The sequence below is a fragment of the Micromonospora noduli genome, from assembly GCF_003264475.1.
GTDB classification, from domain to species: Bacteria; Actinomycetota; Actinomycetes; order Mycobacteriales; family Micromonosporaceae; genus Micromonospora; species Micromonospora noduli.
In genome coordinates, this window is the sequence record NZ_PYAC01000033.1 from 283448 (window position 1) to 341118 (window position 57671).

The 57671-nt window shown below is 70.1% G+C and carries 45 protein-coding genes and 2 pseudogenes (2 of these 47 running past the window's edge); 15 read left to right on the forward strand and 32 right to left on the reverse strand.

All coding sequences use genetic code 11. The features are described from left to right. Nucleotides 1–631, forward strand: the 3' portion of a protein-coding gene (locus MED15_RS25895; protein WP_112726645.1) for a COG1361 family protein. Its footprint begins 362 nt before the window's first position; 631 of the gene's 993 nt are visible here — the last part of the coding sequence; the start codon falls outside the window, past its left edge; its stop codon occupies nucleotides 629–631. 80 nt (nucleotides 632–711) lie between these two features. Here the strand turns inward: MED15_RS25895 and MED15_RS25900 are convergent, their stop codons facing one another. The 3 genes from MED15_RS25900 to MED15_RS25910 form a co-directional block, all read right to left on the reverse strand. Beyond that, nucleotides 712–3666 carry a fibronectin type III domain-containing protein gene (locus MED15_RS25900; RefSeq protein WP_208646726.1) on the reverse strand — a complete coding sequence of 985 codons (2955 nt, stop codon included), beginning with the start codon at nucleotides 3664–3666 and terminating at the stop codon, nucleotides 712–714. A gap of 216 nt (nucleotides 3667–3882) precedes the next feature. Continuing rightward, on the reverse strand, nucleotides 3883–4113 hold the full coding sequence (locus tag MED15_RS25905) for a DUF2188 domain-containing protein (protein WP_091401205.1): 231 nt from the start codon (nucleotides 4111–4113) through the stop codon (nucleotides 3883–3885). 74 nt (nucleotides 4114–4187) lie between these two features. Beyond that, the gene (locus MED15_RS25910) at nucleotides 4188–4847 is read right to left on the reverse strand and encodes a M23 family metallopeptidase (RefSeq protein WP_112733324.1); all 660 of its coding nucleotides are present in this window, start codon (nucleotides 4845–4847) and stop codon (nucleotides 4188–4190) included. Between the two features lie 122 nt (nucleotides 4848–4969). Here MED15_RS25910 and MED15_RS25915 point away from each other — a divergent pair, with 122 nt between their 5' ends. Genes MED15_RS25915 through MED15_RS25925 form a run of 3 tightly spaced genes read left to right on the forward strand, consistent with a single transcriptional unit; the run spans nucleotide 4970 to nucleotide 8706 of the window. Then, a complete protein-coding gene (locus MED15_RS25915; protein WP_112737163.1) occupies nucleotides 4970–7414 on the forward strand; it encodes a PEP/pyruvate-binding domain-containing protein in 2445 nt (814 codons plus the stop codon). Beyond that, on the forward strand, nucleotides 7411–8076 hold the full coding sequence (locus tag MED15_RS25920; protein ID WP_112737165.1) for a hypothetical protein: 666 nt from the start codon (nucleotides 7411–7413) through the stop codon (nucleotides 8074–8076). The genes MED15_RS25915 and MED15_RS25920 overlap by 4 nt, the downstream gene beginning before the upstream one ends. Before the next feature lie 51 nt (nucleotides 8077–8127). Further along, a complete protein-coding gene (locus tag MED15_RS25925) occupies nucleotides 8128–8706 on the forward strand; it encodes a TetR/AcrR family transcriptional regulator (RefSeq protein WP_112585380.1) in 579 nt (192 codons plus the stop codon). 23 nt (nucleotides 8707–8729) lie between these two features. Here MED15_RS25925 and MED15_RS25930 read toward each other — a convergent pair whose 3' ends face one another. The 6 genes from MED15_RS25930 to MED15_RS25955 form a co-directional block, all read right to left on the reverse strand. Continuing rightward, nucleotides 8730–10103, reverse strand: a complete 1374-nt coding sequence (locus tag MED15_RS25930; protein ID WP_112737167.1) for an N-acetylmuramoyl-L-alanine amidase — start codon at nucleotides 10101–10103, stop codon at nucleotides 8730–8732. A 66-nt stretch (nucleotides 10104–10169) separates the two neighbouring features. After that, nucleotides 10170–11336, reverse strand: a complete 1167-nt coding sequence (locus MED15_RS25935; protein ID WP_244220586.1) for a peptidoglycan DD-metalloendopeptidase family protein — start codon at nucleotides 11334–11336, stop codon at nucleotides 10170–10172. A gap of 218 nt (nucleotides 11337–11554) precedes the next feature. Beyond that, the gene (locus MED15_RS25940) at nucleotides 11555–12868 is read right to left on the reverse strand and encodes a hypothetical protein (RefSeq protein ID WP_112737169.1); all 1314 of its coding nucleotides are present in this window, start codon (nucleotides 12866–12868) and stop codon (nucleotides 11555–11557) included. 14 nt (nucleotides 12869–12882) lie between these two features. Further along, nucleotides 12883–14409, reverse strand: coding sequence for an alkaline phosphatase D family protein (locus tag MED15_RS25945; RefSeq protein WP_112737171.1), 1527 nt, complete (start codon nucleotides 14407–14409; stop codon nucleotides 12883–12885). A gap of 121 nt (nucleotides 14410–14530) precedes the next feature. Continuing rightward, nucleotides 14531–15514, reverse strand: a complete 984-nt coding sequence (locus MED15_RS25950; RefSeq protein WP_112726637.1) for a TolB family protein — start codon at nucleotides 15512–15514, stop codon at nucleotides 14531–14533. Beyond that, nucleotides 15511–16812: an MFS transporter gene (locus MED15_RS25955; RefSeq protein ID WP_112726636.1), complete on the reverse strand. Its 1302-nt coding sequence runs from the start codon at nucleotides 16810–16812 to the stop codon at nucleotides 15511–15513. Before MED15_RS25955 ends, MED15_RS25950 begins: the two co-directional genes overlap by 4 nt. A gap of 214 nt (nucleotides 16813–17026) precedes the next feature. Between MED15_RS25955 and MED15_RS25960 the strand changes: the two genes are divergently transcribed. Then, nucleotides 17027–18406 (forward strand): CBM96 family carbohydrate-binding protein, encoded by a 1380-nt coding sequence (locus tag MED15_RS25960; protein ID WP_112698228.1) that lies wholly within the window; start codon nucleotides 17027–17029, stop codon nucleotides 18404–18406. A gap of 58 nt (nucleotides 18407–18464) precedes the next feature. Here MED15_RS25960 and mmsB read toward each other — a convergent pair whose 3' ends face one another. From mmsB to MED15_RS26050, 18 genes are all read right to left on the reverse strand, one after another. Continuing rightward, nucleotides 18465–19715, reverse strand: coding sequence for a multiple monosaccharide ABC transporter permease (gene mmsB, locus MED15_RS25965; RefSeq protein ID WP_112585363.1), 1251 nt, complete (start codon nucleotides 19713–19715; stop codon nucleotides 18465–18467). Further along, nucleotides 19712–21250, reverse strand: coding sequence for a multiple monosaccharide ABC transporter ATP-binding protein (gene mmsA / locus MED15_RS25970; protein ID WP_112585361.1), 1539 nt, complete (start codon nucleotides 21248–21250; stop codon nucleotides 19712–19714). The genes mmsB and mmsA overlap by 4 nt, the downstream gene beginning before the upstream one ends. An 83-nt stretch (nucleotides 21251–21333) precedes the next feature. After that, nucleotides 21334–22476: a multiple monosaccharide ABC transporter substrate-binding protein gene (gene chvE / locus MED15_RS25975; protein WP_112585359.1), complete on the reverse strand. Its 1143-nt coding sequence runs from the start codon at nucleotides 22474–22476 to the stop codon at nucleotides 21334–21336. A gap of 310 nt (nucleotides 22477–22786) precedes the next feature. Next, the gene (locus MED15_RS25980; RefSeq protein ID WP_112698230.1) at nucleotides 22787–24442 is read right to left on the reverse strand and encodes a glycoside hydrolase family 27 protein; all 1656 of its coding nucleotides are present in this window, start codon (nucleotides 24440–24442) and stop codon (nucleotides 22787–22789) included. 326 nt (nucleotides 24443–24768) lie between these two features. Then, complete coding sequence (locus MED15_RS25985; RefSeq protein WP_208646727.1) at nucleotides 24769–25755, reverse strand: LacI family DNA-binding transcriptional regulator; 987 nt, start codon at nucleotides 25753–25755, stop codon at nucleotides 24769–24771. 411 nt (nucleotides 25756–26166) lie between these two features. Then, entirely contained in the window at nucleotides 26167–28272 is a 2106-nt protein-coding gene (locus MED15_RS25990; protein WP_112585353.1) for a family 43 glycosylhydrolase, read from the reverse strand. Between the two features lie 340 nt (nucleotides 28273–28612). Then, the gene (gene araA, locus MED15_RS25995) at nucleotides 28613–30115 is read right to left on the reverse strand and encodes an L-arabinose isomerase (protein ID WP_112585351.1); all 1503 of its coding nucleotides are present in this window, start codon (nucleotides 30113–30115) and stop codon (nucleotides 28613–28615) included. A 26-nt stretch (nucleotides 30116–30141) separates the two neighbouring features. Beyond that, on the reverse strand, nucleotides 30142–31131 hold the full coding sequence (gene yjfF, locus MED15_RS26000) for a galactofuranose ABC transporter, permease protein YjfF (RefSeq protein ID WP_112585349.1): 990 nt from the start codon (nucleotides 31129–31131) through the stop codon (nucleotides 30142–30144). Then, on the reverse strand, nucleotides 31128–32198 hold the full coding sequence (locus MED15_RS26005) for an ABC transporter permease (protein ID WP_112585347.1): 1071 nt from the start codon (nucleotides 32196–32198) through the stop codon (nucleotides 31128–31130). The genes yjfF and MED15_RS26005 overlap by 4 nt, the downstream gene beginning before the upstream one ends. After that, a complete protein-coding gene (locus MED15_RS26010) occupies nucleotides 32195–33736 on the reverse strand; it encodes a sugar ABC transporter ATP-binding protein (RefSeq protein WP_112585345.1) in 1542 nt (513 codons plus the stop codon). The genes MED15_RS26005 and MED15_RS26010 overlap by 4 nt, the downstream gene beginning before the upstream one ends. Nucleotides 33737–33926: 190 nt before the next feature. Beyond that, nucleotides 33927–34931 carry an ABC transporter substrate-binding protein gene (locus MED15_RS26015; RefSeq protein WP_373861073.1) on the reverse strand — a complete coding sequence of 335 codons (1005 nt, stop codon included), beginning with the start codon at nucleotides 34929–34931 and terminating at the stop codon, nucleotides 33927–33929. 130 nt (nucleotides 34932–35061) lie between these two features. After that, nucleotides 35062–35754 carry an L-ribulose-5-phosphate 4-epimerase gene (locus MED15_RS26020; protein ID WP_181518457.1) on the reverse strand — a complete coding sequence of 231 codons (693 nt, stop codon included), beginning with the start codon at nucleotides 35752–35754 and terminating at the stop codon, nucleotides 35062–35064. Beyond that, nucleotides 35751–37433 carry a ribulokinase gene (gene araB, locus MED15_RS26025; RefSeq protein WP_112585625.1) on the reverse strand — a complete coding sequence of 561 codons (1683 nt, stop codon included), beginning with the start codon at nucleotides 37431–37433 and terminating at the stop codon, nucleotides 35751–35753. Before araB ends, MED15_RS26020 begins: the two co-directional genes overlap by 4 nt. 808 nt (nucleotides 37434–38241) lie before the next feature. Next, complete coding sequence (locus tag MED15_RS26030) at nucleotides 38242–39030, reverse strand: ABC transporter permease (protein WP_112585343.1); 789 nt, start codon at nucleotides 39028–39030, stop codon at nucleotides 38242–38244. Continuing rightward, a complete protein-coding gene (locus MED15_RS26035; RefSeq protein WP_112737173.1) occupies nucleotides 39027–40004 on the reverse strand; it encodes an ATP-binding cassette domain-containing protein in 978 nt (325 codons plus the stop codon). The genes MED15_RS26030 and MED15_RS26035 overlap by 4 nt, the downstream gene beginning before the upstream one ends. 34 nt (nucleotides 40005–40038) lie before the next feature. Further along, on the reverse strand, nucleotides 40039–40881 hold the full coding sequence (locus tag MED15_RS26040; RefSeq protein WP_112585339.1) for a DUF4097 family beta strand repeat-containing protein: 843 nt from the start codon (nucleotides 40879–40881) through the stop codon (nucleotides 40039–40041). Nucleotides 40882–40954: 73 nt separating this feature from the next. Further along, entirely contained in the window at nucleotides 40955–41479 is a 525-nt protein-coding gene (locus tag MED15_RS26045; protein WP_112585337.1) for a hypothetical protein, read from the reverse strand. Nucleotides 41480–41569: 90 nt separating this feature from the next. Continuing rightward, nucleotides 41570–42718 carry an FUSC family protein gene (locus MED15_RS26050; protein ID WP_112737175.1) on the reverse strand — a complete coding sequence of 383 codons (1149 nt, stop codon included), beginning with the start codon at nucleotides 42716–42718 and terminating at the stop codon, nucleotides 41570–41572. A 236-nt stretch (nucleotides 42719–42954) separates the two neighbouring features. Between MED15_RS26050 and MED15_RS26055 the strand changes: the two genes are divergently transcribed. Continuing rightward, complete coding sequence (locus MED15_RS26055; protein ID WP_112737177.1) at nucleotides 42955–45186, forward strand: hypothetical protein; 2232 nt, start codon at nucleotides 42955–42957, stop codon at nucleotides 45184–45186. A 9-nt stretch (nucleotides 45187–45195) separates the two neighbouring features. On the opposite strand, the gene MED15_RS26060 is transcribed toward MED15_RS26055, so the two are convergent. Next, nucleotides 45196–45951, reverse strand: coding sequence for an SDR family oxidoreductase (locus MED15_RS26060; protein WP_112585331.1), 756 nt, complete (start codon nucleotides 45949–45951; stop codon nucleotides 45196–45198). 119 nt (nucleotides 45952–46070) lie between these two features. On the opposite strand from MED15_RS26060, the gene MED15_RS26065 reads away from it, so the two are divergent. Then, entirely contained in the window at nucleotides 46071–46724 is a 654-nt protein-coding gene (locus tag MED15_RS26065) for a class I SAM-dependent methyltransferase (protein WP_225854996.1), read from the forward strand. Between the two features lie 316 nt (nucleotides 46725–47040). After that, nucleotides 47041–47625 (forward strand): annotated as a pseudogene (locus tag MED15_RS34345) (ice-binding family protein); the annotation flags it as partial. A 55-nt stretch (nucleotides 47626–47680) separates the two neighbouring features. Here the strand turns inward: MED15_RS34345 and MED15_RS34350 are convergent. Together MED15_RS34350 and MED15_RS34355 are read right to left on the reverse strand one after the other, a co-directional pair. Further along, nucleotides 47681–48040, reverse strand: coding sequence for a hypothetical protein (locus MED15_RS34350; protein ID WP_244220597.1), 360 nt, complete (start codon nucleotides 48038–48040; stop codon nucleotides 47681–47683). 39 nt (nucleotides 48041–48079) lie between these two features. Continuing rightward, nucleotides 48080–48919: a P-loop NTPase family protein gene (locus tag MED15_RS34355; RefSeq protein WP_244220588.1), complete on the reverse strand. Its 840-nt coding sequence runs from the start codon at nucleotides 48917–48919 to the stop codon at nucleotides 48080–48082. A 172-nt stretch (nucleotides 48920–49091) separates the two neighbouring features. Between MED15_RS34355 and MED15_RS26080 the strand changes: the two genes are divergently transcribed. Beyond that, nucleotides 49092–50279, forward strand: a complete 1188-nt coding sequence (locus MED15_RS26080) for an RNA ligase RtcB family protein (protein ID WP_112585325.1) — start codon at nucleotides 49092–49094, stop codon at nucleotides 50277–50279. After that, nucleotides 50276–50905, forward strand: a complete 630-nt coding sequence (gene prfH / locus MED15_RS26085; protein ID WP_181518456.1) for a peptide chain release factor H — start codon at nucleotides 50276–50278, stop codon at nucleotides 50903–50905. The genes MED15_RS26080 and prfH overlap by 4 nt, the downstream gene beginning before the upstream one ends. A gap of 4 nt (nucleotides 50906–50909) precedes the next feature. On the opposite strand, the gene MED15_RS26090 is transcribed toward prfH, so the two are convergent. Then, nucleotides 50910–51815, reverse strand: a complete 906-nt coding sequence (locus MED15_RS26090) for an alpha/beta fold hydrolase (RefSeq protein WP_112601652.1) — start codon at nucleotides 51813–51815, stop codon at nucleotides 50910–50912. A 180-nt stretch (nucleotides 51816–51995) separates the two neighbouring features. On the opposite strand from MED15_RS26090, the gene MED15_RS26095 reads away from it, so the two are divergent. From MED15_RS26095 to MED15_RS26105, 3 genes are all read left to right on the forward strand, one after another. After that, on the forward strand, nucleotides 51996–52817 hold the full coding sequence (locus tag MED15_RS26095) for a PIG-L family deacetylase (protein WP_112585320.1): 822 nt from the start codon (nucleotides 51996–51998) through the stop codon (nucleotides 52815–52817). A gap of 344 nt (nucleotides 52818–53161) precedes the next feature. Then, nucleotides 53162–54355 carry an endo-1,4-beta-xylanase gene (locus MED15_RS26100; protein WP_112737181.1) on the forward strand — a complete coding sequence of 398 codons (1194 nt, stop codon included), beginning with the start codon at nucleotides 53162–53164 and terminating at the stop codon, nucleotides 54353–54355. A 189-nt stretch (nucleotides 54356–54544) separates the two neighbouring features. Further along, on the forward strand, nucleotides 54545–54886 hold the full coding sequence (locus MED15_RS26105) for an ArsR/SmtB family transcription factor (protein ID WP_112585316.1): 342 nt from the start codon (nucleotides 54545–54547) through the stop codon (nucleotides 54884–54886). A gap of 21 nt (nucleotides 54887–54907) precedes the next feature. Here MED15_RS26105 and argS read toward each other — a convergent pair. Then, nucleotides 54908–55678, reverse strand: a pseudogene (gene argS / locus MED15_RS26110) (arginine--tRNA ligase domain-containing protein); the annotation flags it as partial. Between the two features lie 56 nt (nucleotides 55679–55734). Here argS and MED15_RS26115 point away from each other — a divergent pair. Together MED15_RS26115 and MED15_RS26120 are read left to right on the forward strand one after the other, a co-directional pair. Then, on the forward strand, nucleotides 55735–56490 hold the full coding sequence (locus MED15_RS26115) for a hypothetical protein (RefSeq protein ID WP_225854994.1): 756 nt from the start codon (nucleotides 55735–55737) through the stop codon (nucleotides 56488–56490). A 144-nt stretch (nucleotides 56491–56634) separates the two neighbouring features. Beyond that, nucleotides 56635–57671: the beginning of a hypothetical protein gene (locus tag MED15_RS26120; RefSeq protein ID WP_146758837.1), read on the forward strand. It continues 1567 nt past the right edge of the window; the window shows 1037 of its 2604 coding nt (coding positions 1–1037); its start codon is at nucleotides 56635–56637; its stop codon lies beyond the right edge, outside the window.

Sequence of the window (57671 nt, forward strand, 5' to 3'; positions counted from 1 at the left end):
GGGCGAGCGACGACCTGTCGAGGTCGAGGTCGCCGTGCCGAGGAAGGCGTCGAAGGGCGAGCGGTACGCCGCGATCTGGGCTCAGGTCACCAGCGCGACAGGGCGCACCGGCAACGTCACCCAGATCCACCGGGTCGGCATCCGGGTCTACCTCGACGTCGGCCCGGGCGGTGAGCCGCCCACGGACTTCCGGATCGAGGGGCTGGCCGCGGAGCCCGGCACCGGTGAGTTCCCCGTGGTCACCGCGAAGGTCACCAACACCGGCGAACGCGCACTGGACATGACCGGCACCCTGTCGCTGACCAAGGCGGCGGTCCAGGCCGGCCCGTTCAAGGTGACGAACGGCGTGACGATCCTGCCCGGCCAGAGCGGTCAGGTTCGGATCGAGGTCGACCAGGCCCTGCCCGCCGGGGCCTGGGACGTGCACGCGAAGCTCGCCAGCGGCACCGTGGAGCGCACCGCGACCGGGAAGATCGTCCTGCCCGTCGCGGCGCCGATGACGGTCACGGCGTCCGGCGGGCCGAGTTGGCTGGTGTACACGCTGGGCGGCATCGCGCTGCTGGTGCTGGTCACCCTCGGTGGCTGGTATCTCGTCCGCCGGGCTGTGGGCGCAGTCGCCGGTCGGCGGTGACCGTCAGTCGCCACCGTCGGGGCGGATGCGGTATTGAGCGGTATACCTCAGAGGTATGAATATGACTCTGAGGTATACCGCTAGATGACGGAGTGCGTCACGACCGCCACGTAGTCGCCGACCACCACCCCGGACGGAAGGGTCACCAACAGTGTCGGGATCCAGGTGGCGGAGTTCGGGCCTCCCGTCTGGCCGGACCACCCGGCGGCCGTACGCGGGGTGTTCAACACCGCTCCGGGCTGCGGGACGAAGGATCCGACCCCGGTGCTGCCAAGGGCAGGCCCGGAGGCGTACGTGATGTTGCTGTTGGGGATGGTCTCGCCACCCGAGCCGGAGCCCGTGGTGAAGTTGGTGCTGGTGACGACGCTGACCCAGTTACCGGAGAACGGCCCGCGGTCGTCGGTGACGGTCACCGGTCCGAGTTGGCCCGAGACGCCGGTCGTGCCCGAGGTGACGGTGCCGAGCGCCGAGATCGCCGGAACGCTGATGGAGAGCCCACCGAGCGGGGTGATGACCAGGTCGACCGGTCGGGTCGCGGACTGGTCGAACGAGTCCGTCACCCGGACGGTGAACGGGAACGTCCCGGACACTGTGGGCGTGCCGGAGAGCAGGCCGGTCACCGGGTCGAGGGTCAGCCCGGCGGGCAGGCTCCCGGCGCTGACCGACCAGGTGAACGGGCCCGTGCCGCCGGTCACCGTCAGCTGGTACTGGTACGGGTCGTACGCCTTGCCGGGCGGGGGCGGTGGGAAGGTCAGCGTCGGCGACGCGTTGACCGTCACTGGCCCGGAGGGGGCCGACTGTGGGCCGGTCCCGGCGGCGTTCGTCGCGGCCACCCGGAAGGTGTACGTCGCGCCGGCCGTCAGCCCGCTGACGACCTGGGTCGTGGCGGTCCCGCTGAAGACCCGGGGTGTCTGCGCCACCCCGCCGAGGTACGGCGTCACTGTGTAACCGGTGATCGGCGACCCCCCGTTGGCCGGGGCCGTCCAGCTCACCGTGGCGGCGTTGGTTCCGGCGGTGGCCGAGGCGTTCGCCGGCGCCTCCGGCACTGTGTACGGGACCACCGCCGCCGAGGATGGGCTGGCCGCGCCGGTGCCGTAGGCGTTCACCGCCGCCACCCGGAAGGCGTACGACGAGCCCGCGGTCAGCCCGGTCAGGGTGCGGCTGGTGGTAGAGGCGTCGAAGGTGAGGATCGGTTGGGTGACGCCGTCCCGGATCGGGGTGATCAGGTAGCCGGTGATCGGGCTGCCGTTGTTCACCGGCGCGGTCCAGCTCACTGTGGCGCTGGTGACGCCCGCGGTGGCGGTGGGTGTGGCCGGGGTGCCCGGCGCGGACGCGTAGATGTAGTTCGCCGATCCCGTGGAGCCTCGGGTGACGACGCTGACCGTGACCGTCGCCGGGCTGGACCGGGCGGGCATGGCCGAGATGCCGAGCGTGCCGTTCGGGTTCACTGTGAAGCAGCCGGCCGCCGGGCCGGAGCTGCACGGCAACAGCACCACCGAGGTACCGGCCTGCTGCTCGGCGGCCGTACCGATGGTGATCGCGGTCGCGCCGGTGAGATTGCTGCCGCCGACGGTGACCGCGATGCCCCCGGAGATCGAGCTCTCCGCCGGCGTGACGGTGACGCCGCTCGGTGCGGTGGCTGGCGCGACGGGCGTGGTGAAGCTGGTGTAACCCGGGTTCGCGTCGATCGACGACGAGGTCGCCACCGTCGCTGTCTGGATCAGCGCCGGCGTCACCCCGGTGCCGGTGACGGTCGCCACGACCGTGATCGGCGGCAGGGACGTTCCTCCGGCGAACGGGCCGTTGCTGTTCGTGCAGGTGATGGTCTGCCCGGACGGGGCGGCACAGACCCAGCCGGAGCCGAACGCGCCGCGCGGCACGACACCGGTGGGCACGGTCTGGGTGACCGAGATCGGTGCTGTCTCGGTGGCCCCGGCATCGACCCCGGCGGTGATCGAGTAGGTGACCGGATCACCGGGCTGGGGGGTGGCCCCGACAGCGCTGGTCTGCGACACGTTCAGGTCCGGCACCGGGTTGAAGCTGACCGCACGGGCGTTGTCGATCTCGTGGAAGTCGGTGACCGAGCCGGTCGAGCCCACCCAGCCGAACGCGAGTTGCCGTGGGTAGCCGTTGGCGTTCAACCAGGTCGGTGACGGGTACAGGCTCGGCGACACCACCGGGAGCGCGCCCGCCAACGTGCGTGCTGCCCCGCCGACCGGGGTGAACCTGACCCGGTACTGACCTGCCGGGGTGGTGATGCCGGTGTCGGTGCTGAATGGGGACGAGGTGGTGTTGATGACGACTTCCACCGGCACCACGGACGCGGCGCGGGTGGTGGCCCGCAACGGCAGCGCGGCCGACGACGTACTGGTGGCGGTGCTGTTGATCGCGCAGTAGCCGCCTCCGTTGCGGCCCGGCCCACGGATCACCACCTGGCCGGGGACCCGCGTGTTCGTGGTCGAGATGTAGGGCGGATTCGTACAACCAGTGCCCTGGTAGAGGCTGTTGCTGAAGTTGCCGAAGACGTCCAGGCCGATGCCCAGGTAACCATTGGACAGTCCCACCGAGCCGCCGTTGAACGCCGCCGAGTAGCCCAGCGATCCGCCCGACTGGCCGATCACCGACGGGGACCGCGGGTTGGCGGGGTCGACAGCGGCCAGCGCGAACGCCAGGCCGTCCGCTCCGGTGCTGATGCCGCCGTACTGATAGGTGTTGAAGGTGACGTGCAGTCCCTGGGAGGTGGGCACGCTCACCGCACCGAACACGCCGCCCTGCCGGTTCGCGACGGCCGGGGTGAGGCGCAGCTTGCCCGAGCCCTGCGGATCGGTTGCCGTCGGGCAGCTCAGCAGCGGGCTGATGGTCGAGTTGCCCGCGGCGCTCAGGCAGGCGACGTTGGTCGCGGTCGCGGCTGGCACGCCGGGCACCGTCACCGCGCCGACACCGTCCGGGGTGTTGTTGTGGAAGGGCTGGTCGAACAGCACGGACCCGGCCGCCCACGCGGGGAGCGGCGCGACCGCGAAAGCCCCTGCAATCACGGCCGCCACCAGCGCTGCGCTCCTGATCGGCCGACGCCGGCCCCGAAACGACATGCCCACTCCCAGCGTTCACTCCAGTCCCGATCTGGACTATATCCCTCCAAAACGCCCATATTTCTTGTACGGTCACAAAGCCGGCGCGATACTCGACCGCGCAAAAGCGGACCGACCCCCTCGATCACGCCGAGGAGGCCGGTCCGCTGAGACTGGAAGCTGTCAGCCCTCGATGTCCCGGGGGTCACGGCTGCGGGGGTAGGTGTTCTTCTCCCCGATCGTGCCGTCCTGCTTCTTGATCACGTGCTCGACGCCGCGGTCGGCCGCCATCTCGCGACCCTGGGCCTGCGCGTCGGCCTTCACGTCATGCGTACTGCTGGCCCGCTCCTGGCCCTCCGGCTTGTTCTTCCACTGCCCGTCCTCGTGGTACGTGTCGACGTCACCCTTGGCCATGACCGGCTCCTCCCCTGCGTCTGCGCTGTCCCCCGAATCAGTGCCCCCGAGCCGCGCCGGGCAAACTGCGGTCCTCAGGAGACGGCCGGGCAGTTGTTGCTCACCCGCCGCAGGATCTGTTCGCGTTCGTCGGTGGTGATGCCCGACGGCGCGCCGTCGAAGTGGGTCTCGACCTTCTCCCAGCCGCGGCGCTGCTCGTAGTGCAGGTGCGGGGCTCCGGAGTTGCCGGTGCTGCCGAGCCGCCCGATCTGGTCACCCTGGGCCACCTTCTGACCGACCGTCACCAGTGGCGGTTCGAGCATGTGCAGGTACTGCGTCTCCCACTTGCCGCCGTGGTCGATCTTCACCCAGTAGCCGCCACCGCGCCCCCGTGGGCCATCCGGGTTCTCCGGGTTCCGACCACCCAACGAGCCGTTGATGCCCGCCACGGTGACCGTGCCGGCGTACGAGGCGAGCACCGGCCGCCCCCACGTCTCGCCCTCGGTCGGGAAGAAATCGACGTCGTAGTCGTCGTGACCGGGGTAGGTGCTGAGCTGCCACGTCTCGCCGCAGGTCACCGGCATCTGGAAGAGCGGGCGCGGCCCAGCCGGTCGCAGCATCGGCACCGCGACCACCGCGACACCCAGAACGGCCGCCGCCGCGACGAGCGCGAGGAGGACCCGGATGGCGCGGCTTCGAGGGTGGCGGTGGGAACGGGCTCTGGTCGGGCGGCCGGTCGTCACCGGTCCGAGCATGGCAGATCCCGGCAACGTTCCGATCCCGAGGTGGCGCACCCGCAGCGGTGACATTGCAGTCGCATCGCAAAGGGGATATCGTCAGATGCAATGCAGTTGTATTGCAACGAGAGTGGGCTGCCATGCACGTGATCGCGTTGTCCGAGGTGACCGCCGAGATGGCCGCCCTGGTCGGCGGCAAGGCGGCCGGGCTGGGCGAGCTGATCCGGCACGGCGAGCGGGTCCCCGACGGTTTCTGCGTGACCACCGAGGCACACCGGCTCGGCGTCGTCCCCACGGCCGAGGTCGTCGCCGCGTACCAGCGGCTCGGCGCGGGCCCGGTGGCGGTGCGCTCCAGCGCCACAGCCGAGGACCTGCCGGACGCGAGCTTCGCCGGGCAGCAGGACACCGTCCTCGACGTCACCGGCACCGCCGATCTGATCGCCGCCATCGAGAAATGCTGGGCATCGCTGCACGGCGACCGCGCGACCGCCTACCGCGACGCCCGGGGCATCGATCACCAAACGGTGCGGATGGCCGTCGTCGTGCAGCGCATGGTTGCACCCACGGTGGCCGGAGTGCTGTTCACCGCGAACCCGCTGACCGGGCGCCGCGACGAGATGGCCGTCGACGCCGCTGCCGGCCTCGGCACGACAGTGGTGGACGGCGCGGCAGCCGTCGACCACTACATCCTCGACGACGTCACGCGCACCGAGGCCGGATGCCTGACGTCCACGCAGCTGGCCCGCCTCCGCGCCACCGGCGAGCGGTTGCAGGCCCACTTCGGCTGCCCGCAGGATGTCGAGTGGGCCATCGACGCTGACGACGTCCTGTGGCTCCTCCAGTCCCGGCCGATCACCAGCCTGTTCCCCGCCCCGCCGCTCAGCGAGAAGCCCCTCCCCCGCGTCTACCTGGAGTTCGGGCACGTCCAGGGCATGCTGCAACCGGTGACCCCGATGGGCATGTCGACCCTGCGGACGCAGATCGCCGCGATGCTCGCCGCGCTCGGGGTGCGGGTCGAGATCGTCGACATCGGCGGCCGCCTCTACGGCGATCTGACCGACCTCGCGCGCGACCGGTCGTCCCGCAAGAGACTGGTGAAGCTTTTGGCTGTCGACTTCGGGCCGCGCGCCCAGGCGGTGATGCAGCACGTGCTGGCCGATCCCCGGTTCGCCCCGACCAGCGGCGGCGCCTGGCGCGGTGGGGCACCGGGGGCCACTTCGCTGCGGACGGCCCGCCGCGCGGTGGTGGGGATCCTGCGGGCGCTGGCCCGTCCCGAGGCGACGCGGACCCGGATGTTCGAGGCGATCGAGCAGCTGCGGGTACGTTCGGCCGCCCCCGCCGACCTGCGTACCACCGCGGACCGGCTGCGCTTCGTGCAGGCGCAGGACGACGACGCCGCCGATGACAGCGCCGACGCGATCATGTGGCCGATCGTCGCCGGGATGCTCGCCGCCGCCCTGCCGACCGCGCTGCTCAAGGGCGTCGCCGGCCCGGACGAGATCCACACCGTGCTCGGCGGCATGCCGCACAACGTCACCATCGAGATGGACCTGGCCCTGTGGCGGCTCGCCCAGGGCGTGGGCGAGCACCGCCAGTTCCTCCTCGACACCCCGCCGGCCGAGTTGGCCGCACGCCACCTGCGCGGGACGCTGCCCGACATCGGCATGGCGGCCTTCCTGGACGTCTACGGGCACCGGGGCGTCGCCGAAGTCGACCTCGGGGTGCCGCGCTGGGCGGAGGACCCCACGCCGGTCTTCGCCGCGGTCGCCAACTACCTGCGGGTCACCGACCCGCAACAGGGTCCCGACCAGCGCTTTCAGCGGGCCGCCTCGGCGGCCGAGACAGCGCTGGAGGAACTGGTCACCCGAGCTCGCCGCCGACGGCCGGTCCGGGGCAGGATCGCCGGTTTCCTGTTGCGCCGGGCGCGGTCGTTGGCCGGCCTGCGTGAGGCCGGCAAGTTCGCCGGGCTGTACCCGCTGCGCGAGACCCGTCGCCAACTGCTGCTCATCGGCGCCGATCTGCACGCCCGCGGGTCGCTGGACCAGCCCGACGACATCATGTTCCTGACCCTCGACGAGGTACACACAGTCGTACACCAGGGTGTTGATCTGCGCGGCACCGTCACCGCCCGACGGGCCGTGCACCGCCGGGAGCTGCGGCGTCGGACGGTCCCGGTGGCACTGCTCTCCGACGGTACGGATGTGGAGACCGTCCTGCCGGCGGCATCGACGGGCGACGGGACGCTCGCCGGAGTGGGTGCGTCGGCGGGCCGGGTGACCGGCCCCGCCCGGGTGGTGCACGACCCGGGCACCGCCCACGTCGAGCCCGGCGAAGTCCTGGTGGCCGCGACCACGGACCCTGGCTGGACCCCGCTGTTCCTCACCGCGGCGGCGCTGGTCACCGAGACCGGCGCGATCATGGCGCACGGCCCGACGGTGGCCCGTGAGTACGGCATTCCCGCCGTCATCTGCGTGCCGGACGCCACCCGGACCATCACCACCGGGCAGCTCGTCACAGTGGACGGCAGCGCCGGAACCGTCACGCTGCACGAACCGTCGGCCCCCGAGCAAGAAGGACGACCATGACCGACACGAAGACACCGACCAGGGCGCGAGTGGGCCCGCTGCTGCGTCGGGCGGCCGAGGCCGAGGCCGCGACGTGGCGCAGCCTGTACGTGTGGGCGCGGCGTCGTCCACTGCCGCTGGGGCCCGGCGACGAGCCGTTCGGCTACCTCGGCGTGGTCAAGCCGATCCTGGGCATCTTCATCGGCCTGTCGGTCGTGGAGATCCCGATCTTCGACGTGGTGGTCACCCACGTGGTGCCGTGGCGGCCCGCCCGCTGGATCGTGCTGGGCCTCGGCATCTGGGGTCTGCTCTGGATGATCGGCGTGTTCGCCAGCATGACGATCCACCCCCACGTCGTGGGCGACCGAGGCCTGCGGGTGCGGCTCAGCTGGGGCGTCGACATCTGGATCCCGTGGACGGACGTCGAGGCGCTGCGCAAGCGCTACCGATCGCTGCCGTCGAGCAGATCGGTGCAGGTCGAGCAGGAGGGCGACCGCCGGGTGGTGTCCATCTCGGTCGGCAGCCAGACCAGCATCGACGTCCTGCTGCGTCGGCCGCTGACCTTCGACCTGCCGAAGGCCGGGTCCACGCCGGTCAACGAGCTGCGACTGTACGCCGACGACCCGGACGGCCTGCTGCGCAGCGCTCGGGGCACTCCGGTGAGCCAGACCGTCAGCCGGTGACCACCGCGCTGGCGGAGTCCCCGGGCCACCCACTGTGAAACGATCGAGGCCATGCCCAAGAAGGTCGATCACCAGGAGCGACGCACCCTCATCGCGGACGCGCTGATGCGGGTCGCCGCGGATCAGGGCCTGGAGGCCGTCAGCCTCCGACACGTGGCTGCCGCGGCCGGCGTGTCCGCCGGGATGGTCCAGCACTACTTCCGGACCAAGGACGAGATGATGGCGTTCGCGATGGCGGTGGTCCGCGAGCGTGGCCAGGCCCGGGTCACCGAGGCCCTGGCGCGGCTGGGCGAGAACCCCGCCCCCCGGCTGCTGCTGCGCACAATGATCGCGGCGCTGTTGCCGCTCGACGACCGCACCCGTGACGACGGGCGGGTGGCACTGGCATTCCTCGCCTACACCGCGGTACGACCGGCGTCCGCGACCGGCCTGCGGGCCGACACCATGCAGCTGACCAGCTTCATCGCCAGCGTCCTGCCCAGCGGAGACACCGCCGAGGGGGCCGGCCTGCTCGCGTTGATGGAGGGGTTGGGCGTCTACCTGCTGGGCGGGCAGTACACCGCCGAGCAGGCGCTGGGCGCGCTGGACGCCCAGCTGGACCTGCTCTTCGGCTCGTCGGCGGCCGCCTGAGCGGTCGTGGTCGTACCGCGCCCTCAGCAGCGCGGCACGTTCGGGATGTACCCGTCGTAGCCGGTCAGCACGAAGGCGTCCGAGACGTAGCGGTTGGTGCCGATCCGGTTCCACACGGCAGTCGTACCGTACGGGCCGGTGACCGTGCTGCCGACGGCCTGGCAGTAGACGGCGACGGTGGCGCCGTCGGCGACCGACCCGACGACCGGATAGCTGGCGCCGGGGCCGGAGCGCACGTTGAGGCTGGACGCCTCGGTGTTGACCGTGCCGGAGCCAATGCCGGTGATCCCGTTCACCAACTGCATGTAGTAGGTCCAGTTCCAGTTCGGGCCCGGGTCGGTGTGGGTGGCACCGGGCACCTCACGGTGGGCGATGATGTGCGCCCGGTCCCTGGGTATGCCGTACTTCGTGGCGAGGCTGCGGGTGAGCGCGGCCGAGGCGCGGTACATCGCGTCGGTGAACCAGGCGGGGTTGTCGACGAACCCCTCGTGCTCGATGCCGATCGACTCGGTGTTGTAGGTCCAGTTGCCGGCGTGCCAGGCGATGTCCTTCTCCCGCACCGACTGGGTGACGGCCCCGTCGGAGGAGCGGAAGGTGTAGTGCGCGCTGGCCTGCGCGGCCGGGTTCTGGAACCAGCTGACAGCGCCGGCGTACGAGCCCTGCGTCATGTGGATGACGATGCGGGTGACCGGGTGGCTGCCCGGTCGACTGGCCACCGTGTAGTTGCTCGTGCTGGCCGGCGCCCACGCGGCCGGCCCGTAGTCGGTGCTCAGGGTGCCGATCCCGCCGAGCACGGCGGCCCGCTCCAGGCCACCCCGCCGGGGCGCGACCGGTCGCCCGGCCACCGCCTCGCCGCGCCCGGTGAACCCGGTCCGCAGCAGGTCGTAGACGGTGTCGGCGTAGAGCCGCGCGACCGACGCCTCGGTGGCGCCGCCGTACCGGGCGACCGCTCCGTACCAACCGTTCACGTCGTCGCGCGTCGCGGCGGTGAGGCCGGCCTGATCGGCGTACGAGCGCAGCACGGCCGCCGCCCCGAGCACGTTCGCCGCGGGTTCGGTCCGCAGCGCGGCCGGACTGAGCCGGGTGAGCGCGGCAGCCTCGTCCAGGGTGCGCACGCCGGGGGTGCTCGCCAGGTGCATCAGCCCGTGACCGCCTGCCGCGCTTGGTGTGCGGGCGTGCATGTCCAGCCGCGACTCGGCGTACCCCAGCGCCACCAGCAGGTCGCGTGGCACGTCGTACCGCGCGGCGGCGGTGTCGAACGCGACGGCCAGCGGGGCGGCCGGCGCCGGCGTACCGCCGGGGTCGGCGACAGCCGGTGACACAACCGCGACGACTCCGGCCAGGGCGGTGGTCAGGGCGAGCAGGAGCCGGCCTCCGTGGAAGGTGCGAACGGACATGAGCCCTCCTTGCGGTTACCGGGGGTTGGCGGCCGGTGGGCCGCCAACCCCCAGGGATGAACCTCGTCAGCACCAGCCGTTGATCGGGCCGTTCACACCGGTCGACAGGTAGGCGTCGGACACCCAACTGCCGTCGCTCAACCGGTTCCAGAGCGCCGTGGTGCCGTACCGGCCGGTGTGGGAGGTGCCGTTGGCGGAGCAGGAGATGGTGACAGTGGCGCCGTCGGCCACCGAGCCCAGCGAGCCGTAGCCGGTCCCCGGCCCGGCACGTCGGGTGAGCACCCCGCCACCGTTCGCGTCGACCACCCCCTGGTTGAAGCCGAGCGCGCCGTAGTTGTACAGGCCACCGCCGGCACCGGCCCAGGCCGACCCGTGCCGCGCCCCGCCCTGGTACGCGGCGGCGCCGTTGGCCAGTACCCACTTGCCGATGTCGTGGCCGGCGATCGGCACGTACGCGCTGTTCTGCCGAAGTCCGAAGTGGACGTGTCGGCCGTAGGCGGCTCCACCGCAGGTGACGTCCGTGCCGGTGTTGCCCAGGACGGCTCCCTGGCCGACGCTGGCGCCGTTGACGGAGATGCTGTTCCACAGGTGGTAGTAGTCGGTCGAGTAGCCCCGGTCGTGAATGACCCGGATCCACCCCTGACACATCGTGTACGCCGCTCCGGCGCGGGTGGCGCGGACCACCTGGTCACCACCGGCCAGGTCGACCGAGCTGTACGGGGACTCGGTCCCACCCCAGCCGTGCGGGCCGCTGGTGAGCGTCCACGTCTGGCCCACACCGAACGGCAGGGCCATTCCGGTCCGGTAGTCCCCGCCCGCGTACATCGGGGTGGGGGTGGTGGTGAGGACGCTCTTCTCCTGACTTGTCACCAGGGGCGACTCGGCGGCCAGCGCACCGAAGGCGGCCTCGCCGTCGAAGGCGATCCGCCACCCGGCGGGCTCGGACCGGGCGATGAAGATCGATCCGGTCGGGTGGGCGTCCTCCTGTCGGGGCGCGAGCGCGACGGCGGTGCCGAACGCCCACCGGCCGCTGGTGCGGCTGACGGTGATCCGGGTCTCCGGTCGCGCATCGGCGGCGGACAGCTCGGCGGTGCCGAGCAGTTTGGCGGTCACCGCAGCGGTGAGCGTGGGGGTCACGGCCGCGGAGGCGGCGCCGGGGGTGGCCCCGATCAGGCTCGTGACCATCAACAGGGCCGCGGCGACGCCGCCGGCGAATCGTCGACCGTTTCTCATCGTGCCCTCACTTTCGATTGGGATCTCGGGCCGGCTTGATGCAGAGCCCGTGGCCGCTGAGGGGTGCAGTGCTGGCGGGCCTGAGCAGCGACGACTGCCAGGTTCAAGAGATAGGCGTAAATATTGAAGCTGATTGTTGTGTAGTAAACCGTCGAAGTCAACGCGCTCAGCGAAGGTTTCCTACATCGTCCGATTTCACTCGCCGACGCTCGGATTCGTCAGCGTGCCGTGGTGGCCCGCGCCTTCAGTCGGCGCAGCTCGTCGGCGGACATCAGCCAGGTGGAGTTCGTCGTCCCCAGGCCGAGGAGCACCTGGTCAAAGGAGTTGCCGTCGTTGTCGTCGGTGTAGCAGACGCTCACCTCGCCCCAGGGCGACGCGGCGACCGCGAAGTGCTCCTGGCGACCCGTCGTGGTCTGGCTCAGCGCCTGGGCCGCCAGCCGGCCGGTGGACGTGCCGTCCGGGTTGAGGCCGCGCGCCCAGACGTCCGGGTTGGCGCCGGAGACCGTCCAGCCCACCACGACGTTGTCCTGGTCGTCGATGCCGACCCCGGGAGCGATGGCACCGGTGCCGGTGGAGACCGGAACCTCGTCGTGCCGGGCCGTACCCGTCGCGGTGAACGATCGGGCCCAGACACCCCGGGTGCCGGTGTGGTCGGATTCCCATCCGACGGTGAAGTCGCCGGCGAAGTTCGCCGCGACCGAGGCACGCTGCTGCTGCCCACCGCTCTGGGCGTTGGCCGTCCGCCGCGACAGCGCCACCGCGCCGTTGGACCGGGCCAGCCGGGTCAGCCCGATGTTGTACGAGCCGTTCGCGTCGGCGTCCTCGTCCCAGACCACCAGCGCCTCACCGGAGGCGGACACCGCCACGTCGGGACGGTGGTGCGTGCCCGTCGTCTGTGAGGCCGTCACCTCGTACGCCTTGGTGGTGGCGGCGGTGAAGCCGGCGGCCTTGACGGTGGCGGGAGCGGTTCCCTGCACGTCCTCCCAGACCACTGTGAAGCCGACGGCGGCGGCGTTGGTGGGCGCGCCGTCCGGGTCGACCGCCACCTTCGGCCAGATCTGCTGCCCGGCGTCGCTGGCGTTGGCCTGCCCCGAGCCGAGCACCGCGCCGGCGGGTGACACCACCCGGTACTGGATGTTGTAGACGCCGTTGCCGTCACCGTCGGCGGCCCAGACCACCACGGCGTTGCCCCGGTCGTCGAGCCCCACGTCGGGGCTGAGGTGCCGCCAGGCGGCTCCGCTGGTTCCCCCGGTGGAGAGCTTCAGCTCGTAGGCGGGGGTGCCGTCGCGGAACAGCCGCAGGTAGACCTCGCTGTGGGTGTCGTCCTGCGGGGCGGTGGCGTCCCGGTCGTCCTCCCAGACCACTGCGACGTGGCCGTTGCGGTTCATGGCGATGGAGGGCAGGTCCTGGTCGCCGGTGGCGACGCTGTTCGCGGTGGTCCAGGTGACCGCCTCGGCGGTCATCGCGGTCGGGCCGGGAACCACGTTCGGGACCAGCAGGGACGCGGTGAGCAGTGCGGTGATCGCGGTCATGGTGGCTCTCTCCCTTACCCGGCCTGCAGGCCGGGCTGGCCGTCGAGGATGACGAACGAACGCACTGTGGACGCCGCCGCGCCATGCTCGGTCACTGTGTTCACCGCGCGGAAGTCCGCGCGGACCTGGCTGCGGCTGATGGTGGTACGGACGTAGCCGCGCCGGTCCGAGTAGAACTTCAGGTGCGGGTTGGCCGCCGCGTTCGGGACCGTGGTGCTGCCGCTGCCGTTGCCGGTGGAACTGATCGAGGTGCAGACCAGCTCGGTGCCGATGGTGGCCGAGGAGGGGTTGGCGTAGTCGGCCTTGAGATCGTTGGCCCACGAGCGGTGCACGTCGCCGGTGAGCACCAGCGGGTTGCGCACCCCACGTTGCTGCCAGCCGGTCTGGATGCGGCTGCGGGAGGCCCGGTAGCCGTCCCACGCGTCCATGCTCGCCGCCCCGTTCGCATCGAGTTGCTGGGCGAAGAAGACCTGCTGGCCGAGGATGTCCCAGGTGCCGTAGCGCTGGGCCAGCCCGTCGAGCAGCCACGCCTCCTGGGTGGCGCCGGTCAGCGAACGGGACGCCAGGTCCGCGTCGGCGCAGACCTTCCAACCGTCGCCGCAGGCCTGGTCGTCGCGGAACTGCCGGGTGTCGAGCATGTGGAAGGTGGCGAGCTGCCCCCACCGGACCCGTCGGTACAGCGGGATGCTGTTGCCGTTGGCGGCGGACGCCGGTCGCAACGGCATGTTCTCGTAGTAGGCCCGGTACGCGGCGGTGCGCCGGGCGGTCCACTGGGCTGCGGTCAGCGTGGGGCTGCTGTCGTTGCGGACCATGTTGGCGTAGTTGTTCTCCACCTCGTGGTCGTCCGGCACCACCAGCCAGGGTGCCGCCGCGTGGGCCGCCTGCAGGTCGGGGTCGGACTTGTACAGCGCGTACCGGCGGCGGTAGTCGGCCAGCGACACGATCTCGGCGCCGACGTGCTGCCGCACCGTGGAGGTGCCGACGCCGCCCTCGTAGATGTAGTCGCCGAGGTGCAGGATCAGGCCGGGGTTGTCCTCGGCCATCCGCCGGTACGCGGTGTAGTAGCCGGCCTCGTAGTGGGCGCAGGAGGCGAAGGCCATCACCAGGTCGCGGCCGAAGGCGCTGGGCGCCGGGGCGGTCCGGGTCCGCCCGACCGGCGAGATCTGACCCTGGGCCCGGAACCGGTAGTAGTAGTCGGAGTCGGCGGCGAGCCCGCCCGCGATGGCGTGCACGGAGTGCGCGTCGGCGTACCGGGCGACCACCGAGCCGGAGGCGACCAGCGAGGTGAACCGGTCGGTGGTGGACACCTGCCACTCCACTGTCACGTCGGCGTTGGTCATGCCGCCCTGCCCGTCGGCGTTGAGCGGGGAGGGTGCCAGCCGGGTCCAGAGGACCACACTGTCGGGCGCCGGGTCACCGGACGCCACACCGAGTTTGAAGGGGTACGGCACCGCGGCGCGGGCACCCTGGCGGGGTGTCACAGCGACTCCGGCGGTCACGAGTCCACTGAGGACGAAGATGCGACGGCTCAGCCTTGTCATGGTCAACAGCCTCGGGAACGTCGATGAACGGCGATGGCTGCGCGGCGGAATCGGACATGACGGAATGCTGTCCACGCCAAGGCGTTCAGGTGTCCGGACCGCCGGACCGGGGGCCGGACCGTCAGGTGAGCGGCGACGGCGACTCGGCGCCGGGAATCACCAGCGTCGGCGTGCCGGACCCGTCCGCCGGGACGCTCCAGACGTCGGGCTGGCCGTCGTCCCGACGCAGCGTGTAGGCCAGCTTTCCGTTGTCCAGCCACGCGGCCTGGTCATCGACGCTGCGGACCTCGGCGGTCGCGGTGACCCGCGTGCTCGCCAGGTCCAGGACCGACAGCCGCCAGCCCTTCGCCGGGTCGGCGTCGACCGCCTCCTTGAACGCGAGCCGGGTGCCGTCCGGTGACAGCGACGGGCACTCGACGTTCTCCTTCAGCGTCTCGACCGTACGGGCCGCGAGGTCACCCCGGACGAGGTACCTCTCACCCCCGGTCGCCATCGTGGCGTAGAAGCGGTTGTCGTCGGCGGTGAAGGTGACTCCCCAGTAGTTGACGTCCGCGTTGCGGTAGCCCCGGCCGTCCCGGGTGATCGCGAACTCTTCGAGCGAGGCCACAGTGGCGCCGGTACGGGTGTCGAGGATCCCGGTGCGCGTGGAGAAGCCACTGGAGGTGTACGAGTCGCCACCGACGAACGTCGTCCAGGAGACCATCCGGCCGGAGGCCGAGACCCGGGCCCGGTTCGGCAGCCCCGGCACACTGACCGCTCGGGTCTGGCGCAGCGCCGCGTCGAGCACGACAACCTGGTACGACCACGCCGTCTCCGGCTTCAGGCAGACCCCGGTGCCGGCCGCCGCGTACACCCGGAGGCATTCCAGGCCGGCGACGGTGCGCGGCCCGGCGGGGTTGGTCGCGGCGACGGTGGAGACGTGCCGGTCGGTGATCGCCAGCAGGCGCGGCCCGGACGTCAGGGTGACCGCCTGCGCGCCGCCAGCGGGTGGCGGCGTCCGGGGAGCCTGCGCGGCCGTGGCCGCGTAGCCGGCCGCCACGGTGCCCAGCAGCACGGCCGAGGCGACCACCACGCCGAGCTTCGCTCGGGTCGACATCGCGGTCATCGGGGCACCTTCCGGGTGGTGAGTCGGGACGGGGAGGCCAGCAGGAGCAGCGTGCCGACCAGGACGCCGGCGACGGCCACGGCCGCCGCGCGGATCGCGTTCTCCGGCCCCCACGACTGCCAGGCCAGACCGAACAGCACGGAGGAGACGAGGTACGCGAGGGCCTGCCCGGTCTGCACCAACGCGATTCCGGTGGTCCGCAGACGCGCCGGCAGCACCGGACCGGCGAGCGCGATGAGCACGCCGTCGGTGGCCGCGTAGAAGGCGCCGTACAGCGTCAGCGCCAGGGCGATCAATGGCCAACCGTCGACCGGACCGGCCAGCAGCAGGTACGTCGCACCGAGGGCGGTGTAACCGCCGATCACCACGGGCAGGCGACCGATCCGGTCGGCGAGTACGCCGAGCGGGGCGGCGAGCAGCAGGTACGCCAGGCTGGTTCCCACCGCGAGCAGCGGGAACCAACGCAGGCCGAGGTCCATCCGGCGTTGCAGCAGCAGGTAGACGAAGCCGTCGCCGATGGTGGCCAGCCCGAGCATCGCGGCGGCCAGCACCAGCCGCCGGGCCGGTCCGCCGCGCAGCAGCCCGAATGCCTCGCGGACGGAGACCTTGGGGCCGTTGGTCTCGCCCGCCGCCTCGCCGTCCGTCGCCTCGCCGTCCGGCTGCTCCCGAACGAAGAGCACGAGCACCACGACGGCCAGGGCCGCGATGCAGAAGCTGGTGACGAAGACCGCGTCGTACGACTGCCCGACGACCAACAGGACCGCGAACGCGGCGAGTGGCCCGAGGAACGCGCCGACGCTGTCCATCGCCCGGTGCACCCCGAACGCCCGACCCAGCGCCTCGGGTGGCGTGGAGAGCGTGATCAGCGCGTCGCGCGGCGCGCTCCGCACCCCCTTGCCGATCCGGTCGACGGCGATGACGGCGCCGATCGCCGGGATCGACCGACCGGCGAGCAGCAGGCCGAGCTTCGCGACCGCCGAGAGCGCGTACCCGACGCCGGCGATCAGCTTGCGCCGCCGGAACCGGTCGGCGGCAAAACCACCGACGACCCGCAGCAGCGCGGTGGCGCCGGTGTGGACGCCGTCCAGCACACCGAAGGCCACCGGGCTGAGGTGAAGGCCCAGCACCAGATAGAGCGGCAGGACCGCGGCCACCATCTCGGCCGACACGTCGGTGATCAGACTGACAGTGCCGAGCGCGACGACGTTGCCGCTGACCATTGCGAACCGGCGGCGCCGCGGCCCCGATCCGGGTTGGTCGGCGACCGGTCGGGAGACGGTCGACAGGTACACGAGCATCTCCTCTGATCAGCGGTCGACGGGCAGCCATCGTCCGTACTCAGTGGAGGAGGCACAACGGACCGCGAGTGGCGTCCGGACGAGGGTCGGATGAACGAGTTCCCAACAGCGAGGTGTTCGCCTGCCGGGACGCGCTGTTCATCCGCCCGTCGCCCGCCGGCTCATCGATCTTCCTACATTCCTTGCGCTCTTCCCACGAGGTAAGGAGTCCTGGATGGACATTCGATTCCCCCGTCCGTCGGTGACGCTGGGGGTGGTCACGGTGATCGTCGCCGCGACCGCCGCCGTCGTCGTGACCGGCGCTGGCGCGGCGTCGGCGGCGAGCGTGACCTTCACGCCGGTCGCCGACACCTACGTCCAGAGCGACGCGGCCGCCACCAACTACGGCACGTCCACGCAGGTGGTGGTCGACAACTCGCCAGTGCGACGCTCGTTCCTGCGCTTCACAGTGAGCGGTGTCAGCGGCACGGTGACCGGCGCCAAGTTGCGACTGCGCACGATCAGCGGCAACAGCGGCAGCGACGCCGGTGGCACGTTCCGCCGGATGTCCAACACGACCTGGTCGGAGACCGGCACCACCTGGAACAACCAGCCGACCATCGACGGGGCCACGCTCGGCACGATCGGCGCGGTCAGCGGCAACACCTGGTACGAGGTCGACGTCACGGCCGCGGTCACCGGCAACGGCACGTACAGCTTCGGCGCCACCTCGACAAGCGGTGACGGCGCCTACTACGACACCCGCGAGAGTGGCGCGGACGCTCCGCAACTGGTGGTCACCACCGGGACCACCACGCCACCCCCGTCGGGCGACCCGGTGTTCGTCGGTGCCGGCGACATCGCCGACTCGGGCTCCGGCGACAGCGCCACCGCGACGCTGCTGGACAGCATCCCTGGGACGGTCTTCACCACCGGCGACAACGTCTACGACAGCGGGACGGCGTCGCAGTTCAACAGCTACTACGAGCCCACCTGGGGTCGGCACAAGTCCCGCACCCGCCCGTCGCCGGGCAACCACGACTACAACACGTCGGGCGCGACCGGCTACTACAACTACTTCGGTACGTCCGCCGGCCCGAGCGGGCGCGGGTACTACTCGTACGACCTCGGCAACTGGCACGTCGTGTCGCTGAACTCGAACATCAGCATGTCGGCCGGCTCGACGCAGGAGCAGTGGCTGCGCGCGGACCTGGCCGCCAGCAGCAGGCCGTGCACTATCGCGTACTGGCACCACCCGCTGTTCACGTCCAGCTCCAACCACGCGCCGTCGACGTCGACGCGTCCGCTGTACCAGGCCCTCTACGACTACAACGCCGACGTCGTGGTGTGGGGACACAACCACGTGTACGAGCGGTTCGCCCCGATGAACCCGGCCGGTGGCGCCGACTCCAGCCGGGGTCTGCGCAGCTTCGTCGCCGGGATGGGCGGCGCCGGCCACTACGGCTTCGGCACCATCCAGCCCAACAGCGAGGCGCGTAACAGCTCGGCGTGGGGCGTACTGAAGTTCACCCTGCACTCCAACAGCTACGACTGGCAGTTCGTGCCGGTGGCCGGCCAGACCTACACCGACAGCGGCACCAGCACCTGCCACTGACAAACGCGTGCCCCCTGTCCGCGAGGCGGGCAGGGGGCACGTGCGTACCGGCCGAGCGTCAGCGGGCCGTGCCGGCGCGACGCTTGTTGTAGACGTCGAAGGCGACCGCGACGAGCAGGACGAGACCCTTGACCACCGACTGGGTCGACTGGTCGATGCCCATCAACTGCATGCCGTTGCTCATCACCGCCATGATCAGACCACCGACCATCGCGCCCACCACGGTGCCCACGCCACCGGTGACCGCCGCGCCGCCGATGAAGGCCGCGGCGATCGCGTCCAGCTCGAACATGTTGCCGGCGGCGGGCTGGGCGCCGTTCGACCGCGACGAGTAGATGACGCCGGCCACCGCCGCCAGGAAGCCCATGTTGACGAACATCCAGAAGTTGACGGTGCGGACCTTCACCCCGGACAGCGCCGCCGCCGACAGGTTGCCGCCGATCGCGTAGACCTGGCGACCGAAGACGGTACGCCGGGTGAGCAGGCCGTAGACCAGCACCAGGACCGCCAGGATGATCAGCACGATCGGCAGCCCTCGGGCGTGCGCCAGCTGCCAGGCGAAGTACATGAGGACCGCGCCGACCAGCACGACCCGGGCGACGAAGAGCGGGAACGACTCGACGGGCTGCTGGTAGCGGATCCGCGCCACGCGGGTGCGGAAGCCGCTGACCGCGTAGCCGGCCACGGCGATGGCACCGATCAGCAGCGTGAAGGCGTCGAAGCCCTGCCCACCGAGCAGGCCGTTGAGGAAGCCCGCCGCGACCTGCTGGTACTCGGACGGGAACGGCGACAGCGAGATGTTGTCGAGCACCCGCAGGGTCAGACCCCGGAACAGCAGCATGCCGGCCAGGGTCACGATGAAGGCCGGAATGCCGGCGTACGCCACCCAGAACCCGTGCCACGCCCCGACCGCGACACCGACGACCAGCGCGGCCACGACGCCGATCCACCAGGGGTGGCCCTGCTGGATCACCAGGACGGCGGAGACCGCGCCGGTGAGTGCGACGACCGATCCGACCGACAGGTCGATGTGCCCGCCGATGATCAGGATGACCATCCCGATCGCGAGGACCAGGATGTACGAGTACTGGAGGACGATGTTGGTGATGTTGCCGGGGCTCAGCAGCACCCCGTCGGTCAGGACCGCGAAGAGCGCGACGATGACGACCAGGGCGACGTAGATCCCGCTCTGCCGCAGGTTGTTCAACACCAGCGCCCGCAGGTCGCTCGTCCCGCTGTGCAGGGCGGCGGCGGGCGGGCTGTCCGGGGGCGTGGGGTGCTCCGTCGAAGGGGTCTTGATGCTGGTCATCCGACGAGCTCCTTGTCCTTGGTCATCAGCTCCATGAGGCTCTCCTGAGTCGCCTCGGCCACCGGCATCTCGCCGGTGATCCGGCCGGCGGCGAGGGTGTAGATGCGGTCGCACATTCCGAGCAGCTCCGGCAGCTCGGAGGAGATGACGATCACCGCCTTACCGGCGGCCACCAGCCGGTTGATGATCGTGTAGATCTCGTACTTGGCGCCGACGTCGATGCCACGGGTGGGCTCGTCGAGGATCAGCACGTCCGGGTCGGTGAACAGCCACTTCGACAGGACGACCTTCTGCTGGTTGCCGCCGGAGAGCTTGCCGACCACCGCCATGACGCTCGGCGTCCGGATGTTCATCTCCTTGCGGCTCGCCTCGGCAACCTTGATCTCCTCGTTGCCGTTCACCCAGCCCAGGCGGGACAGCCGGTCCAACGCGGCGGCGGACACGTTGCGCCGCACGTCGTCGATGAGGTTGAGGCCGTAGCGTTTGCGGTCCTCGGTGACGTAGGCGATGCCGTTGTCGATCGCCTCGGCGACGGTGCGTGCCTGCACCTCCCGCCCGTGAACGAAGAGTCGGCCCCGGATGTCGCGCCCGTAGGACCGACCGAACACGCTCATGGCCAGCTCGGTCCGCCCGGCCCCCATGAGGCCCGCGATGCCGACGACCTCGCCGGCGCGTACGGACAGGCCGACGCCCTCGACGACCATCCGGTCCTGGACCGGGTGACGCACCGTCCAGTCCTCGATGCGCAGGACCTCATCACCGGGGGACGACTCGCGGTCGGGGTAGAAGCTGTCCAGGTCGCGCCCGACCATGCCCCGGATGATCCGCTGCTGGGTCACCTCGTCCGACCGCATGTCGAGGGTCTCCACGGCGCGCCCGTCGCGGATGACTGTGGTCGAGTCGGCGATGGCGGTGATCTCGTTGAGCTTGTGCGAGATCATGATGCAGGTGATGCCCTGCTCCTTGAGGGCCCGCAACAGGTCGAGCAGGTGCGCCGAGTCGATGTCGTTGAGCGCGGCCGTCGGCTCGTCCAGGATGAGCAGGCGCACCTTCTTCGACAGCGCCTTGGCGATCTCCACGAGCTGCTGCTTGCCGACGCCGAGCTGGATGACCGGGGTGACCGGGTTCTCGTGCAGCCCGACGGACGCGAGCAGCTTCGCCGCTTCGGCGTTGGCGAAGTTCCAGTCGATGAGCCCGCTGCGGCCGCGCCGCTCGTTGCCGAGGAAGATGTTCTCCGCGATCGACAGGTACGGCACCAGGGCGAGCTCCTGGTGGATGATGACGATGCCGTTGGCCTCGCTGTCGCGGATGCCACGGAACTGCATCGGCTTGCCGTCGAAGAGGATCTCGCCGTCGTACGAGCCGGACGGGTAGACGCCGGACAGCACCTTCATCAGGGTGGACTTGCCGGCGCCGTTCTCACCACAGATGGCGTGGATCTCCCCGCGGCGCACTGCGAGGGTGACGTCCTCCAGCGCGGTCACGCCGGGGAAGGTCTTGGTGATGCGACGCATCTCGAGGATGGTGTCGTCCATTGTCACTGTCCTCCGTCAGGTCTGGACGTGGTACGCGCCCAGGCGTCGGGCCCGGCGGGTGACCGCCGGGCCCGACGAGTGGCTTACTTCTTGGCCTGACCGGCGGCGACCTCTTCCGCCGTCCAGTAGCCGGAGTCGATCAGCGTCGCCTTGATGTCGTCCTTGTAGACGGTCGCGATCGGCAGCAGGTACGCCGGGACGACCTTGACGCCGTTGTTGTACGTCTTGGTGTCGTTGGCCTGCGGCTGCTTCTTCTGCAGGAACGCCTCGGCCGCGTTCACGGCCTGCTCGGCCAGCAGCCGGGTGTCCTTGAAGACCGTGGAGCTCTGCACGCCGTCGTTGATCAGCTTGATCGAGGCGATCTCCGCGTCCTGGCCGGTCACCACCGGGAGCTTCTTCGCGCCCTTGCCGTAGCCGGCGTTCTGCAGGGCGGTGATGATGCCGCGGGAGATGCCGTCGTACGGCGAGAGCACGCCGTCGACCTTCGAGCCGTCGTTGTAGCTGGAGGTGAGCAGGTTCTCCATCCGCTTCTGCGCGGTCTCCTGCTGCCACCGCAGGATGGCTACCTGCTCGGGGGTGGTCTGCTTGGACTTGACGACCAGCGTGCCGTTGTCGATGAACGGCTTCAGCGTGTCCATCGCGCCGCCGAAGAAGTACTGGGTGTTGTTGTCATCCAGCGACCCGGCGAAGAGCTCGACGTTCAGCGGCCCCTTGGCCGTGCCCTTCGAGCCGTCCTTGTTCAGCAGGCCGAGACCGACGAGCAGCGCGGTGCCCTGGGCGACGCCAACCTTGTAGTTGTCGAAGCTGACGTAGAAGTCGACGTCCTTGCTGCCACGGATCAGCCGGTCGTAGGAGATGACCGGGATCTTCGCGGCCGCGGCGGCCTGCAGCTGGCTGCTGAGCGCGGTGCCGTCGATCGCCGCGAGGACCAGAACATCGGCACCCTGGGTGATCATCTGGTCGACCTGCTGCGACTGCGTGGGGATGTCGTCGCCGGCGTACTGGAGGTCGACCTTGTAGCCCTTGGCCTCAAGCTTCGACTTCACCGCGTTGCCGTCGGCGATCCACCGCTCCGAGGTCTGCGTCGGCATCGACACACCGATGGTCAGATCGCTGGGCTTCTCGTCGCCGGACTTCTCACCGCTGCCCGCACCCCCGCCGCTGCACGCCGCCAAACTCAGCGCCAGTGCGGCGCCGCCGAGAGCAACCAGGAATTTCCTGCCCACGGGCTTCTCCTCTCTGGACTCCCCCGCCGACTGCCGGGGCCAACTGTCATCTTTCGGGTAGTGTTAGCGCTCACATAGATTGCGTCAACACCAGATCCGAAATACCGGTGTCACGGTCTCGTAACGGAGCATCCAGGCGAGCGTAGCCATGTGGCCGATCCGCCGGAAGGGCAGGACGCGGCGACTCAGCGTGGTCGTCCGCAGCACTCTACAGACCGATGCCCGCGGACGACGTCTGTCGTCCGCGGGCACCAGCATCGGCCGGATCAGGTGGGTCGCCGCGACCTCGGCCGTCGGCGGTCCCGATCGGCTACCGCTGCGACCACCGCTGGTTCGCCGCTCCGGTGCACGTCCAGAGGATCACCGTGGTGCCGTTGGCAGTGGCATTGGCGTTGACGTCCAGGCAGAGCCCCGACTGCGTGTTGCTGATCGTGCCGTTGGCGTTGACCGCCCACTGCTGGTTGGTCCCGCCGTTGCAGTCCCAGATCTGCACCTTGGCGCCGGCCGCGGCGTTCGACGGCGCGTCCAGGCACTTGCCGAGGGCCTGCAGAGTCTGGCCGCTCCTGGTCCAGCGCTGGTTGGCGGCGCCGTTGCAGTCCCAGATGACCGGCTGCGTGCCGTTGGTCGTGTTGCTGTTCGGCACGTCGAGGCAGCGGCCGGAGGCGGCGCTGGCGTACGCGCTCGACGTGGTCGGCGGCGGCGTCGTCGGAGGAGTCGTCCCGCCACCGCTGACCCGGTACACCACAGTGCCGTGCGCGGGGACGCTGGCGCTGATGGTCCCGCTGCTGGAACTGGTGCCGCCGGTCCACGCGTCCACCAGCGTGAACGACGAGCCGGACTTGCCGATGGCCGCGGCCGTGGTCGAGATCGTCGTCGTCGAACCGCCCTGGTTGAACAGGGCGACGGCCACGTCACCGTTGGCGAGCCGCTTGGCCAGCACCCGACGCGTGCCGTCGAACGACACCTGCGTTCCCTGCAACCCGAGCGAGTCCTGGTTGATCGCGATCAGGTTGGCGTTCTTGAGGATCGTCTGCGTCGCAGCGTTCATGTTCCGCACGTCGTTGCCGGCGATGAGCGGAGACGCCATGATCGCCCACATCGCGAAGTGGCTGCGCATCTCCGTGTCGTTCATGCCGCCGCGGCCGACCTCCATCATGTCGGGGTCGTTGAACCCGCCCGGCCTCGCATAGGACGCCAGCGGAACGGTGACGTTGATGATGTTCTGGATGCCCATCGGGTAGCCGTTGCTCTGGCCGGTGTCCCACGCGTTGGTGATGTCCTCGGTGGTTCGCCACATGTTCGCCACGTCGCCCCAGTTGCGCTGCGGGCCGGTCTTGGCGTGGATGCTGTTGGAGTTGATGCTGTAGACGATCGGTCGGCCGGTGGCGGCCAGCGCGTCACGCATCTTGGCGAAGGTGGTCACCTGGTCGTTGATGCTGCCCTCCGGCGAGCACCAGTCGTACTTGAGGAAGTCGACACCCCAGGCGGCGAACTGGCGTGCATCCTGCACCTCGTGGCCACGGCTGCCGGTCGCGCCGGGGTAGGCGCCGAAGTACTGCGCACAGGTCTTGTCGACAGGCACCTGGTAGAGGCCGAACTTCAGGTTCCGGGCGTGCAGGTAGTCGCCGAGCGCCTTCATCCCGCTGGGGAACCGGCCGGGGTCGCCCTGGATGTTGCCGGAGCTGTCGCGGTTGGGGTTGAACCAGCAGTCGTCGACCACTACGTAGTTGTAGCCCAGGTCCCGCATGCCGCTGCTGACGATCGCATCTGCCGTCTGCCGGATCAGCGCCTCGTTGATGTTGCAGCCGAACGAGTTCCACGAATTCCAACCCATGGGGGGAGTGCGCGCCACGCCGTTGTCCAGTGCCTGCGCCGTCGGGGCGCGAAGGCCGACCAGGCCACCGGCGAGCAGAATTCCGGCCGCCAGTACGCTCCCCCAGCGACGACCTCGGGTATTGCGGTTCATCGAGCCTCCTTGTCGGTGACGCCCGCCCGTGATTACGATCTCTGGTCGGTACGCCGATAGTTGGGTGCCAATTTTTGTTAGCGTTAACAGAGACGCCCATCATATTACGGCGACATTTCACGAGGTTCAATACCTTCACCGCGTCGTATCGCTTGGCATCGATTGGTCACACTCTGCAACCCATCGAGTCGCGTCTTATCGAGCGAGGAAGCCGAAAATTGGCGCGCGCTGGCGCGGGCCCACACGCGCGTGCACCGCTGGGCGGGGAACGGCGGCGAGACCACTCTCCGCACCACACCGGGGGCGACCGCCGGTTGGTGCGACCATCAGCGACGAGGTGGGGCGACGCTCTCGCGGACGACCAGAGCGGGGGCGATGGTCTGCCGCAGCGCCCCACCGGTGCCCGACTCGATCTGGGACAGCAGCATCTGCAGGCTCGCTCGCGCCACCGCGTCGAAGTCCGGTCGGACGGTGGTCAGCGGCGGAATGAAGTACGCCGCCTCCGGTACGTCGTCGAAGCCGACCACGCTGATCTCGTGCGGCACCCGTCGACCGAACTCGTGCAGCGCCCGCAGCACGCCCAGCGCGAGATGGTCGTTGGCGGTGAAGACGGCGGTGACCTCCGGCATCCGCGCCAACATCTGCCCGCACCGGTAACCCGACGCGGCGGACCAGTCCCCCGGCATCGGCGGCGGCGGATCCAGCCCGGCGGCCAGCAGCGCCTGCCGCCAGCCGTCGATCCGACCCACGCTGTCGAACCAGTCGGTCGGCCCGGAGACGTGCCAGACAGTACGGTGCCCGGCGTCGAGCAGATGTTGCGTCGCCGCCCGGGCGCCCGCCACCTGGTCGACAGTCACCAGCGGCACCGGCCGGCTCGGGTCACCGTCGACCGTGACCAGCGGGACATCCTTGGGCAGGCGCTCCAGCGCCTCACCGGCCGACTCGACCGGGGCGATGACCACGATGCCGGCCACCCGGTGCGACAGGTGCCGCTCGACGGCCGCCGAGATGGAGCGGTGGTCCAGGTTACGCACGCTGCCGACGCTGACCGCGAAGCCCTCTTCGGCGGCGGTCTGCTCCAGGGCGGCCAGCAGCGACGCCGGACCGTAGAGCGTCGTGTTCTGCGCTACCACACCGATGACCTGTGATCGACCGGTCACCAGGGCGCGTGCCGCGCCGTTGGGGCGGTAGCCGAGTTCGGCGATCGCCGCGCGTACCCGAAGCCGGGTCTGCTCACGGACGTTGGGGTGCCCGTTGAGCACCCGCGACACCGTCTGATGGGAGACACCGGCGAGACGAGCAACGTCCGTCATCGCGGGACCGTGGACGGCCATTTCACTCCCCCCGCTACATCTCCGGCCCGCGGCCCGTCGACGTCGACTGGAGCGGCCCGGCCCGGTCCCCCTCGCTCAGTCACCACGCCGGTGCTGAATCCCAGGTGACCAGCGCTGGATCGCCGACAGTCTACGCCAGCAACGGCCCCGAACACGGAACGCCTGTGTGGGGACCGCTCGACGTGCCGAGGCCGTACAACGCGGTGCCCGTCCGGAGTCCCGACCAACAGGTACGGGACATGGTCCTGATGTGGTACGCCGGCCTGCCCTCGCTCCTGGACAGAGCGTGGAACAGGCCGGCGAGGACCTGACGCGGTGGCGCGGACTTCACATGCCGCCAGGGCTGCGTCGCCAGCGCCACCGGTCAGAGCGATCGTCGTGTGACCGGTGTCACGGGGTGGTCAGGTCGAAGCGCCGCACGGTGACCGCGCCACCGAGCGCCTGCGTCGCGTGGTTGAAGATGGCGAATCGGTAGCCCATGAAGAACTGCCAGTTGTTCGCCAGCGTCAGGGTGTTGCCGAACGAGGTGAAGTTGACCCCGTCCGTGCTGTACGAGAACCGGGCCTGTCGGCCGGAGCCGGGTCTGATGTCGGCGTTGGCGCGCAACCAGATCCGGCCACCGGAGACAGCGGTGCTCGCCACCTCACTGCCGGTGCTTGTGGTGTTCCAACTGCCGTCCATCGTCAGGCCGTTCTGCATGACCAGTCGGGTGGTCCCGTTGTCGCGTCGGACTCCGATCCACGCCGACGAGTTGCGCAGCACCGCCAGGCCGGTGCGATCACCGTCGCGCATGGTGGAGTAGTCCAACTCGATCGTCGCGGTCGAGGTGGGGCCCTGGATGCGGTGGGTCAGCGTGTTGCGCGCCTTGTACAGGTCGCCGGTGACGGTGGCGGTCTGCAGGTTCAGCCCGTTGTTGACCGACCACTTGCTGTTGTCCGGGTTGTGGTTCCACTCCCACTGCGGGCCGAGCGTGGTGCCGGCGTACGTGTCGGTGCCGGTGAGCGGCTTGACCGCCCGGGGCGGCGCGGGCAGGTTCGGCTTCGGGTACGAGCTGCCCCAGGTGCCGTTGACCGTCTGCAGCACCGGCCAGCCGTCGCCGGTCCAGGTGATCGGAGCCATGGCCGGCATCCGGCCACCGGGGTACGCGTCGACGAAGGACATGTAGTACCAGTCCCCGTTCTGGGTCTGCACCAGCCCACCCTGGTGCGGGACACCGCCACCGGAGATCGGGCCGGGCAGGTTGAGCAGCACCTGGCGCTGCTCGTACGGGCCGAACGGGCCGTTCGTCGACTTCAGCACGTACTGGCCGTTGGCCGGGCGGGTGAGCCAGATGTAGTAGGCGCCGTTGCGCTTGTAGAAGCGGGCGCCTTCCAGCGTCCCGATGCTCGACGGCGTCTGGTACACCTGCTGGGCGCGGACCTGCGACTTCCCGTCCGCGGACAGCTGCGCCACGCTGATCGTGCCGTTGCCGTACGCCACGTACATGGTGTCGTTGTCGTCGACCAGCATCCCCGCGTCGTAGTAGCAGTTGGGGATGGTGGTGTGCTTGCTCCAGGCCCCGTCGACGGCGGACGCGGTGTAGATGTGGGTCTGCGCGAAGTCGATGCACCCGGCCCAGTAGTACGTCCGGTTGCTCGGCCGGTAGTTCAGCGTCGACGCCCAGATGCCGTCAACGTAGGCGTTACCGCCGCTCATGTCGTACTTCGACCCGAAGTCGAGTCGGGGTACGGAGTGACCGGCGAACTCCCAGTTCACCAGGTCGTACGAGCGCAGGACCGGCGCGCCAGGCGAGTAGTGCATGGTGGACGCCGACATGTAGTAGGCGTTGTCCACCCGGATGATGTCGACGTCGGCGAAGTCCTGCCAGACCACCGGGTTCGAGTACGTGCCGTTCGACGGGGGTGGCGTGGTGGGGTCGGTCCCGCCGTCGACGCGGACGAGCTGCCACTGCTGGTTGGTGCCGTTCCAGTCGTCGTACTGCACGATGTTGCCACCGTCGGCGGTCGAGGCGCCCTGCACCTCCATCGCCTTGTTGCTGTTGCGGTTGATCAACCGGACGTACCCACCGTCGGAGTCGGCCAGCCGGAACTGCTGGTTGGTGCCGTTGTTGTCGGTCCACTGCACGACGCTGGCGCCGTTGGCGGTCGAGCGGCCGGAGACGTCCAGCACCTTGCCCGACAACCTCGACTTGAGTCGGTAGTAGCCGCCTCCGGAGTCCACGAACTGCCACTGCTGCTGGTTGCCGTTGTTACGCGTCCACTGGGTGATCCGCGCACCGTCGGTCGTGGCCAGGTTGTACACGTCCACGGCCTTGCCACTGTTGCGGTTCACCAACACGTACCAGGCGCTGGTGTCGACGGTGGCCGCTGACGCGGGCGACGAGGCGACGGCCGCAGCCGCGCCACCGACCACCAGCACCATCGCGGCGACGGCGAGTCTCGACAGCCACCCGCGCCGTCGCGGCGCACCCCGGGGAACCCGACCGATGGAAAGCATGATCCTCCTCTGCTGACGCGAACCGTGCGGTCTGGGTCGGCGTCCGCGGCACCGGGCGGGGCACCGAGCTGACCACGCCCGGCCATGTGATCGCTAACACCGATCGTCCGACCGTTGCGGTGACGAGGTGCCGAAACCGCGGGGGTAGGACGCGCGCGCGGCCGGACCAGCCAACGACATCGACCATCTTGGTTATAGACTGTGAGCGATAACATGCTGTTAGTCAAGGCGTAACACAACCGCCTCGTGGCCTCCGCTGGCGCACACGCGAACGGGTGGCCCACCCCCGCCCGCAGGCAGGGGTGGACCACCCGTTCTTCGTACGATCAGACCGCGCGAATCAGAAGCCGCGGGCCAGCCGGTAGTACGCCTGGTTCCAGCGCAGCTCGTCGGCGAAGCGGCGAGGCTCCGTGGCGGCGTCGATGACGACCAGCTCGGTGCGGCTCATCTCCGCCAGGTCGTGCAGCTCCTCCACGCCCACCGCCTGCGACAGCACTGTGTGGTGCGGAGCGCCCGCGGTGATCCACGCTTCGGCCGAGACCGGCAGGTCGGGGCGCGGACGCCAGACGGCACGGGCAACCGGCAACCGGCGCAGCGGCTGCGGCGGGGCCACCACGTCGATCTCGTTGGCCACCAGCCGGAAACGCTCCCCCATGTCGGACAGCCCGAGCACCACGGCCGGACCGGGCGCGGCGTCGAACACCAGCCGGACCGGGTCCTCCCGGCCACCGATGCTCAGCGGATGGATCTCCACGTTGGGCACGTCGGAGGCAATCGTCGGGCAGACCTCCAGCATGTGGGCGCCGAGCACCAACTCGTTGCCCGGGGTGAGGTCGTAGGTGTAGTCCTCCATAAACGACGTGCCGCCGCTCACGCCCACCGACATCGCCTTGAGGGTGCGGACCAGGACCGAGGTCTTCCAGTCGCCCTCACCGCCGAAGCCGTAGCCGTCCGCCATCAGCCGCTGCACGGCGATGCCCGGCAGCTGACGCAGCCCACCGAGGTCCTCGAAGTTCGTCGTGAAGGCCCGGAACCCGCCCGCGTCCAGGAAGGCGCGCATGCCCAACTCCACGCGCGCGGCGTACCGCAGTGAGTCGTGCTGCTCCCCGCCCGGCAGCAGCTCGCCGACGATGCGGTAGGTGTCCTCGTACTCCTTGACCAGGTCGTCCACCTGCGCGTCGGTGACCTCGCCGACCACCTCGACCAGGTCGTTGACGCCGTAGGTGTTGACCGAAACCCCGAACCGCAGCTCGGCCTCGACCTTGTCGCCCTCGGTCACCGCGACGTCGCGCATGTTGTCACCGAAGCGGGCCAGGCGCAGCGACCGCATCGCCGACCAGCCCAGCGAGGCGCGGGCCCAGGCCCCGATCCGCGTGGTCACCCGCGGGTCGCTGACGTGCCCGGCCACGGTCTTACGGGCCACACCGAGACGCGTCTGGATGTACCCGAACTCGCGGTCGCCGTGGGCGGCCTGGTTCAGGTTCATGAAGTCCATGTCGATGTCGTTCCACGGCAGCAGAACGTTGGCCTGGGTGTGCAGGTGCAGCAGCGGTGTCTGCAACGCGTCCAGACCGGAGATCCACATCTTGGCCGGTGAGAACGTGTGCATCCAGGCGATGACCCCGACGGCACCCTGAGCGGCGGCGTCCCGGCAGACCTGCAGGATCTCACCGCTGTTGGTCAGGACGGGCTTCCAGACCACGCGGGCGGGAATCTGCGGCGAGTCGTCGAGTGCGGCCGCGATCTGGCGAGACTGCTCGGCCACCTGGCGGAGCGTCTCCTCGCCGTACATGCCTTGGCTGCCGGTGAGGAACCAGATCTCGGGTTCGGTGTGTGGTGCCATGGAGTTGCCTTCCGCGAGAGGGGCGGTCACTTGTAACGGATTCCGATGAGGCGCTGGAGGAGGATGAACGCGAAGAGCAGACCGCCAATCACGATCTTGGTCCACCAGGAGTTGAGGCTCCCGTCGAAGGTGATGAGGGTCTGGATCACGCCGAGGACCAGCACGCCGAGCACCGTGCCGAAGACGTAACCAGCGCCGCCGGTGAGCACCGTGCCACCGATGACGACGGCGGCGATGACGTCCAGCTCCATCCCCACGCCGATCAGCGGCGCGCCGGAGAGGGTGTAGAAGGACAGCAGGATCCCGCCGATGGCCGAGCACAGACCACTGATCGTGTAAACGGCGATCCGGGTCCGGCCCACCGGCAGGCCCATCAGCAGCGCCGACTGCGGGTTGCCGCCGATGGCGTACACGTTGCGCCCCAGCCGGGTGTAGGCCAGCGTGTACGCGGCGATGACGACCACCACGAAGGCGATCAGCACGCTGATCGACACGAAGTTGCCCTGGGGGTTACCGATCCGCTCCTGCGACATCGAGGTCCAGAACCCGTCGGTGATCGGGATCGACGCGCCGGAGATGAAGGTGCACATGCCCCGGGCGAAGAACATCCCGGCGAGCGTGACGATGAACGGCTGGATCTCGAAGAAGTGGATGACGCAGCCCATCAACAGGCCGAGCGTCGGCCCGATGAGCAGGGCGATGACCAGCACCAGCGCCGCCGGCATGCCGTCCTGCAGCAGCGCGGCCGACACCATCGCCGTCATGGCGACCACCGAACCGACCGACAGGTCGATGCCACCGGTGAGGATCACGAAGGTCATGCCCACCGCGACGACGAGCAGGAAGCCGTTGTCGATGAAGACGTTGAAGATGACCTGGACGTTGGAGAACGCCGTGTACTGCGAGACGCCGATGCCGTACATCACCAGCAGCAGGGCGAGCGTCGCCAGGACCGGTATCTGCTTCCTCGGCAGCCGGAACCGGGTACGACCGGCGGTAAGCGTTCCAGTGGTCATGCCGGCACCTGCTCCTTCGGCTTGTCGGCGATGGTGGCGGGCGGCGGGGCGTTGCGCCTACGTCGGCTGAACCGGGCCCGGAAGGCCGGCGCCTGGATGAGGCAGACGGCGATGACGACGACCGCCTTGAACAGCAGCGAGGTCTGCGGTGAGATGTCCATGGCGTACACCGTGGTGGTCAGGGTCTGAATGATCAGCGCGCCGATGATCGTGCCGCTGAGGAAGAACCGGCCACCCGCGAGCGACGTACCGCCGATGACGACCGCGAGGATCGCGTCCAGCTCGACCCAGAGGCCGGCGGCGTTGCCGTCGGCGCTGGAGACGTTTGCCGTCATCATGAAACCGGCGACCGCCGCACAGGCGGCGCTGATCACGTACACCAGGAAGATGACCCGGCCGGACCGGATGCCGGCGAGCCGGCTGGCCATGGCGTTGCCGCCCACCGACTCGATGATCATGCCGAGTGCGGTGCGACGGGTGAACGCGGCGACCAGCAGGGCCGCGGCGAGCGCGATGAAGATGGCCAGCGGCAGGGTCAACGCGTGGCCCAGGCCGATCGCCCGGTACGGCTCGGAGTTGATGGTGATGATCTGGCCCTCGGTGATCAGCTGGGCGAGACCCCGGCCGGCGACCATCAGGATCAGGGTGGCGATGATCGGTTGGATCCCGATCACGGCCACCAGCACCCCGTTCCAGGCGCCGAGCACGAGCGAGACACCCAGCGCCATCGCGAGAGCGGTCACCACCACGCCAACGCTGTTCTGGTCGGGTTGCTTGCTGATGTACATGCAGGCGATCGCGCCGCTGATCGCGCAGAGCGAACCCACCGACAGGTCGATGCCGCCGGTGGAGATGACCAGCGTCATGCCCAACGCGACGAGGATCAGCGGTGCGCTCAGCCGCAGGATGTCGATCGGCGTGCCGTACAGGTGCCCGTCCTTGAGCTCGATGGACAGGAACCCGGGCCGGTAGATCGTGTTCGCGGCGAGCATGACGAACAGCACGGCGGCGGGCCAGAACAGCCGGTGACCGGTCATCGTCCGATAGCGGCTCATGGTGTCGTTCATCGGTCTGCCTCCTCCCGGTGGGATCCGCTGGCGATGGTCTGCATGATGCGGTCGGCGTCCAGGCTCTCGTCGTTGGCGAGCTGCGCGACCATCTGCCGGTCCCGCATGACCGCCACCTTGTGGCTGAGGCGCAGCACCTCCTCCAGCTCGGCGGAGATGAACAGCACCGCCATGCCCCCGTCGGACAGCTGCGTCACGAGCTTCTGGATCTCGGTCTTCGCGCCGATGTCGATGCCCCGGGTCGGCTCGTCGAGGATCAGCAGTCGCGGCTCGGTGATCAGCCACCGGGCCAGCAGCACCTTCTGCTGGTTGCCGCCGGAGAGGTTGCGGACCGGCACCTCCGGGTCGGCGGGCCGGATGTTGAGGGCCTTGACGTACTTGTCGACCAGCTCGTCCTGGCGGCGACGCGGAATGGGCCGCAGCCAGCCGCGTGCCGCCTGCATGGCAAGGATCATGTTCTCGCGGACCGACAGGTCCGCGACGATCCCCTCGGCCCGGCGGTTCTCCGAACAGAAGCCCACGCCGTGGTCGATGGCCTGCGCGGGGGTGCGCAGGCTGGTCGCCGCGCCGTCGATCGCCACCTGACCGCCGTCGGTCCGATCGGCCCCGAACAGCAACCGCGCGACCTCGGTACGCCCCGAGCCCAGCAGGCCGGCCAGGCCCACCACCTCGCCGGCGTGGATGGTGAGGCTGAACGGCTCGACCGCACCCGCCCGACCGAAGCCCGACACCGCCACCAGGGGGGTGCCCTCCTCCAGCGTGGCCAGGTCCCGCCGGGAGTGCTCCTCGATGCCCTCCAGGACGTCGAGCTCCTTGCCGATCATCTTCTCGACCAGGGAGAGCTGGGGCAGCTCGGTGGTGAGGTACTCGCCGACGAGCCCGCCGTTGCGCAGCACGGTGATCCGGTCGGAGATCTCGTAGACCTGGTCGAGGAAGTGGGTCACGAACAGGATCGCGATGCCCTCGTCGCGCAGTTGCCGCATGATGCGGAACAGCTGTGCCACCTCGCTTGCGTCGAGGCTGGACGTCGGTTCGTCCAGGATCAGCACCCGGGCCTTGATGTCGATCGCGCGGGCGATGGCGACCATCTGCTGGATCGCGAGCGAGTACGAGCCGAGAGGCGCGCTGACGTCGAGGTCGAGGTCGAGGCGGGCCAGCAGGGCCCGGGCGCGGCGCCGAACCTCACCCCAGCGGACGGCGCCGAAGACCCGAGGCTCACGGCCGATGAAGATGTTCTCCGCCACCGAGAGGTTGGTGCAGAGGTTGACTTCCTGGAAAACGGTGCTCACACCGGCGGCGGTCGCCTGCATCGGCCCGGTGAACGACACGGGCTCACCGTCGAGGGTGATCGCGCCGGCGTCGGTGTCGTAGACGCCGGTGAGCACCTTGATGAGGGTGGACTTGCCGGCGCCGTTCTCGCCCATCAGGGCGTGCACCTCGCCGGGGAAGAGCCGGAAGTTGACGTCGTGGAGTGCGCGCACCCCGGGGAAGGACTTGCTGATCCCGGTCATCGTCAGGACCGGACGGCTATCCGTCATCCCATCAGACCTCTTCTGGGTTGTCGACACGGAAGGGCCGCTACGCTCCCGCCGCGCCCGCCCGGTCGTCCCCTGGGGGGCCGCTCGGGCGGGCGCGGTTCGGAGGTCGTCGCGGGCCGAGCCCGGTCCGTTTCGGGTAGGAAAGCGACGCGGCGGGGCCGCCACGCGAGCGCGGCGACCCCGTCGTCGATCAGTACTTACGGTTGGGCAGAGCTTCCTTGGCCTGTTCGGTCGTGAAGGTGGTCTCCTGCGTCTCGATCCGAGCAGGCACCTCCTGGCCGTCCTTGACCTTCTTGGCGAGGTCCATCAGCTGTGGGCCGAGCAGCGGGCTGCACTCCGCGATGAAGTTGAACTTCCCGTCGGCGAGAGCCTGCATGCCGTCCTTGACAGCGTCGATCGTGATGATGGTGATGTCCTTGCCCGGCACCTTGCCCGCGGCGGTGATCGCCTCGAGCGCGCCCAGACCCATGTCGTCGTTGTGCGCGAACAGCACGTCGATCTTCGGGTTGGCCTTGAGGAACTGCTCCATGACCTGCTTACCGCCGGCCCGGGTGAAGTCGCCCGTCTGCGAGGCGATGACCTTCAGGTTCGGGTTGGCGGCGATCGCCTCGGCGAAGCCCTTCTTGCGGTCGTTCGCCGGCGCCGCGCCCGTGCTGCCCTGCAGCTCGACGATGTTCACCGGACCCGAGGCGGTCTTCTTCTGCTCGACCAGCCACTCACCGGCGAGCTTGCCCTCCTTGACGAAGTCCGAGCCGAGGAAGGTCTTGTACAGCGACTTGTCGGCCGAATCCACCGAGCGGTCGGTCAGGATGACCGGGATGTTGGCATCCTTGGCCTCCTTGAGCACGGTGTCCCACCCGGACTCCACCACCGGCGAGAAGGCGATCACGTCGACCTTCTGCTGGATGTAGTTGCGGATCGCCTTGATCTGGTTTTCCTGCTTCTGCTGAGCGTCGTCGAACTTCAGCTCGATTCCGGCGGCCGTGGCGGCCTCCTTGATCGAGATGGTGTTCGCGGTACGCCACCCGCTCTCCGCACCGACCTGGGAGAAGCCCATCGTGATCTTGCCGTCGTCCTTGGTGCCGCCGCCGCCGGTGTCGCTATTGCCGCAGGCCGCCACGCCGCCGACCAGCAGCACGCTGGCGAGGACCGCGGCAGCGCGCCACGGAGCGGACTGCGTTCGCATCTTTCCCATCGAATCTCCTTGGCTGGATGTGGTGGGTAACCGCGCCAACCGCCGAGGTGCGAAGAAGCGGCGTACGCGGGTGGTGCGTGCTGGTGCGTCGTGGTGCAGACCGACGGGTCCCGGATGATCGGTGCAGGGGTCAGGAACCCGCCGGTGCGACTGGTTGTTGACCGTAGACGTTCTGGTAACGGTCATAAAGAGCATCAATGTCTGCCTGGGCCATCGGGACCGGCTGCCCAAGGGTGTGGGCGAGGTGCGCGGTACGGGCCACGTCCTCGCACATGACCGCCGCCTTGACCGCCGCGCGGGCGTCGCGGCCGATGGTGAACACGCCGTGGTTGCGCATCAGCACCGCGGGCGAGCGGTGCCCGGCGAGCGTGGCGACGATGCCCTTGCCGATGTCGTCACCGCCGATCAGCGCGAACGGGCCGATCGGGATCTCCCCACCGAACTCGTCTGCCTGGGCGGTGAGGTGGCAGGGGATCGACTCCCCGCACGCGGCCCAGGCGGTCGCGTACGAGCTGTGCGTGTGCACGACGCCGCCGACCTCGGGCATGGCCCGGTAGACGTAGGCGTGGGCGGCGGTGTCGCTGGACGGGGCGAAGTCGCCCTCGACGAGAACGCCGTCGAGGTCGCACACCACCATCGTGGCCGCGGTGAGGTCGTCGTAGCTCACCCCACTCGGCTTGATCACCATCAGGTCCTGGCCGGGGACCCGCGCGGAGACGTTGCCGGACGTCCAGGCGACCAGGTTGTACCGGGTCAACTCGGCGTGCAGGCGGGCGACGGTCTCACGCAGCTCGGCGATCTGTCGGGTCACCTCGGCGTTCACGCCACCACCTCCAGCGGGGCCTCGTGGGTGGTCGCGGCGGTCTCGACCGCCGCGTTGCGGATCGCCCGCAGACGGAGCATGACGTCGTTGCCGCCACGTCCGAAGTGGTCGTGCAGCGCCCGGTACTCGGCGTAGAGGGCGTCGTAGGCGCGGGCCCGCTCGGGGTCCGGGCGGTAGACGGCCTCGTGCACCCGACCCATCGCCTGCGACGCCTCGTGGATCGAGGGGAACTCACCGGCGGCGACGGCGGCGTGGATCGCCGAGCCCAGCGCCGGCCCCTGCGCCGAGGCGATGATGTTCAGCGGTCGCCTGGTCACGTCGGCGTAGATCTGCATCAGCAGCGCGTTGTTGGTCAGACCACCGGCGATCACCAGGTCGTTCACCGGGACTCCGGCGTCGACGAACGCCTCGATGATCATCCGGGTGCCGTACGCGGTGGACTCCAGCAGGGCCCGGTAGATGTCCGCCGGCCGGGTGGCCAGGGTCATACCGACGATCATCCCGCTGAGGTCGTGGTTGACCAGCAGGGAACGGTTGCCGTTCCACCAGTCCAGCGCGATCAGGCCGTGCCCGCCGACGGGCTGACTCGCGGCCAGTTCGGTGAGGCGCTCGTGCGAGTCGACGCCCGCCGGGGCGGCGTGCTCGACGAACCAGCCGAAGATGTCGCCGACACCGCTCTGCCCGGCCTCGTAACCCCACGCGCCGGGGCTGATGCCACCGTCCACCACACCGCACATGCCGGCCACCTCGGCGACCTCCGCGCCGTTGACAACGTGGCAGGTCGAGGTGCCCATGATGGCGACCAGCCGACCGGGCTGCACCGCCTGCGCGGACGCCGCGGTGACGTGCGCGTCGACGTTGCCGACGGCCACCGCGATCCCCTCCGGCAGGCCGGTCCAGGCGGCGGCCTGGGCGGTGAGCGCGCCGGCCCGGGCGCCGAGGGGCAGCAACGGACCGTCCAGCTTGGCCACGAAGTCGCCGAAGTTGGGGTTGAGCGCGGTCAGGAAGCCCTCGGAGGGGTAGTGACCGTCCTGCAGGATGCCCTTGTAGCCGGCCGTGCAGACGTTACGGGTCTCGGTGCCGCAGAGCTGCCAGACGATCCAGTCGGCCGCCTCGATGAAGCGCTCGGCCCGGTCGTAGACCTCCGGGTCCTCCTCCAGGATCTGCAGACCCTTGGCGTACTGCCACTCAGCGGAGATCTTGCCGCCGTACCGGCCGATCCACGGCTCGGCCCGCTCATGGGCCAGCGCGTTGATCCGGTCGGCGTGCGGCTGCGCGGCGTGGTGCTTCCACAGCTTGACCCAGGCGTGCGGTCGATCGCGCAGCTCGGGCGTCTCGCACAGCGGGGTGCCGTCGGCGAGCGTCGGCAGCACGGTGCAGGCGGTGAAGTCGATGCCGATGCCGACCACCGCCGCCGGGTCCACCCCCGCGGCGGACACCGCCGCCGGAACGGCGTACCGCAGAACGTCGCGGTAGTCCTGTGGGTTCTGCAGGGCCCAGTCCGGGGGCAGCGTTCGACCCCCCGGAAGCGTCGTGCTGATCACGCCATCGCCGTACTCGTGCACCGCGGTCCCCAACTCGGCACCATCGCCGACACGGACCACCAGAGCTCGCCCGGACAGGGTGCCGTAGTCGACACCGACGACGTAGCGGTCGTCAGCTCCGTCCACACGGTTCATGTTCACCTCCACCGTTAACGGGGATAGTGTTAACGCTCACATCCAGGCTCGTCAAGACATCTACCCGCAACAGCTCCGTAACGGAACGCGGAAGGCGGACCGACTCGGGAGGGTAGATAGCGGACCGGCGCAAACCCCAAGATTCCACCCTCAAGTGCGACAGCCATCCGACGAATGGGGCCCGCGTCCGGTACGAGTGCCACCCGGAGACCCGTCGACAGGCGGCGCGACAGGTCCAGTGCGCCGCACACCGCGACGTTGCCGTCCGATAGCGACCACTTCTCCCCCCGCCAGTGATGGCAGCGATAACATTCCCAGGGCGTCGCGGTCACGTGCCCGGATCCGCCCGACAGCCATCGACGACCATGCGGGCTCATGGCTGAGCGCTCCGGAGGACGATCCACCCACCGTGAAGCCGGACGGCATGCCTGTGTTATCGATAACATTCAACGTCTTGGTGTGCCCGCGTCCCCCGGTCGGCGCCCGCGCCCAACGGCGCGTCGGGCGGCCCCGGAAAGCGTGATCCACTCGCGCTTCTTGAAGTCGCGGGGTCCGCGGCGGCGTGATCGGCCGAATTCACGAAAGCCGAGTCGATCACGCACTCGCGCCGGCGGTCCGCCGCCCGATCACGCGCCCGGGCCGCCGACCCGCCGGTCGCACTTCGCGCTCGCGCGCCGACCTGCCGCCCGATCACGCACTCGCGCCGTCGACCTACCGGTCGCACTACGCCACGAGCCGGCGGCCCGACCCCTGTGGGCCGAGCCGCCGGCTCTCCGTTGCGTTGGCGGGACCGAGCGCGCCGGACGGATCAGGCCGTCCGATTGCGGTTGTACAGGGCCTTGGCCCAGAGGAAGCAACCCACGGTGATGACGGCGCACCAGACGATCGCGATGATCCCGTTGGCGCCGATCCCGGTACCCAGCAGCAGGCCGCGAAGGGTCTCCATGACGGGCGTGAAGGGCTGGTAGTCCGCGAACAACCGCACGGCGGTCGGCATGGAGTCGGTGGGGACGAACCCGCTGCCGAGGAACGGCAGGAGGATCAGCGGCATGGGCAGGTTGCTGGCCGTCTCGACACTGTCACTGACCAAACCGAGGGCGACGGACAGCCAGGTCAGCGCAAAGGTGATCATGGCAAGGACGCCGATCGCCGCGAGCCACTCGACCGCGTTGGCGTTGGGCCGGAACCCGACCAGCAGCGCCACGACGGTGACGGCCACGATGCTGAGCATGGTCTGGACCAGGCTGCCCAGCACGTGACCCGTCAGGACCGACGGCCGGAAGATCGACATCGTGCGGAACCGGGCGATGATCCCCTCGGTCATGTCCATCGCGACCGAGATGGCGGTGCCCTGCGCGGCGCTGACCACGGTGATGAGCAGGATGCCGGGGGTGACGTAGTTGGCGTACTGGGAGCGGTCGCCGGACGGGCCGAGACCGGCGCCGAGCGTGCCGCCGAAGACGTAGACGAAGAGCAGCAGGATGATGATCGGGATGCCGATGAGCAGGAACGTCATCGACGGGTACCGCCGCATGTGCAGCAGGTTTCGCCGCAGCATGGTGCTCGAGTCGCGGACGGCGAGGGAGAGGGTGCTCATCGCGCGGGAGCCCTTTCGTGGTCGGGTCGGCTGGCCCGGGTGTCGGGCTGACCGGTGAGGGTGAGGAAGACGTCGTCGAGGTCGGGGGTGTGCACGGAGAGCGCCGCCACGCTGATCGAGGCGCGGTCGAGCTGGTCGAGCAGGGATCGCAGCGACCCGACCCCGCCGTCACTCGGCACCTGGAGGGTGAGCGCCGCGTCGTCCCGGGTGGCGGCCTCGAACGTCCGGGCCGCCGCGTCGAGCCCCTCCTGGTCGGCGAACTGCAACACGACGTGGCCGCCCGGGATGAGCCGCTTGAGCTCGCGCGGCGTGCCCTCGGCGATCAGTCGGCCGTGGTCGAGGAACGCCACCCGGTCGGCGAGCTGGTCGGCCTCCTCCAGGTACTGCGTGGTGAGCAGGATGGTCACGCCCTCGGCGGCGAGCGCGCGGATGATGTGCCACATGGCCCGGCGGCTGCGTGGGTCGAGGCCGGTGGTCGGCTCGTCGAGGAAGATCACCCGGGGCTCGCCGACCAGGGTCATCGCGAGGTCGAGGCGTCGGCGCATGCCACCGGAGTACGTCGACACCGGCTTGCCCGCCGCGTCGGTCAGGTCGAACTGGTCGAGCAGGTCGGCGATCCGCCGCCGACCGGCGGCCCTGTCCAGGTGGCACAGGTCGGCCATCAGGGTCAGGTTCTCCCGACCGGTGAGCAGGTTGTCGACGGCGGAGAACTGGCCGGTGACGCCGATCAGCGCGCGTACCGCGTCGGGTTCCCGGGTCAGGTCGTGGCCGAAGACGCGGGCGTTACCGCCGTCGGCGTCGATCAGGGTGGAGAGGATCTGCACGGTGGTGGTCTTGCCGGCGCCGTTCGGACCGAGCAACGCGAAGATGGTGCCCTCGGTGATCATCAGGTCGATGCCGTTCAGCACGACCTTGTCGCCGTAGGACTTGCGCAGGTCGGTGGCGACGATCGCGGGGTTCATGGAGCTGGTCATGGTCTCCTCATTTGTGGTCGGCGGGGCGGTGGGGTCAGGCGCGGCGGATCATGATGTCGCCGTAGGAGGTGTTCGCCCGGACCTCGACCGTCTCGTCGGTCTGCGCCGGGCTGTCGGTCGACTCCAGCGCGTTGTGCACGCGGCCGTGCTTGGAACTGACGTCGAGCCAGGCGGCGGTCCCGCGACGGATGCCGACCTCGATCGCGCCGAAGGAGGTCTGTGCGTCGATCGCGCCGCGAGTGACCGCGCCGAGCCGCAGGTTGCCGTAGGCGGTGCGCGCCGTCACCGAGGCCTGCGAGGCGTCCACTGTGATGTCGCCGTAGGCGGTGTTGATCCGGACGTCGCCACCGCTGTGGCCGATCCAGCAGTCGCCGGACGAGTTCTTGATCTCGGCGGTGCCGTCGACCGCGCCGATGCGCACCTTGCCGGACGAGGCCTTCACCCGGGCGGAGCCCAGCACACGCTCGACAGCGACCTCGCCGTGGCTGCTGTCGATCTCCAACGGCCCGGTCTCGTCAAGACGGATGCCGCTGCCGGTCTTGATCCGACACTCGCCGAGCCGACCCTCGCAGCGGAATGCCGCCCACGCCGCCTCGGCGTACACCCGTGACCCGGTCGGCACCTCGATCTGGACGTCGACCGACGGCCCGGGGCCGAACCCGTAGCGGCGCCAGCTCTTCGGCACGCGGATCACCAGTCGCCCGGCGGTGAACTCGACGGTGCTCTGCTCGGCGGCGCTCACGTCGGCCTTGCTCGACGGGTCGCGGGGCCGCACCGTCACCACCGTGTCGGTGCGGTCGCTCGCGGCGATCCAGGCATCGCCGATCGGCAGCTCGATCTGGACGGAAATCGGTTCTGGCGTCTCGAAAACAGGCATGGTGGTCTCCCGAACTGTGGTCGGCGGAGGTCGCCGCTGGTCAGCGGCGTGGTGGTGGAAGGGGTACGGGAAGTTAGCGGGCCCAGCCGGTGAAGTGCTGGCCGGAGGTCGGCTCCACCCGGCGCGGTGGACGACGCTGCGTATCGCCCGCCCCGATGGCACCGGCGACGGCGCGCACCAGCCAGGCGTTGACCGAGAGCCCGGCGCGGCCGGCGGCGTCCTCGACGCTGGCCTTCAGGTGGTCGGGGAGCCGCAGGTTGATCCGCGAGGTGCCGCCCTCGTCACCGTCGGGCACGGACACCGGCACCGACAGCGGTGGCGGGCCACTGGGCTCGCTCGCCACCTCGACCGGCGGGCTGGCCGGCGTCACCACGAAGTCGGGCTCGCGCCCGCGCAACCGAACGTGCACCGAACCCGGCGCGAGGTCACGGGTGATCTCGTCGGCCGCGTCGGACAGCGCTTCGAGCAGCGTGAGACGGGTGGCCGCCTCCAACTGCGCGAAGAGTCGTTCGGCCAACGCCCGGGCCTCCGGGTCCACGCCCTCCGCGGCCACGGCGAACTCGTTACGCAGGTTCTCGACGTATGACCTCAGCTCCATGGCACCATCATGGCACCACTTTGGCTCACAGTGCAACAGAGATGGCTCAGAAAGATGCCGCCGCTTGGCTCAGCCGGGATCACCTGGCTCTCAGAGGTCGCCGAAAATCCTCCTGACCAGGTGATTCGCGTCCTCCTGGTTCAGGCCGGAGGCGACCAGGAGGTCACTGACTGTCGTCCGGACCTGTGCCACCACCACCGCACCGGAGAAGCCAACGCCGTCCCGATAGGCGTGCCCGGCGGTCCGGACCGCCCGCAGCGCCTGCTCCCGGGCCCGGTTCGGCTCGGCGCCGGCGGCGAACTGCCGCTTGAGGAGGCGGACCGCGTCGGCGAGATCGGCCACCGCCGTCGGCAGCGACTTCGGCACCGGCTCGCCGTCCTCGATGAGCGTCACCGATCGTCGGATCAGGGTGCCGCTGTTGCGCATCGCCCGGTCGATCGGCTCCGCCGCCTGCGCGTAGCGGCCCACCGGCCCGTGCCGTTGATGCCAGTACACCGGTGACAGGGTGCTCGCCTCCCGGGCGCCCTGGGTCGCCTCGACGAACGCCTTCAACTGGCCCGCGCTCTGCCGCAGCTCACCCCGGGCGGTACGGGCCAGAGCGGCATCCCGCTCGGCCAGCGCCTCGGCGGTGGCGTCGAGCTGGGTCGCGAGGAGATCCAACGCCGGTCGCGCGGCCCGGTTGAGCACCCGCAGCGGGTTCAGCGGCAGCAACACGGCGGTGACCAGCAGCGCCACCCCTCCCCCGACGAGCGCGTCCACGAACCGGGGGATCTCCAGATCCCGGACGGCCGGGCTGAGCGTGGCGATGAGCACCGCCGTCGCCCCCGCCTGGATCACCACCGCCGCGCTACCCACGAGGAAGAGCGCGACGACGATCGCCAGCACGACGATCAGGGCGAGCTGCCACCACCCGGTGCCGATCACCAGGAGGAGCAGGTCGCCGATCAGCACTCCGACGGTGACGCCGATGATCAGCTCGACGGTGCGACGCAACCGCTGGCCGACCGACGCGGCGAGCGTCGAGACGGCGGAGATCGGCGCGAAGACCGGCTGCGACACCTGCAGCAGCGAATGCGCCACCAGCCAGGACAGCGCCGCGGCCAGGCCGGCCTGTAGGGCCAGGCCGCCGATGGTTCGTACCCGACGGACCCGGTCGCGCAACGCGGCCACCAGGCGGTCCCACCACCGGGCGACGGTCGACGGGCCCGCGTCCGCTCCGCGCCGACCGGCAGCGACCATGGCGGCACCTACCCCGCCACGACCGGATCAATCCTCGCCGGCACGGCTCGGCCGGTGGCCGCCGGTCGGGCCCGCCTGGGCGGTAGCGCCCGGCCGGCCGAGATTGAGGGCGTCCGGATCGGGTAGACCCGGCTCTGCCGTCACCGCGGTCGGCGGCCCGGGCGCGTGACGTCGGGCTGGGTCGCGGGACAAGGGCTGCGAGACGCCTCGGGGGGACGTCGGATGGATCAGCGCGGTTGAGCGGGCCGGACGACTCCGGTGACGTCGTGGAGCTGCGGGTGCACGGAGTCTCCGGCGCGAGCGCCGCACAGGTGCTGGACCTGCAACAGACCGGGCAGGTCGCCGGCGACCGTAGTGGCGGGTTCTACCGGCCGCGCCCGCGGTACCCGGACAGCGCCGGCGCGCACGGGGTGACGCTTGAGGCGTACCGCTGGGGTGACCTGCCCTCCGGGACCGTGGCCCGCACCCTGGCGGTGGTCTTCCTGCTCCCCTTCATGCTGGTGAACGTCGCGATCTGGATGCGCCCGGCGAACCCACGTTCCGAGGCGACGGTCAAGTCCCTGTGCCGGTTGCTGGCGCTCACGCTCACCGTGTTGTACGTGCTCGCCATCGCCGGGGTCGCCCTGGACCTCGTCGGTTGGAAGTGCCTGGCCTCGCCGGACTGCCTGGCGGGACGCAGTTGGTTGTCCTGGTTGGGTGGACGCCCGATCGGACTGCGGCTGGCGGTGCTCGCGCTGGTCCCGGCCGCCGCGGTCGGTCTGATCTGGCGGGTCAGCTGCCGTCCGGGGCGGACCTTCGAGGCGTTCCGGGCACCCGAGCAGGGCACCTCCGCGTCTCGGCTCGGCACGGTCGGCCAGTGGGACGCCGAACCACTGGTGGGCCGGTTGCGCGCCATCCACGTCGCGGCGGCCTTCGCGACGCTGGACCTCGTCCTGCTCCTGGCCCGGGGCGCCAGTGACGCCTCGCCGGTCACGATCGCGCTGACGGCGATCACGGGGGTGATCCTGACGGGCTGCGTGGGGCTGCTCTGCACACCGCCGCTGATGGACCGGGCCCCCGGCGACAAACGGCTCGACCGGGTCACCCGCACCCTCCGGACCGCTGCCATCAGCCTGACCGTGGTCGTCGTGGCGCTCGTGCTGACCAGTTCGCAACCCTGGCCTCAGGAGCGGGAACTCCCCGGCTACGACTCGACGCTGACTGGTCTGTTCGTGGCTCAGACGACGCTGCTGATCGCGCTGGGCGTGGTGCTGCTCTGGCACCGGCGCCGGGAACACGGCGCCACCCCGCTGTTCGGGCTGGGCGCTCTCGTTGTCGCCGCCATCGGGATCAGCATGGCGGTGGCGTACTCCGCCGAACTGGTCTACCGGGTGGCGGACTTCCTGGACCGCGGCGTGTCCACCGGAGCGGGCATCGCCTCCGGCCCACCCCGCGCCTACACCTGGGCGATCTACGGCTTCTTCCGCGCGGTGCTTTTCACCGCGATCGTCGCCGGCCTCGTCATAGTGATCTCCCGTCGCGGTCGACGGCGGGCCGCCGCGGCGATCGTCGCGCGCGACTTCCCGGACCCGCCGGCCGAGGCAGGGCCCCGACTCCGGCAGGTCCGAGACGCGATAGCCCGGGCTCGCTTCACCGAGAAGCTGGTGCCGCTGGCCGTGCTCTACGGTTGCCTCGCCGGACTCGGCACGGCCACCACCACCATCGGCCTGCTCGGGCAGGTCCCGGGCGACGTCATCGAGCGGAACATCGGATTGCCGGCGGGCGCGATCACGTTCACGATCGCGTTCGGTAGCTGGGTGATCGCGGCGATCATCCTCGGTCTGATCATCGGCGGCATCTTCGCGTACCGGACCGAGCCGTACCGGCGCCACATCGGTGTCCTGTGGGACCTCGGCACCTTCTGGCCCCGGGCCGCCCACCCGTTCGCACCGCCCTGCTACTCCGAGCGGGCCGTGCCGGAGTTGGCCCGCCGGATCACCTATCTGGTCGAGCGCGGCGACGCGGTGCTGCTCACCGGGCACAGCCACGGCTCGGTTCTGCTCGCCGCCACGGTGCTCCAACTGCCGCCGCAGGTCGGCGACCGGGTCGCCCTGCTCACCCACGGATCCCCGCTGCGCCGCCTCTACGCACGGCTCTTCCCCGCGTACGTCGACGACGCGGCACTGCACGAGATCGGCCGGCGGGTGGGTTGGCGTTGGGTGAACCTGTGGCGCGACACCGACCCCATCGGTGGCTGGATCTTCTCACCGCGTCCCGCACCCGCGCCGGCCACCGCCGGTGACCCGGCCGCCCCTGTGGATCGTCGACAGCGTGATCCCCGTGACGTGGTGACACCCCCCGGGGACAGCGTCGCCCCACCCATCCACGGGCACTGGCCGGGCGAGTCCGACGAGCCGTTCACCGAGGCGGTACAGGAGTTGGTGCAGCGCCTCGGTGGGCGGGCAGATACGCCCGGGACGCCGAGGTAGCGGCCCGGCTCAGCGTCCCCGGCCCGCCCGGGCACGCCAGTCGTCCAGGGCGGTGCCGGCGAGGCGGGCGCCGTCGGCCGGGACGAGCGAGCGTTCGCCCAGCTTGGCACCGAAGTAGCGGGCGTCGGGGTCGGCCACCACCGAACGAGGGTCCTGTTGGTCGGCGAGGAGGGACCGGCCCAGTTCGTCGAGGCGGAACTGCTCCGGCCCGGCCACCTCGACCACGGAGTTCGTCGGCGCGCCGAGCGCGACCTCGGCGACCGCGGCCGCGACGTCGTCCGCGGCCATCGGCTGAATGAGTACCGGTGCGAGGTGCACGGTGTCGCCGTCCGTGGCGGTGTCGATGATGCCCTGGAGGAACTCGAAGAACTGGGTGGCGTGCACCACCGAGTACGGGAGTCCGGACGCGACGATGAGCTTCTCCTGGGCGACCTTCGCGCGCATGTATCCGCTGTCCGGGATCCGGTCGCACCCCACGATGGAGAGCGCCACGTAGTGGTTCACCCCGGCGTCCGACGCGGCGGCGAGGAGCGTCCGGGTCGAGGTCTCGAAGAACTCCAGTACGGCGGCGTCCTCGAACGACGGCGAGTTCGACACGTCGACGACGACCTCGGCGTCGGTGAGCGCATCGGCCACACCCTCGCCGGTCAGGGTGTTCACGCCGGTTTTCGGCGATGCCGGCACCGCCTCGTGGCCCTGAGAACCGAGGCGGTCCACGAGCTTGGAACCAATGAGGCCGCTGCCTCCGATGACGACGATCTTCATGGTCGAACCACGTCCTGTCTGCACTGGTTTGAATCGTGCTGCCAACCAGTAAGACGGAAAGCGTGCACGGATGCAGGACAATCGCCGGAGAACAGTTCGACGGAGATCAGGAGGTCGACGTGGCCACGGTGTCCCACCCGGTGTTCGCTCGGGTCTACGAGCGGCTCAGCGTCGCAATGGACCGCGCCGGCACTGCGGCGTTCCGGCGGGACCTGGTCGCCGGCCTCTCCGGCCGGGTGATTGAGATCGGCGCGGGCAACGGGCGGATGTTCGCCCACTACCCGCCGGGGGTGACCCAGGTTCTCGCTGTCGAACCGGAGCGGCGTCTGCGTGCCGCTGCCGAGCGCGCCGCGTCTGCCGCACCGGTTCCGGTCACTGTCGTCGACGGTCTGGCCGAGGCGCTGCCCGCCGGGGACGGCGAGTTCGACGCGGCGGTGGTCGCGTTGGTGCTGTGCACCGTGCCCGATCAGGCGAGCGCATTGGCCGAGATAAGCCGGGTGCTGCGCCCCGGAGGCCAGGTGCGGTTCTTCGAGCACGTGGCCGCCGAGGAGGCCACCGGTCTGCACCGCGCCCAACGACTCCTCGACGCCACACTGTGGCCGAAGCTGTTCGCCGGCTGCCACACCAACCGCGACACCGTCGCCGCCATCGGCGCGGCCGGCTTCGAGGTGGAGGAACTGCGCAGGTTCCGTTTCCCGGCCACCAGCAACAGCCCCTCCTCCCCCTGTGTCCTCGGCCGCGCGGTCAGGCCGCTCCCAACGGGCCCGCGGTAGGCCGAGGTTCGGCTCGACCGCTTGGCCGCACCCGCCCGCCTGTCGCGGAAGCGGCAACCAAGAACGCGAAGGTCAGTCCAATTCAGATAGATTCACTTCGGTTATTGTCCCAATTTGCCCTCATTTGAATACCTGACGTGATGTGGTGGTCAGCGCGCCTATCGGCGCCATACAGGCCGCATCACGCAGGACGCCGCTCGCTTGGACGTCTCCTGCGAGTAGTACCCACGGAGGGTGTTCTGTGACAGCTAAACCCAAGAATTGGCTACGACGGCGAGTTGTCTTGCCGTCGCTCGCGGCTGGCGCAGCCGCCACAGTGGCAGCCAGCCTGCTGCTCTTCAGCTCGACCGCCGCAAACGCGCAGGAAGCACCGGTCAACCTCGGGACGGCGGCCGACTTCTCCGTCCTGGCCGGAGCGGAGCCCACAAACACCGGCCCCAGCTTCCTGGCCCAGAGCCTCGGGCGGTTCCCCGGAAACACCCAGTCCGGATTCGAAACGGCAACCATCGGCGGCGAGGTACACCTCGGCGACGCGGTCGCACTACAGGCCCAGAGCGATTTGACCATCGCCTTCAACGACGCCGCCGGCCGGACCCCGTTCACCATCCTCCCGGCCGAGCTGGGCGGCAACACGCTCAACGAAGGGGTCTACCGGATCGGAGCCGCCCAACTGACCGGACCGTTGACGCTCAACGGCCAGGGCGACCCGTCGGCCGTGTTCATCTTCCAGGTCGACTCCTCGCTGACGACGGCGTCGAACAGCAGCGTCGTCCTGATCAACGGGGCCTCGGCCTGCAACGTGTTCTGGAAGATCGGCAGCTCGGCGACGATCGGCACCGGCACCACGTTCGTGGGCACCATCATGGCTCAGGCGGCGATCACGATGGCCACGGGCGCGACCCTCCAGGGCCGAGCGCTGGCGCGTACCGCCGCCGTCACCCTCGACACCAACGTCATCACCGCGCCGAACTGCGCCGGGCCGACGGGCCCGCCCGGACCGACCGGCCCACCCGGGCCCACCGGTCCGCCCGGCCCGTCCGGTCCGCCCGGTAGCCCAGGAGCGCCCGGTAGCCCGGGAGCGCCTGGTAGCCCGGGAGCGCCTGGTAGCCCGGGAGCGCCTGGTAGCCCGGGAGCGCCTGGTAGCCCGGGAGCGCCTGGTAGCCCGGGAGCGCCTGGTAGCCCGGGAGCGCCTGGCGCACCCGGGAGCCCCGGAGCCCCCGGAGCACCCGGTAGCCCCGGCGCGCCTGGTCCGTCCGGACCTCCCGGAGCACCCGGTGCACCGGGCAGCCCCGGTGCACCCGGCAGCCCCGGTGCACCCGGTCAACCTGACGGCAGCAAGCAGCCCATCCTGCCGGTCACCGGCGGCGGTGCGGTCCCGGCCATGACCGGCGTCGGAAGTGTGCTGGTCGTGCTGGGCGCGGTCGCATTCTTCCTGGCCCGGCGTCGACGCCTGGAGTCCTGATCGGAGACCCGGCCGGGTGTGATCCCCGGCCGGGCCACGTCACGTCGTCGGCCCGCTCCTCACCGGGAGCGGGTCGACGACGCGTTCGCCACGGACGAGCCCCCAGCTCGCGCATGGCGTCGTCCTCGCGCTCGTGCGAGAGGTAGAAGCAGGATCCGTGGCCGGGTTTCGCCGAGGCGCACCACGTAGGTCCGCACGGCCCTCCCCGGCGGGGCAACCCGGCCATCCAGACGTCCAGCTCCGCCGGGGAGCGCAGTAACACCACTGGCGGCGCGGACGGGTCGGCCTGCCAGGCCCGCATCCGCCGTCGGGCCCGGCCGAACGCGGTGACGTGCCACACGAGGATCGAGTCCGGGGACAGCACACTGCTCAGCGACTCACGGTTGCCGTTGCAGATCACCTCGCCGGTGACCACCCGGCGGACGGTGCGGCGGAGCAACCGCCCGAACGAACGCCACCGTGGATAGTCCAGGCCGACGACCAGGTCGGCGCGGGCCATCGGGACGTCCCGCCAGCCGTGGTACGCCCCGTCGATGATCCAGCGGTCCCGTCGGCAGATCTCCTCGATCCGGCTGCGTTGCTGGTTGACCGGCACCTCGACCCAGCCCGGTTGCCAGAGCAGATCGTCCACCGGATACCAGGGCAGTCCGAGGTGTTCGGCCAAACGCGCCGCGAGGGTGGACTTGCCGGAGCCGTACACCCCGTAGACCAGGATGCGACGCGGTGCGCTCATCGCGGCAGCGTACGTCGTGAAGGAAAATCAGTTGTCGTGCCTGGCGTGCCTCGGCCAGAGTGACGTCCATGACGTACTGACGGACTCCACCCAGTGCTCCGCGCCACCGGTGACGCCTCCCGGGGGCCGTGACGCCGTCCGCTTTCACGTTCGCAGTCAGAGATGAGCCTCCTTGTCCCAGCACCACCTCCCTCGGGAGCCCCTGCCCCCGTCCGCCCCGGCCACCGTCACGGTGTTCGCGTCTCCCGCGAGCTGGATCGAGTCCGACGCGCTCGCACAGTGCCAACAGGTCGCCGCCCTGGACGGCATGCGGCACGTCGCCGCGATGCCGGACCTGCATCCCGGCAAGGGCGCGCCCATCGGCGCGGCCATGGCGTCGACAGTGCTGTACCCGTTTCTGGTGGGCTCCGACATCGGCTGCGGCATCGCCGTGTTTCCGATCAAGCTCAAGCGGGCCGTACCGGAACGGCTCGCCGCCCGGTTCCCCGACCTCGACCAGGCCCTCGACCCGGTGCGCGACGCCGACGACCCCGCCTGGGCCACCGTCGACGGTGACGTTCCGGCCGGTCACCTGGACGGCCTCGGAACGGTGGGCCGCGGTAACCACTTCGTGGAGCTGGCCCGCGTCGACACCGTCTTCGACGTACGACACGCAGGCCGGCTCGGGCTCGACGCGGGCGATCTCGTGCTGATCGTGCACAGCGGTTCCCGTGGTCTGGGCGAGCGGATCCTGCGGGCGCACACCGAGGTCCACGGCGCCGGGGCGGCACCCGACCCCGCCGCCTACCTGGGCATGCACGACGACGCCGTGCGCTGGGGTTCGCTCAACCGCCGGGTGCTGGCCGCCCGGGTGGCGCACGCGTTGGGGGCCGAGCCCACCACGCCGATCGTCGACCAGTGCCACAACCTGGTCGAGGTCCGGGACGGAATCTACCTGCACCGCAAGGGAGCGGCGCCGGGTGACGGGCGCGATGTTCTGATCGCCGGTACCCGGGGAACGGCGTCCTACCTGGTGGCCGCGCACGCCGGACCGGAGGCCAACCATTCGGTGGCACACGGCGCCGGCCGCAAGATGTCGCGCGCCGACGCCCTGCGGCGGGGCCGGGCCAAGCACACGGTCGAAGAGCTACGCCGTACCCCGGTGGGTTCGCTGGTGGTGTGCGGTGACCGGCAGCTGCTCTTCGAGGAGGCGCCCACGGCGTACAAGCGCATCGAGCAGGTGATCGCCGACCTGGTCGAGCACCGGCTGGCCACACCGGTGGTCAGCACGACGCCAGTGGTCACCTACAAGACACCCGACCTCGGGTCCGCCGCACGCTCGGAGCGGCGGGGCCACCGCGGCCGGCGAGGCCGCTCGTGACCACGTTCCTGCTGATGTCGGCCGGGCGTGGGCCGCAGGAGTGCGCCTGGGCGCTGAGTCAACTGCTGCACCGTCTGCGGGGCGAGGGCGTCCGCCGAGGTCTGACGATCCAGCAGGTCGAGGCGATTCCCGGTGACCGCGCCGGCACCTACCGGTCGGTCCTGATCCGGATCTCCGGCGTCGACGCCGAGGCGTTCGCGGCCTCGTGGACCGGGACGCTGTGCTGGCAGGCCCCGAGCCCGTACCGGTCGGGCACGGGCCGGAAGAACTGGTACGTCACCGCCCAGCCGCCCGAACGCGACGCTCCGCCGACGACGTTTCGCGAGGCGGACGTCGACATCGTCGCCTGCCGCACCGGCGGGCCGGGTGGTCAGCACCGGAACAAGGCCAGCACGGCGGTACGCGCAACGCACCGCCCCTCGGGCCTGGTGGTCGTGGTGGACGAGGAGCGGCAGTTCAGCCTCAACCGCCGGATCGCCCTGGACCTGCTGCGCCGACGCATCGAGCAGGGCGACGAGGCGGCGCGGCGTGCCGTCACCACCGCCCGGTGGCGCATCCACGACGAGCTGGTCCGCGGCGATCCGGTGCGGGTGGAACGCCCGACACCCCGGCGACCGGGAGGCTAGCGACTCAGACCTTCAGCACCGCGTCCGCGAATGCCTGCGGCGCCTCCTGCGGCAGGTTGTGCCCGACACCGCCCCCGACGGTCCGGTGCTCGTACGGGCCGGCGAACTGCTTGCCGTAGACGGTGGGCTCCAGGTGGGGCGCACCGTTGGCATCGCCCTCCAGCGAGATACTGGGCACCGTGATCTTCGGCTTCGCGGCCAGGCGCTCCTCAATCTCCTCGTACTGCGGCTCGCCGTCGGCGAGGGCCAGCCGCCAGCGGTAGTTGTGGATGACGATGTCGACGTGGTCGGGGTTGTCGAACGCCGCCGCGCTGCGGTCGAACGTCGCGTCGTCGAACGTCCACCTGGGGGACGCGGTGTGCCAGATCAGCTTGGCGAAGTCGCGCCGGTTCTTGTCGTACCCTTCCCGACCGCGCTCGGTGGCGAAGTAGTACTGGTACCACCACGCGAACTCCGCCTTCGGCGGCAACGGGACCGTGCCCGACTTCTGCCCGTCGATCAGGTAGCCGCTCACCGAGACCAGACCCCGGCAGCGTTCGGGCCACAGCGCGGCGACGACATCGGCGGTCCGTGCGCCCCAGTCGAACCCGGCGAGCTTGGCGGTGTCGATGTTCAGGGCGTCCATCAGGGCGATGAGGTCGAGCCCCATGGCCGCCGGTTCACCGTTTCGCATCGTGTCGTCGGACAGGAACCGGGTCGTACCGTAGCCCCGCAGGTACGGGACGACGACCCGCTGACCGGCGGCGGTGAGCAGCGGTACGACCTCGGCGAAGCTGTGAATGTCGTAGGGCCACCCGTGTAGGAGGATCACCGCGTCTCCGTCGGGCGGCCCGGCGTCCACGTATCCGACGTTCAGGACTCCGGCGTCGACCTGCCGCAGGTCAGTGAACCCGCCAGTGGCCCTTGCCATCGACTTCTCCCCGCGTCCGGACCTGCTCGGATGTGCCCGAATCTAGCGACCTGCCCAGAGTCTGAGCGCCGTTCACACAAGGACCGCTCGACGGATGCCGAACTGGGTAGGATGCCCGCTCCCGCGGACGTTCCCGGTGGAGGTCGTGGGCGAGTAGCCGGGTGACCGTAGGGTGATGGCATGGCTGAGCGACCTCTGACCCTGATGGCGGTGCACGCCCACCCCGACGACGAGGCGACGAGCACCGGCGGCGTCCTTGCCCGCTATGCCGCCGAGGGGGTCACCACAGTGCTGGTTACCTGCACCGACGGGCGATGTGGGGACGGCCCGGGTGGGGTCAAGCCGGGCGAGGAGGGGCACGACCCGGCCGCCGTGGTGGCGATGCGCCAGGCCGAGCTGGAGGCCAGCTGCGCCACGCTGAACGTCACCCACCTGGAGACGCTCGGCTACGCCGACTCCGGGATGATGGGCTGGCCCACCAACGACCTGCCCGGCGCGTTCTGGACGACACCGGTGTCGGAGGCGGCGGCCCGGCTCGCGGAGCTGATTCGGCGGTACCAGCCGGACGTGATCGTCACGTACGACGAGAACGGTTTCTACGGCCACCCGGACCACATCCAGGCCCATCGGATCACCATGGCCGCCGTCGAGCAGACGGACGTCCCGGCGAAGGTCTACTGGACCACGGTGCCGCGGACGGCCTTCGCGGAGTTCGGCCGGATCATGAAGGACCTCGGCGTCGAGTGGGCCGAGCCGGACGCGACGGAGCCGCAGCTCGGTCTGCCCGACGACGAGATCACCACCTGGGTCGACACCAGCAAGTACGGCGCGCAGAAGTTCGGCGCGCTGGCCACCCACGCCAGCCAGACGGAGAACATCTTCTTCCTGCAACTGGGCGAGGAGCGGTTCACCGAGCTGATGGGCGTGGAAACCTTCCTGCGGGTCCGGGACCGGACCGGCGTGCCGACCCCCGAGGACGACCTCTTCGCCGGCCTGCGCTGATAACTCTTCCGTAGCGCCACCAGGCATCGTCGACCACCGGGTCGACGATGCCTGGTGGCGTGCGCCGCGATGGCCCACCGCACGAACATGGCGCCGCACCGGTCGCCGGCCACCGAAAGTTTCGACCGCTGGCCACTCAGCGCTGGGCAGGTCATGTGATGAATTTCCGGAAGTTTTCAGCGTTGACGCCCAGACATAGATCGGCTTAACGTTTCGAGCAAGTTTCCGGTTTCCGGCCGGAACTACCGGCGTCACCCGACCCAGTCGGCTTCCCCGCCCGTCAACACCGAACCCTCACCTCCTAGATCGACAACTATCTATTGATCGTCTGGAAGGGAAGGCCCATGAAGTTAAGACAGTGGTCGACCGTCGGCCTGGTCGCCGTCGCGACCATCGCCACGCTGAACACGGTGCCGGCGACCGCGAGTCGACCGTACGACCCCACGACGCAGAGCCTCGGCACCCTCGGCCTGCGCCACGGCCTGCACGTCGGCACCGCGGTCAGCATGGATGCCCTCAACGACGCCAGCGACCCGCAGTACCGCAAGCTGGTCTCCTCAGAGTTCGCCTCGGTCACCGCCGAGAACGTGATGAAGTGGGAGAGCCTGGAGCCGACCCGCGGCGCCTACAACTGGGGGCCGGCCGACCAGTTCGTCGACTTCGCCAAGCGCAACCGGCAGAGCGTGCGCGGTCACGTGCTGGTCTGGCACAACCAGCTGCCCGCCTGGTTGACCAGCGGCGTCGCCGACGGCTCCATCAGCAAGCAGGAGTTGCGCGAGCTGCTGCGCAACCACATCACCACCGTCGTGAACCGCTACAAGGGCAAGATCTGGCAGTGGGACGTGGTCAACGAAGCGGTCAGCGACCCGTGGGACACCCCGTCGACCCTGCACTACAAGGGCTTCTGGGCGCAGAACCTCGGGCCCGGCTACATCGCCGACGCGTTCCGCTGGGCGCGGGCCGCCGACCCCAAGGCCCTGCTGTTCTACAACGACTACAACATCGAGGCGTTCGGCTCGGGCAACCCGGCGGACGACAAGACCCAGTTCGTGTACGACATGACCAAGAGCCTGCGCGCCCAGGGCGTCCCGATCGACGGTGTCGGCTCCCAGGGCCACCTGGGCACCCAGTACGGCAACTTCGACACCCTCCAGGTGACCGCCGCGCTGAAGAAGTTCAGCGGGCTCGGCGTCGCTACCGCGTTCACCGAGGTCGACGTCCGCAGCCAGCTGACGGAGGGCGTCCAGGCCGGCAACTCGGAGGAGATCAACCCCCGGCTACAGGCGTCGGCCGCGAACTTCAGCGTGCTGATGAAGGCGTGCCTCGCCGTGCGGAGCTGCCTGTCGTACACCGTCTGGGGTTTCAGTGACAAACATTCGTGGGTGCCGGGCTGGTTCGACGACCCGCCGGAGGGCCTGGCCACCATCTACGACGAGAACTACCAGCCCAAGCGGGCGTACCAGGAGTTGAAGTCCGACCTGATCTTCGCAGGGCCGCCGTACGTCCTGCCCCGCATCGCACCCAAACCCCGCCGCTGACGCCCAGGGCCGTGTGGAGCTTCCCGAAGCTCCACACGGCCCGTGTGCCGCCACGGACGTCGACGTTCGACTCACGTTCGGTGGTTCCGATGCGCCATCCGGACGCCATCGGAGGGCTGGTGCCGGATCTGCCGGTTTATTGATGGTGTTGGTGTCACTATGGCAGGCGTGGGAACTGCGAAAACTGCCATGCCTGCGATCTCGCCGCTCACCGGCGATCCCATCAAGCGGGCCGATGCCGAGCGGCTAGCGGGGGTGCTGAAGGCCTTCGCCGATCCGGCGCGACTCCGGTTGCTCAGCCTGATCCAGTCCGCGCCGGAAGGTGAGGCGTCAGTGAGTGACCTCACCGCGGCGCTCAACCTCTCCCAGCCGACGGTGAGTCATCACCTTCGGATCCTCACCGAGGCCGGCCTACTCGAACGCGACAAGCGCGGGGTCTGGGCGTACTACCGCCTGGTGCCCGCCGCGATCGCGCAGATCGCCGACCTGTTGACGCCGCCCCGGAAGCGGGCGACGAAGAGGGCCCGCTGACCGGGCCGGAGGGCCGGCCCGTCACATCCGCTCCAGCGTGCGGATGCCGAGCAGGTGCAGCCCCTGCCGCAGGGTCCGGGCGGTCAACTCGGCCAGCAGCAGGCGGCTCTCCCGCAGCTCATCCGTGGCACGCAACACCGGGCAGCGCTCGTAGAACGCGTTGAACGCGGTCGCGAGTCGGTGCAGGTAACCGGCGAGCTGATGAACTCGAGACTCCCCTCCAACTCGCCGACCACCCCGGCGAAGCCGAGCAGCTCGACCGCGAGCGCCCGCTCCGCCGGCTGCGCCACCACGATGGGCGCGTCCGGCCGCACGGCGGTTCCGGCCCGCCGCAGCACGGACCGGATCCGGGCGTACGCGTACTGGAGGCAGGGCGCGGTGTTGCCAGCCAGCGCCAACATCCGCTCCCAGTCCAGGACGTAGTCCTTGGTCCGGTCGACGGACAGGTCGGCGTACCTGATGGCACCGATGCCCACCGTGCGGCCGATCTCGTCGGCGGTCCCGACGTCCAGATCCGGGTTCCTGCTCCGGGCCAGGTCGGTGGCACGGGCGACCGCCTCCTCCAACAGCCCGACCAGCTTCACCGGCCCGGCTGCGCAGCATCCGCCCGTCGGTGCCGAGGATGGACCCGAAGCCGAGGTGCTCGACCCGGGCCGGCGGGCAGAGCCAGCCGGCCGCCTCAGCGACGGCGAACACCATCGCGAAGTGCTGCCGCTGCGGTAGGGCGACGACGTACAGCAGCCGGGTAGCGCGCAGCTCGCCGACGCGCTGCCGCAGCGCGGCCAGGTCGGTGGTCGTTTCGGTCGACACCGGGCAGGGAACTGCCTCGGGACAGACGAGGGGTGATGATGAGCCGATACACACCACTGCCGATGGCCCGTACGCGACGCGCGCTCGCGCTGCTCGGCACCGTCGCACTGGCTGCTGCCTGCACCACCACCGAGGATCCGCCCGGCTCGGCCCCGGCGACCACCGCACCGGCCACCGCGTCGGCGTCAGCACCCCCGACAGACCCACCATCGCCGAGCGCGAGCACCCCGGTGACCATCCCGACCTCCGCCTTCGTCGAGTTGCCCGCCGAGCTGCGGAAGTCTCCGCGACGGACGACGCCCGTCGAGGAGGCCCTGCCGAAGCTGTGCGGCAACGAGTTCGGTACCGGCGGCCGGCAGGTAACCGCGAGCGCCGCGATGACCGTCACCTACCAGAAGGCCGGCGAGCCCTCCAGCAACGTGCCGCAGGGGATGATCCACCAGACCATCTTCACCTTCGGCGGCGACGGCGCCTCGGGTTACCTGAGCCGTCTCCGCACGGCCGTGCAGGCGTGCCCCTCGTACGACCAGTCCGGAAACCGCGTCACCGTCAAGAGTCAGGCACTGCCCGGGGTCGGCGACGAGGCGTTGCTGCTGACCCGGACCTGGCCCGAGACGAGCCTGAACGGCGAACGCACCGGCGAGACCGCGTCCAGCCAGATCGCGGTGGCCCGTGTCGACAGCGCGGTGACGGTCTTCGACGACCAGGGGTGGGAGGGCACCAGCGGCAACCCCGCCATCCTGGACCGGGTCGTCCGCGACGGCGTACGCGTCATCGACACCTGGCAGCGGTAACCCCGAGGTCGCCGCCACAACGGCTTCCACCGACCGGTCCTGTTCTCCGTCGGATCATGGACACCTGGACCCGGGCCGCGCTCGCGCCCGGAGACTAGGGGATCTCGGTCCACAGTGAAGTTGACGACCTGGATGTGGCGGCTGATGAAGGTTTCTCCCCCGGGCAGCGGCGAGCACCGCGACGGCCCACCGCATGCCGGCGAGCTGTTCACCGACCGGGAGACCGAGTCCCAGGCGTTCAAGTCGACAGTTACCCGTTTTCGCCAGCTGCTCGACAGTGACGACGAGGTCGGGGTCGCCCGCCACAACGTGCTGACCTTCTACGGCCTGGGTGGCATCGGCAAGACCGCTCTCTCCGAACGGTTGGAGGCCTGGGTCCGTCACGACCTTCCGCTCGTCAACGGCTGGGGGCCGCCTCCGGCCACCAACGTTGACACGACGGCCCGCATCGACCTGCACGGCTCTGCCGGTCGCATGGACCTTCCGGCCGCACTGCTCGCGTTGCGGGCCGGTGCGGCCGGCATCCGTCGCCGTTGGCCGGTCTTCGACCTGGCGTTCACGGCCTACTGGTCGGCCCTACGTCCCGGTGAGCCGCTGCCACGCTTCCGGGGGCGGGACGAGCTGGAGAACTCGGTGGCGGAGACGGTGGGCGAGGTGCTCAAGGACCTCGGCTCGCTGGCGGACCTTGCCGGTGGCACGGCCGCCTCGCTCGGGGTGCGTGGTGTCCGGAAGGTGGTCGGCGAACTCCGGCGCCGACGTGATCTGCGGCTCGCCGTCGACGGGTTCGCGGGCTTCGAGGATTTCCTGCTCCGTTGCGCCGACGAGCCGAGCCCCACCGAGCCTCGACCGGCCCTGGCCTGCGAGCTCGCCGCGGCTCTGTCGTGGGAGCTGGCCCAGATCGTTCCGTCGCCAATGGTGGCGGTGTTCGTCGACACGACCGAGCGGCTCGCCCTGGACCCGCGACGGGTCTCGGAGGGACACCTCAACCGGCTGATCCACTGCATGCCGAACGTGTTGTTCGTACTGACCGGGCGCGATCTGCTGGACTGGTACGACGACAGCCGCGTCGACCTTCCGCACCGCGGGTGGTGGACCTGGCCAGGGCTCGTGCCGGGTGCCCCGGACAATCCCCGGCAGCATCTCGTGGGCAACCTCTCCCCGTCGGACACCCGGGCGCTGAT

What these genes read in the sequence shown, in the direction of transcription:
- MED15_RS26105 (WP_112585316.1), top strand. Translation starts at nt 54,545, where the DNA reads ATGCCTGCGATCTCGCCGCTCACCGGCGATCCCATCAAGCGGGCCGAT.
- MED15_RS25960 (WP_112698228.1), top strand. Translation starts at nt 17,027, where the DNA reads ATGGACATTCGATTCCCCCGTCCGTCGGTGACGCTGGGGGTGGTCACG.
- MED15_RS25950 (WP_112726637.1), bottom strand. Translation starts at nt 15,514, where the DNA reads ATGACCGCGATGTCGACCCGAGCGAAGCTCGGCGTGGTGGTCGCCTCG.
- MED15_RS26045 (WP_112585337.1), bottom strand. Translation starts at nt 41,479, where the DNA reads ATGGAGCTGAGGTCATACGTCGAGAACCTGCGTAACGAGTTCGCCGTG.
- araB (WP_112585625.1), bottom strand. Translation starts at nt 37,433, where the DNA reads ATGAACCGTGTGGACGGAGCTGACGACCGCTACGTCGTCGGTGTCGAC.
- MED15_RS26005 (WP_112585347.1), bottom strand. Translation starts at nt 32,198, where the DNA reads ATGAACGACACCATGAGCCGCTATCGGACGATGACCGGTCACCGGCTG.
- MED15_RS26030 (WP_112585343.1), bottom strand. Translation starts at nt 39,030, where the DNA reads ATGAGCACCCTCTCCCTCGCCGTCCGCGACTCGAGCACCATGCTGCGG.
- mmsB (WP_112585363.1), bottom strand. Translation starts at nt 19,715, where the DNA reads ATGACCAGCATCAAGACCCCTTCGACGGAGCACCCCACGCCCCCGGAC.
- araA (WP_112585351.1), bottom strand. Translation starts at nt 30,115, where the DNA reads ATGGCACCACACACCGAACCCGAGATCTGGTTCCTCACCGGCAGCCAA.
- MED15_RS25910 (WP_112733324.1), bottom strand. Translation starts at nt 4,847, where the DNA reads ATGCTCGGACCGGTGACGACCGGCCGCCCGACCAGAGCCCGTTCCCAC.
- MED15_RS26100 (WP_112737181.1), top strand. Translation starts at nt 53,162, where the DNA reads ATGAAGTTAAGACAGTGGTCGACCGTCGGCCTGGTCGCCGTCGCGACC.
- MED15_RS26010 (WP_112585345.1), bottom strand. Translation starts at nt 33,736, where the DNA reads ATGACGGATAGCCGTCCGGTCCTGACGATGACCGGGATCAGCAAGTCC.
- yjfF (WP_112585349.1), bottom strand. Translation starts at nt 31,131, where the DNA reads ATGACCACTGGAACGCTTACCGCCGGTCGTACCCGGTTCCGGCTGCCG.
- MED15_RS25940 (WP_112737169.1), bottom strand. Translation starts at nt 12,868, where the DNA reads ATGACCGCGATCACCGCACTGCTCACCGCGTCCCTGCTGGTCCCGAAC.
- MED15_RS25935 (WP_244220586.1), bottom strand. Translation starts at nt 11,336, where the DNA reads ATGAGAAACGGTCGACGATTCGCCGGCGGCGTCGCCGCGGCCCTGTTG.
- MED15_RS25990 (WP_112585353.1), bottom strand. Translation starts at nt 28,272, where the DNA reads ATGCTTTCCATCGGTCGGGTTCCCCGGGGTGCGCCGCGACGGCGCGGG.
- MED15_RS26050 (WP_112737175.1), bottom strand. Translation starts at nt 42,718, where the DNA reads ATGGTCGCTGCCGGTCGGCGCGGAGCGGACGCGGGCCCGTCGACCGTC.
- MED15_RS26035 (WP_112737173.1), bottom strand. Translation starts at nt 40,004, where the DNA reads ATGACCAGCTCCATGAACCCCGCGATCGTCGCCACCGACCTGCGCAAG.
- MED15_RS26015 (WP_373861073.1), bottom strand. Translation starts at nt 34,931, where the DNA reads ATGGGAAAGATGCGAACGCAGTCCGCTCCGTGGCGCGCTGCCGCGGTC.
- MED15_RS25985 (WP_208646727.1), bottom strand. Translation starts at nt 25,755, where the DNA reads ATGACGGACGTTGCTCGTCTCGCCGGTGTCTCCCATCAGACGGTGTCG.
- MED15_RS25955 (WP_112726636.1), bottom strand. Translation starts at nt 16,812, where the DNA reads ATGCTCGTGTACCTGTCGACCGTCTCCCGACCGGTCGCCGACCAACCC.
- MED15_RS25905 (WP_091401205.1), bottom strand. Translation starts at nt 4,113, where the DNA reads ATGGCCAAGGGTGACGTCGACACGTACCACGAGGACGGGCAGTGGAAG.
- MED15_RS34355 (WP_244220588.1), bottom strand. Translation starts at nt 48,919, where the DNA reads ATGAGCGCACCGCGTCGCATCCTGGTCTACGGGGTGTACGGCTCCGGC.
- MED15_RS25930 (WP_112737167.1), bottom strand. Translation starts at nt 10,103, where the DNA reads ATGTCCGTTCGCACCTTCCACGGAGGCCGGCTCCTGCTCGCCCTGACC.
- MED15_RS25915 (WP_112737163.1), top strand. Translation starts at nt 4,970, where the DNA reads ATGCACGTGATCGCGTTGTCCGAGGTGACCGCCGAGATGGCCGCCCTG.
- mmsA (WP_112585361.1), bottom strand. Translation starts at nt 21,250, where the DNA reads ATGGACGACACCATCCTCGAGATGCGTCGCATCACCAAGACCTTCCCC.
- MED15_RS25945 (WP_112737171.1), bottom strand. Translation starts at nt 14,409, where the DNA reads ATGACAAGGCTGAGCCGTCGCATCTTCGTCCTCAGTGGACTCGTGACC.
- MED15_RS25980 (WP_112698230.1), bottom strand. Translation starts at nt 24,442, where the DNA reads ATGAACCGCAATACCCGAGGTCGTCGCTGGGGGAGCGTACTGGCGGCC.
- MED15_RS26115 (WP_225854994.1), top strand. Translation starts at nt 55,735, where the DNA reads ATGAGCCGATACACACCACTGCCGATGGCCCGTACGCGACGCGCGCTC.
- MED15_RS26095 (WP_112585320.1), top strand. Translation starts at nt 51,996, where the DNA reads ATGGCTGAGCGACCTCTGACCCTGATGGCGGTGCACGCCCACCCCGAC.
- MED15_RS26060 (WP_112585331.1), bottom strand. Translation starts at nt 45,951, where the DNA reads ATGAAGATCGTCGTCATCGGAGGCAGCGGCCTCATTGGTTCCAAGCTC.
- MED15_RS25925 (WP_112585380.1), top strand. Translation starts at nt 8,128, where the DNA reads ATGCCCAAGAAGGTCGATCACCAGGAGCGACGCACCCTCATCGCGGAC.
- MED15_RS25920 (WP_112737165.1), top strand. Translation starts at nt 7,411, where the DNA reads ATGACCGACACGAAGACACCGACCAGGGCGCGAGTGGGCCCGCTGCTG.
- MED15_RS26090 (WP_112601652.1), bottom strand. Translation starts at nt 51,815, where the DNA reads ATGGCAAGGGCCACTGGCGGGTTCACTGACCTGCGGCAGGTCGACGCC.
- MED15_RS26040 (WP_112585339.1), bottom strand. Translation starts at nt 40,881, where the DNA reads ATGCCTGTTTTCGAGACGCCAGAACCGATTTCCGTCCAGATCGAGCTG.